Here is a 57671-nt window from a genome sequence, read left to right on the forward strand (position 1 = left end):
AGCAACACGGAGGAACCCGGCCGAGCGCCGGGCCCTCACCATGCCTACAGAACAGCTAAAAGCACGCGAATCGCATTCATCGAATCATAGCTATGGGCCGACGGCCAAGCGAAAGACTGAGGTTAGGCGCCGCAGGATGGAAAGCACGCTCCATGCGAGCGACCGGTGTCGAGCAGGTCCACCTGTTCAGCGGCGGGCTCGTCTACACGGCCCGGAATCGCACCGAGGCGCTGGCCTGGTCTGAGATCACAACGGTGTGGCGGACGTCGATCGACGTGCATACCGTCACCGGGCGGCTGGCCCGCCGTGAGCGGAATCTGACGCTGGAGAAGGATGCAGTGGCGCCCATCTCGTTGACTGAGCGGTTCGCAGGCATCGAGTCGATCACCCGGAGCGTGTACCGCGGTGTGACACCGATCCAGCTCGACCGGGCCCGCGAACGCTTGGCGGCCGGTCAGCCGGTCATATTTCCGCTCCCCATCGACGGCGATCTGGTGGTGGATGGCCAGGCCGTGACGTGGGGCAAGACTCGGATCCCGATCGCTGAAATCCGCGCCGTCGAGATCGAGAACGGCTCACTGGTGATTGAGGGGCAGCGGACGCTCAAGGTCTACGCGAGTTGGATCCGCAACCTGCCGGTGCTGCTCAGCCTGCTCGGCGTGCAACCACGCGACGCCCCGTACTGACGTTGGGTGCGAGCTCCGGCGGTGACCCGGATCCCCGCCACGGTGAGGAACGATGCCAGCGTTGCTGCGAGGCCCTCGATCTTGTCCTTCCAACCTGAGTCAGTGGCGACCGGGGGATGTCCTATTAGGCCATTATCGGCGCGCTAAGGGTGCACCCGCCGGTGGGCGGCCTCCTCGGCGAGCTGCAACGCCATCCGCCAGGGGAAGAGTTCCTGGGTCTCCGTGCCTTCGCCAGGCGGGTGGGGCTCCCAGTTGTCATCCGGGCCGGACACGACTCGGACACCTTCGGCGCGGAGGTTGGCGAGGGCGCGTTGGAAGGGTGCGCGCGCAGCCAACGCGGCGTTGACGAACGGCACGACAACGGTCGGGATTCCACGTCCGATCAGCTCGGCGACCGAGGTCAGCGGGTAGGTGTCGGCGATGCGCCATGCTGAAGGAACTCTTCGCCGTCTCCCGGAACCAGTAAGGGTGGCCAGGCGGTACCCGTCGCAGACGTACGCTAGCATTGCTATCAACGCCGAGTGACGAGGAGATGCGGCAATGGCAGCCCTCAGCATCCGAGACCTGGACGACTCAGTCAAAGAGAAGCTGCGCCTCCGAGCCGCCCGGCACGGCCGGTCCATGGAGGCCGAGATCCGCCTGATCCTCACCGCCGCCGCCACCGAAGACGAACGCCCCCGAACCGACCTCTTCAGCGCGCTGACCGAGCGGTTCGGACAGCTCGGCGGAGTCGAACTCGACGTCCCGGCCCGAACCACCCCACCCCGAGCGGCGGACTTCAGCGAGTGATGATCGTCCTCGACACCAACGTCGTCTCGGAACTCATGCGTGCCACACCCGCTCCGGCCGTGCTCGCCTGGCTACAGCAAACGACCACCACCGGTCTCTACACCACGTCGGTCACCGTCGCTGAGATCCGCTACGGCATCGCGCGGCTACCAGATGGCAACCGCAAGCGCGACCTGCACCAGGCAGCCGACGAAATCTTCGCCGCCTTCCCCCGCCAGGTCCTACCCTTCGACCTCGCTGCCGCCACGGCCTACGCCGACCTGGTCGCCGGCCGCGAAGCGGACGGCAACCCGATCAGCGGATTCGACGGCCAGATCGCCGCCATCTGCCGATCGCAGGTCGCGACCCTCGCCACCCGCAACACGAAGGACTTCGCCGACACCGGTATCTCCCTCATCGACCCATGGCAGCAGACAACCGCGTGACGTCACCGCTCGATTTCGCGAGCACAGCACGAACTCGACTCCCCGCCGGCGCGGTTCGCGCAATGCCTCAACCGACCTGAACGGCCGCGCAGGTCAGCGAATAGGTGGACCGGACGTTGCACCATGCGAACCGCCGCATTCTATTTGCTGGTGATCTATTGACCGGCCTCTGGGCCAGACCGCCGGCCCGCTCTCATACGTATCGCACTCCGGATTAGGTCTCGATGTCACGCCAGCCGTGCCTGCGACCGGCTGACTCATCGACGCGACGGTATCGGCGTGCGTTCAGCGTTCCCGTGGGAGACGAGGCGGGGTCCGGACGGCGGTAAGCGTGTCGTCGGCGATCGTGGCTCGTTGCCCCGCCGCCGGTGGTTGCGCTGGGGTGATCCCGGCGTTGGTGAGCATGGAAAGGTCCAGCGACCACGTGAGTCGTGAGCGTTCCCGCCAAAGCTGGAAAGCGTCATCGACGTGCTTCCGTGCCTGGGCTTCGGTCATGCCGGTGACGGCGACGAGATGGGCGAATGCTTCGCGTTCACGGCCACGGAGACCCGCCAGACCGTAGTGGGTGACGGTGTGGCAGGGCGTGCAGAGACAGATCAGCCGGCCGAGTCGCTGCACCCGCTGTGCGGGATCGAAGGTCCAGCGTTCGTGGGCCTCCAGCCACACCTTGGCCGACGGGTCCGGGCTGGCCTTGCACACCTCGCACCGGTGGCCGGCCCTACCGAGGATCATGCGCCGGAGCCGTTCCCAGTCGGCGGGAACCACGCAGGACCGCACGTTCGTGAACCAGCAACTGGACGGCACGAGGTCCACGAACAAGCCACTGCCCAGTTCTCGGCCCGGCTTGACGTGCCGGCAGCGCCGGCCGGCCCGCTGCGCACCATGCTGGACCTGGTCGCCGCCGACCCCGCCGCCGATCACACACTGACGTCCATGGCGCTGCGAGCGGGGGTGTCCACGCGTCACCTGACGCGCCTGTGCCGCGAGCAGCTCGGCATGACTGCCACCCGGTTCGTGGAGCGCAGCCGCATCGAGGTGGCGCAGCGGCTGCTGACCGGAGGCGTCCCAGTGACGGCTACCGCCCAGGCAAGCGGTTTCGGCAGCGACGAGACGATGCGGCGCGCCTTCCTGCGCCACCTCTCGATCACCCCGACCGCCTATCGCGAACGCTTCAGCACCACCCACCGGCTCTTCAGCCAGGGCCGTCCGGCTTGGGGGGACTGACAGGGCCCCCGCACTCATCCGCGCGGACGCGTTGCCCGCCTCAGGTTGAGGATCAGTTCGTCGCGGCTCTGCCCGTCGACGCTGAACTGCCACATCGGCGTGCCGGGAGCGCTGCGCCAGGATTCGCTGAGGGGACTGTTGTCGACGGTGTCGTACCCGAACTGGTCGTAGAGGCCGGTGACGAGCTCGACCGCGTCCGGGTGGTCGCTGGAGACCACCAGCGCTGTCCGGTCTGGGGCTCCCACCGGCCGGGCCAGCCGGAAGAGACCGGGCAGGGCGTCGTCGGGCGTGTCCGGCCGGAGCGGCGGATGGTGCTGCACGTGCGAGAAAGCCTTGGCGATCCTGGACGTGGGCAGCTGCTCCTGACGCAACTCGTGAACGGTTCTGTGTCCCGCGCTCACCTCGGGATAGATGCCGTCGCGGCCGGGCATGTAGTTGTTGGTGTCGAGAACGACCTTGCCCGCCAGCTCGTCGACCGGGAGACGGTCGTGCGGGGTGTAACGGAAGGCGATGATCGCGAAGTCGGCTCTCGCGGCGGCCTCGGCAGCCGGCGCGGATCGAGCACGTGGACCGAGCTCGTGGACGAGACCGGCCAGGGTCTCGGGTCCGCGCGAGTTGGCGATGACGACGTCGTACCCGTTGATGACCGACGCGCGGGCCAGGGTACGCCCGACCTGACCGGCGCCCAGGATGCCGATGGTCGTCAACGGTGGTTCTCCGACCGGGATGCCTCGTCCGGCTGGGATCGCCGCTGCGGTTGCCGGGTGGGCAGACAGGCCGAGGCCAGGATCGACAGCTTTTCGGCGTCGCGGGACCCCGTGTTCGCGTGGTAGATCACCAGCCACTGTCCGTCCGCCCCGCTGATCGCCAGCCGTTCCCGGTTGAGGACCAGGTCGCCGACCTCCGGATGGTTGAACCGGATCGGGGTGCCGTACTGCGCGCGTACCTCGTGCCGCGCCCACATCCGGCGGAACGACACGCTGGCCAGCGACAATTCGCCGGTGAGCTCGATGAAACGTGGGTCCTCGATGTCGGGTCCGACCGCCTGGCGAAGATTGGCGACGAAGCACTCGGTCATCGCCTCCCACTCCGGATACAGGGTCTGCTGCGCCGAGTCGAGGAAGAAGTCGCGCAGCTGGTTTCCGCCGACGTCGAGTCCAGGCGAGAGCGCGCGGGCGAGATCGTTGGCGGCGAGGATGTCGAAATAGCGTCCCTCGATGAAGGCTGGCTGCACGAGACCGTCGAGCAGGGCGAGCGCGCCGTCCGGCACGACTTCCTTGCGCTGACGGGGCCGGAGCGTCCGCGGTGCGTCCGCGACCAGTGAGAGCAGATGAGCCATGTGCTCATCGTTGAGACACAGAACACGTCCGATCGCCATGAGCACCTGCGGCGACGGGTTGCGGTCGCGGCCCCGTTCCAGGCGCAGATAGTAGTCGGCGCTAATGCCGGCGAGCATCGCGACTTCCTCGCGGCGCAGCCCCGGAACGCGTCGTACGCCGGTCTCCGGAATGCCGGCATGCTGCGGCGTCACCAGCGCTCGGCGAGCGCTCAGATACGTGCCCAAGGCATTCGGTTTCTGACTCACCACCCCAGCGTAGGGCGGTGTCGGCCGATTAGCCGGGGCCCTGCCGGACCCCCGGCTAATCGGGGCTCTGGGCGCACCGGTGATCCGTTCCTAGCGTCGTCAAGGCATCGCCCATGGAGGAGAGGACGAAACGTTGACCACCACTTCCCCGTCGACCGAGGTGCCGGCCGCCGGAAGAGAAACGCCTGCCTGGGGTGCGGTCGTCTCCCTCGGTCTGGGCATCTTCGCCATTGTCATGTCGGAGTTCCTGCCGGCCAGCCTGCTGCCGCGCATCGCCGGCGACCTCGGCGTCTCGGACGGCGCGGCCGGCCAGGCGGTCAGCGTGACCGCCTTCGCCGCCGCCTTCTCGGCGCTGTTGATATCGGTGGTGGTACCGCGGGCCGATCGGCGGCGCGTCATGATCGGCCTGACCCTGCTGGCGATCGTCTCCAACCTGGTCGTGTCCGTGGCGCCCAGCCTCTACACCGTTCTGCCCGCGCGTCTGCTGCTCGGTGTCGCGCTGGGCGGATTCTGGGCGATGGCCACCGCGATGGCCGCGCACCTCGTGCCGGCCGGCCACGTGGGCCGCGCCCTCACGGTGATCAACTCGGGTGTCGCCGCAGCCACGGTCGCCGCCGTACCCCTCGGCGCCTGGCTCGGCGACGTCTGGGGCTGGCGCGGCGTCTTCGTCCTCGGTGCCGGCGTCGCGGCGCTCGCCCTGGCCGTACAGGTCGCGACATTGCCGGCTGTCAAGCCCGTGGCCGTGAGCGGACTTCGCGCGCTCGGATCGGTCCTGCACTCCGGGATCGTCCTGGGCGGGCTGCTCGCCATCCTGCTGATCTTCAGCGGGCACTTCAGCGGCTTCACCTACGTGCGCGACGCCGCGCAGAGCATGTCCGGCATCAGCAGCGGCGGGTTCGCCGTGCTGCTTCTCGTTTTCGGCGTAGCCAACTTCCTCGGCACCGCGGCCAGCGGACCCCTCGCAGACCGGGCACCGCGGGTGGGTGTCCTGCTCTTCCCGGCCGTGTTGGGCGCCGGAATGATCAGCATGTACGCCACCGGCACGTCCATCGCCGGGCTCTTCACCGCCGCCGTCGTCTGGGGATTCGGTTTCGGCGGAGTGCCGACCACCGTGCTCAGCTGGGGCGCCCGGACCGAGCCCGACCGACTCGAGCAGATCGGTGGCGTGATGGTGACGGTCTGCAACATCGCGGTGGCGGCCGGCGCCATCGCCGGCGGTGTCCTGGTCGACCAGCTGGCCGCCGAACTCCCGCTCCTCGTCGGTGGCATCGCGGCCATCGCCGGCGCCGTGGTCCTCGGCGGCCTGCGTCAACGCCACCCGTCCCACTGATCCGATCCGATCGAACGGAGAGAACTCGACATGATGGTGTCTGCCCAACGCCGACTCGGCGTCCTGATCGGCGCCGTCGTCCTGACCGTCGTCACACTGGCCGGCGGCACGCTCACCGCCTCAGCGAACCCACCGCAGCCGGTTGCCGCGGCCATGCACTCCAAGGCGCCGGCCTGTGTAGCCCCCGAGCGTCCGCTCAGCCGCGACTACGACGCCGCGACCCGGAAGAACGCCGCGTTCAACCGCGAATTCCGGCACTGCTTCACCACCATCAACGGCGTTCAGATGCACTACGTCATCGGCGGTCACGGGCCGAACCCGATGGTGCTGCTGCACGGCTGGCCGCAGAGCTGGTACGCGTATCACAACATCATGCCGGAGCTGCTTCCCGGCCGTACCGTCATCGCGATCGACCACGCCGGACTCGGCGACTCGACCGGCACCCCGCGCGCGATGACGCCAAACGTCATGGCCGAATACGTCCACCTACTCCTCAACCGCCTCGGCGTGCAGCGCAACGTGCAAGTCGTAGCCCACGACATCGGAGTGGGCGTCGCCTACGCCCTGGCCGCGCAGTACCGCCAGCAGGTCGCCGGCCTGTTCAACCTGGACTTCGCCCTGGTCGGCAAGAGCCTGAAGTTCGCCGACCTCGTCCCGCTCGCCTTCCACTTCTCGTTCAACCAGCAGCCGTTCTCCGAGGGACTGCTGACCGGGCGGGTCGGCTACTTCCTGACCAACTTCTACCCCCTCGTCTCGAAGCTGCCCGAGCCGGTGCCCGCCCGCGACATCACCGAGTACACCCGCGTCTACTCGCGGCCGCAGGTGTTGCACAACGGCATGGACTTCTACCGCGACTGGCCTCAGGTCGACAAGGACAACGCGGCCCTGATGCGCACTCCGCTGACCATTCCCGTACGTCTGCTCAGCATGGACCTGGTCCCCGCCTGGACCGCGATTTCGCAACAGTCCATGAGGGACGCCGCTCCCACCGCCACCGGTACCGCGGTCGACGGCGCCGGACACTGGCTCATCGAGGAACGCCCCGCCCTGGTCATCGCCGAGATCAACAAGTTCTACCCCGCCCCCTGACCGATCCGCGAGACGCGCGCCCGGCCCCGAGCGACCACCGCCCGGGGCCGGACCCGTCGCGACGCACAGACACGCTTGCCTCAGGCTAATCAGGTAAGCCGCCATGGTCGGATCAGCAGCCCTGGTCACTACCCTGGTCATCCTGCGTCAGCCGGTCGCCTTCTCGAGCACCTCGGCGACCTGGGCGGTGCGTGATCATCGACGACACCGGTTCCTTGAAGGAGGGCGTTAAAGCTGACCGGCGGGTCCAGGTACAACCCGATCACGTCGCGGATCTTCGCCTCCAGTTGCGGGTCGGTGGAGAACTTGAACGTCTCGGCCCGGTGCGGTTGCAGCCCCCAGTCCCGCCAGATCCGGGCAACCTCGGCGAAGCTGACCGGCGTCCCCTCACGAGTCAGGTGATCGGCGAGAAGACGCGACGACCAGTGCGTCACGCCAAGCTCATCCGGCGGCGGGTTCAACGTCGGCGTGATGATCGTGGGCTCGTCGATGACCGGTGGCCGGCCGGGCCAGGACGGCCTGCTCGTCGGGCTTCAGGCCAGGACGACGGTCTGCGAGTAGGTCACCGCCGGGCCGAGGCGCCCGGCAGCGACATCCTGACCCGCCGAGCCCGGCCACGGTGTGGTTCGCTCGGTGCATGGGTCCGGACGCTCCGTCTCGTGGCGTTTCGCCGCCGCGTGACTGGTTCCGGCAGCATCCGGCCGAGCACCGCTGAGCCTGAGGCACTGGGAGCCAAGGATCGGCGGGGCTTGTGGGAGGCATACCGCCATACCCCGGCGCGATGATGTGTCCCCGCGAGGCGCATTCCACCACCATCAATTCACGTCAGGGGCTCGACTTCGGGCAGCGTGAGCGCCGAATGCGCCGGTCGTCCGCCCGCGGGGGGGCATGGCACTGAGACTGCGCAGCCGGTTGTTGCGCTGCTCCAGTTCCTCGGCGGTGGTCGGAAAGAGAGTGGCGCCGCCCCGGCCGGCCAGCCCTTGGTTCACGGTCACGAAGTCACGGGTGTCGCGCTCGTAGGCGGCGAACGCGGCGGTGTGGTCCCGTTCGGCCAAGGAGGCGGCGAGCATGTAGGCGCCGACGAGAGCGAGGCTGGTGCCCTGCCCGGTGAGAAACGAGGGCGCGTGCGCGGCGTCGCCCACCAGCGCCACCCGGCCGCTGGACCAGCGGGGCAGGTGGATCTGGCTGACCCCGTCGAAGTACACGTCGTCCGACTTGTGCATGGCGGCCAGCATGCCGGGGACCTCCCATCCGGCGTCGGCGAAGACCGAGGCGAGCAGGCTCCGCTGGGCTTCCGGGTCGGAGAAGGCCTCGAACGGTGGCTCCGGCTGGGCGAAGTTCAGGAAGGCGTGCACGTCGCCTTCGCCGGCGGCGTAGAGCGCGGCGGCCCGGCCGGGGCTGTTCCACATCACGGTCTCGTCGGCGAGCCCGAAGGTGTTGGGCATGGTGAACACGGCGAAGCAGTAGCCGAGGTAGCGGTGGAACTGTTGTTCGGGGCCGAGGATCCGCTGCCGGGTGTCCGAGTGCACACCGTCGGCCCCGATCACGATGTCGAACGTGCGCCGGCCACCTCCGCGGAAGGTGACGTCGACGCCGTGGTCGTGCTCGTCGAGGGTGTCGATGGCGTCGCCGAACACGAACTCCACATCGTCCCGGACCGCGGCGTAGAGGGCGTCGGTGAGGTCGCCCCGGCGTACCTCTAGATCTCGTCCTCCGACACCGCCGGTGACGGCATGTGGGTGGAGCGAGACCACCTCGCTGCCGTCGCCGTCCAGGAAGGTCAACCGGCGCAGGTCGATGTGCACCTCTTGCAGACGCTCGAGGAGGCCCATCCGGCGAACGACCTCCAGCGCGGTGCCGCGGACGTCGATGGGATAGCCACCGCTGCGGACCGTGCCCGCCTTCTCCACCACCGTGACCGCGTACCCGTGGCGGTTCAGCCAGAACGCGAGGGCGGGCCCCGCGACGCTGGCCCCGGATATCAGCACGGTGCCTCTCGGCGTGGTGCTGGTGCCCCTCGTCGGCTCAGCAGGGATCATTTTCTGGTTCCTTTGCTCATGGTACGGAGGGCTAGCAGGGACAGTGTCGTCACGGCGGCGGCGATGACCAGGGCGGTGACGTAGGCCGACTCGGCCGGGATGTCCGACCCGGCCGGGGTCCCGGCGGTGAGGACGGCGCCGCCGATCTGGGCACCGGTGGCGAAGCCGAGCACACGGATGACCAGGACCAAGCTGGTGGCGGTGCCGGTGTTGCCCTGGTCGACCGCGGTGGCGGTCTTGATGACCAGCGCCGTGATGCAGGCGCCGTTGGCCAGGCTGATCAGCGCCTTGCCGACGATCAGGTGCCAGACCTCGGTGTGGATGAGAGCCATGCCGATCAAGCCGGTCGTCATGAGCACGATGCCGACGGCGACCACGGCGGTCGAGCCGAAGCGCCGCACCCCGAGCCCGGCCAGCGGCCCGCTGATCGCCGCCATCGCGGCGGCGGGCAACAGGTATCGCCCGATGTCGGTGGAGCTGGCCCCGAAGCCGTACCCGTCGCCGGACACCGCGAACAGCTGCGGAACCAGGTAGATCGACAGCGCGGCGCCGATGCAGACGGCGAAGGTGACCACATAGGAGCGCCAGATCGCCGGCCGGGCCAGCAGGTCCAGGTCGAACATCGGCGTGGCCGCGCGACGCTCGACGGCGATCCAGCCGGTCACGAAGACGGCCAGGAGGACGACGACGCCGACGAGCAGGAGGGGCTGGGAGCCCATGTCGGGCGCCGTCGCGAGCCCGGCCATGAAGGTCAGCACGATGCCGCTCAGCAGCAGCACGCCGGGCCAGTCGATCCTGGCGTCGGTCCGGCTCGGTTGATCGTCCGGCAACAGCCGGTGGACGAGTACGGTCGCCACGACGATCGCCATGGTCGGGATGGCGAACATCCAGTGCCGGGACAGCCCTTCGGCGATGGGGCCGGCGATCAGCGTCCCCAGCATGCCGCCGCCGACGAAGAATCCGCTGACCACCCCGATGGCCACCGGGGACCTGTCGGGCGGGAGGAGCTTGCGCATCAGGATGAAGGAGAGCGGCATCGCGCCCACCATCGCGCCCTCCAGGACCTGCCCGAGCAGCAGCACCGGGAGGTTCGGCGCCAGCGAGGACACCAGGCCGCCGGCCGTCACCACAGCCATCAGCCAGATCATCACCCGCTTCCCGCCGTGGCGGTCGCCGAGGACGCCGGCGATGGGCGCGGTAAGGGCGCCGGTGATGAGCATCGCGATGCTCAGCAGGGCGCCCTGGGCGGGATCCATCGACAGCTCGCGCTGCAACAGCGGCAGCGTCGGTGACACCACTGATTCGAGCGTGCCGAGGGCGCCGGCCAGGATACCTACGGCAACGACGGCGGCGTTGCCGACGCGGCGAAGCGGAGGAGCCGTGGGTGCGGTCATGGACGTCCTGCCTTCTTTCGGGGGGTGTTGGCCGTGATCGCGCCGAGGCCCGGGACAGCTGGACCGGTCGTGTTCGCCGGGTGGCCGGCGCAGGCGTGGCCGAGGACGGTCACCGCCAGCACGACCAGCGCTGCGGCGGCCACCGCGAGGCCTTCGTGCAGCTGGCATAGCGCCGCGCCGGCGACCGCTCCGCCGGCGATGAGAGTGACGGCGGCGCCTCGCCGCAGGGCCGGTTGACCGTGACCGCCGCCCAGCCGCGAGTCCGCCGCGAGGCTGGTCAGCGTGGACGTGACGACCACGGTGGTGACGTCCTTGACGGCCAGGTGGCGTGCCGTTGCCGCCTGCACGCCCATGGCCAGGGCCAGCAACGACGCCATCGACGCGCGGTTGGCCGGGGTGCCCGCCCCGAGCAGGGCCAGGCCGAGCGCCGTGCCGGCCAGAACCACTCCGACGACACTCAGCAGACCCGTGCATCGGCGGCTCCAGCCAGGGCCGGCGAGGCGCAGCACGCGCCCGGCCACGGACGCGCCGACCAGGAAGAACACCAGCGCCAGAACCGGTCCCAGCACGGGCAGATCCGTCGTGCCGGAGGCCGCCATGCCGAGGATGACCACGTTGCCCGTCATGTTGCCCGCGAACACCTTGTCCAGGCTCAGGTATCCGACCGCGTCGACGATGCCGGTCGCGAAGGTGAGGGCGAGCATCAGACCCACCGGTGTGACGAGCCGGCTCATCGGCCCGCCGCATAACCCTGGGCGCCGCGCGGGTTCGCCGCCGCCTGCAGGAGGCCGCTGTGCGGATCGCGGGTGACCACGGACAGCCGGCCGAGGCTCCACGGTCCGGAGACGGTCACGTCGTGGCCGCGGTCGCGTAGCTCGTCGATGACCGCCCGGCCTGCTCGCTCCTCGATCACCAGTCCTCCCGGCGTCCAGGTCCGCGGCCAGAAGGAACTCGGCATTGCGGTGGTGTGGAACGCGGGCGCGTCGATCGCCTCCTGCGGGTCCATCCCCAGGGCGAGGGTGCGTACGAGGTAGAGCAGTTGCCACTGGTCCTGCTGGTCGCCGCCCGGTGTGCCGAGCGCGGCGACGGGACGGCCGGCGCGCAGCAGCAGCGTCGGCGACAGGGTCGTCCGCGGCCGCCGCCCCGGCGCCAGACGCGACGGGGCAGCCGGGTCCAGCCATGTCATCTGGAGCCGCGTGCCGAGCGCGAAACCGAGTTCCGGCACCGCCGGGGAGGACTGCAGCCACCCGCCCGACGGGGTGGCGGAGATGATGTTGCCCCAGCGGTCGACGACGTCGATGTGGCAGGTGTCGCCGCGGGTCTCGCCGGACTGTTGCACGGTCGGTTCGCCCACGCCTTCGGCCCGGACGGAAGGCTGCCGGGTGATCAGCGGCGGGGCGTACGGTGCGACGCCGATGTCACCGGGCCGGAACACGGTCGACGCGGCCGGTCCGATCAGGCCGGCGCGTGCCGTGCTGTACCGAGGGGAGAGCAGCCGGCGCACCACGGTCTCCGCGTCCTCGGGATCCAGATGCCCGTAGTACGCCTCTCGGTCGGCCATCGCCAGTTTCAGCGCCTCGATGATCGTGTGGACTCCTCCGGCGGTCGACGGGTCGATCTGTGCGTCGTCGAAGTGGTCGAGAATGGTGAGGGCCTGCAGCAGCACGGGTCCCTGGGACCACAGACCAGCCTTCGCCACCGTGGTACCCCGGAACTCCGCGGTGACCGTGGGCTCGACCGACGGCGTGAAGTCGGCGAAGTCGGCGGCGCCGATCACGCCGGCGTGGTCGCTGCCCGAGGAGTGCCGGTGCGGGGTTGCCGAGAACTCCTCGACGGCGGCGGCCACGAAGCCGGTTCGCCAGGCGCGCCGGGCGGAGTCGATCCGGGCGGTTCGGGTCTCGCCGGTGCCCTCGGCGCAAAGCCGGCGCAGGGTCCGTGCGTAGACCGGGTTGACGAGAGTGTCATGCGGTTGCGGGACTCGCCCGTCGGGCATCCACAGCGCGTACGAGGTGGGCCAGTGGGTCCGGAAGAGGTCCTCGACCGTGGCGAGGACCCGAGCCATCTGGGGTACGACGGGAACTCCGTGTTCCGCGTAGTGGATGGCAAAGTCCAAGACGTCGGTGAGCTCCCACGTCCCGAACTCGGCGAGCAACGTCAGCCACGAGTCGACGGCGCCCGGGACGGCGGCGGCCAGGGCGCCCGCGCCGGGGACATGGTCGAGCCCTTCGGCCCGGAAGTGCTCGATCGTCGCTCCCCGAGGAGCATGGCCCTGTCCCACCAGCACCAGCGGGGACGATCCCGCCGCGGTCGCGAACACGGCGACGAGATCGCCGCCCGGCCCGTTGAGATGGGGTTCGGCCACGTGCAGCACGAAGGCGCCGGCCGTCGCCGCGTCGAACGCGTTGCCGCCCCGCTCCAGCACGGACTGGGCCGTCGCGGAGGCCAGCCAGTGCGTCGACGCGCACATGCCGAAGGATCCCCGCAGTGTGGGCCGCGTCTTTTGGGCCATGTCCGTCACCTCCCGCTCCTCATCGCGCGTGGTGGGCGGCGTGATGGGCGGCCAGGACGTCGCCGCCGAAGTCCGTCTCCGGGTCCCGCCACACCGCGTGCGCGTGGTTGACCCCGCGGTGGATGTTGGTCCACTCGACGAGCAGCCGCGGGCCCTGCAAGCGGTAGTAGTGCGGCTCGCCCGCCGTGATCGAGCCGGCCCAGGCGAGGTGCACGGCGTCCAGCTCCCCCGGGTCGTCGTAGCGGGACATCGGCGAAATCTCGTCCGGAACGCGGTCGAGGTAGGTGCCGAGCAGTGCCCGCAGCAGCTCCCGCTGAGCGGCGTCGAGCTCGGAGCCCGGCACGCCCTTGGGCGTGGGGGTGAGGGCCAGCGCCCGCTGGTCCGCACCATCGAGGCCGGTGACCGGTTCGTCGGCACGGTCCGGGACGTGCTGGCCCGGGCGCCAGAGCTCGCGGCGCTTCACCAGACCGTCGCCGATCCGGGTGCTGTTGCCCGCCACGATGTCGTTCGGGGCGCGCGCCAGCAGCACCGCGCGGGCGGGGTCGGGGCGCAGGGAGCGGACCAACTCGCGGGCCAGGTCCTCGGACGTCCCCAGCGGACGCAGCTTCACCCCGCCCAGGAGCGGCGACACGGCCGGGTCGGCGCCGAGGAAGCACGGCGTGGTCGCGACGACGCACCCGTCGACCACGAGGTAGTTGAGCGAGACATGGTGGCCGCCGAACCGCCATCCCCACGGCCGCGTCCCGCCGGGCTCGCCGAAGATCCGCAGGTAGTACATACCCGGGTCGCGGGTGCGTTCCCGGCCCCAGTGCACCGAGAAGCCCTCGACGCGGTCGAGTACGTTCTCCAGGCCGAGCACGGTGGCGACGGTGGTGTACCCGGCTTCCGACAGTCCGCTCGCGACCAGCCGCATCACCAGCCGGTGCTGAGCCGGGCGCTGCCGGTGGAAGGTGAGGCCGCCGTGATCGGTGGGCGTGTAGAACCAGCGGGTACGTTCAGCCTCGGCCACGCTGCCGGCGGCCGGGGGCGGTCCGACCGCGACCAGGCGCTGGTCGACGTCCAGAGAGTCCAGCCACTCCTCGGCCGCCGCGGCCATCCGGCTCGCGACCTCGCGCGCGGCGTCAGTCATTGCTGTGCGGCGGCAGCGCCGTGCCGTGCTCACCCGGAAGAAATCGCGCTGGTGCCACTGCTGGCCTCCGCGTCGGCAGATGGATACGTGCGTCTGACTTGAGACGACCTTATCACATAAGGCGAACGAGGGAACCCTGCGCTTCCTCCGCTTTTCGGGTACGCAGCGTTACGGTGTCGCTATAACCGATGCGCCGCATTCGTCGAGTCCGGGCCGGCATCCAACGGGGCCCGGAAGCATCAGCCTGCGCGCGCCCACCCGCGCATGGCTCCGCCGTAGGCCTCGGTCAGCCGCGTGATGATCTCCTGGCGAGACATCTCCGTCTGCCGCAGCAGATCCTGGATCTCCCGCGGATCGAACATCATATTGGCCAGGAACAGCGCGTATTCGATCATCGTGTCCGGGAGTCCGATGTCGTCGAGCAGCCCCCGCACCGGCTCACTCCAGGCATCCCGCATGGCCACGATGATCGCGTTCCCGCTCTTGAGCCGCTCCAGATAGCCCAGCCGGGACCGAAGCTGAACCAGCGCCGGGCCGTGCTCGGCCAGCAGATCCACCCACTTGTTCACGACCGAGTCGAACAGCGGCCGCCCTTTCGCGGTCGACGTCACGCTGAAGTCGCGGAGCTCCTCGACGACGCTGAGCACGTACGCCGCGAGCACGTCGTCCAGTGAGGAGTAATAGCGGTAGGCGGTGGCCGGACCGATCTCCGCCCGGGACGCGACGGCCTGCATGGTGAGCTGATCGGGAGCCTCCCGGGCAAGCTCACCGACGGCCTTCAGCAGCTGCCGATGGTTGCGGCGGGTGTCGCTCCGTAGCTTGCGTCCCCCACGTGGCGAGACCTGCTGATCGGACATCGGCCCCCTCCGCCCTGTGCGAGAACAGCCGAAGGATATCGCCCCCGAGTGGGCCGGCCCGGTCCACCTTACCCTCGCCTGACCTCGTCTTCAGACAGGCGCATCGCCGAGATGGGCGACGATGCGGTCCAGCCCGGTGCGCAGGTCGTCGTCGGATGCCGCGAACGAGATCCGGACATACCCCTCGCCCGACGGGCCGTACTCGGCGCCGGCCCGCACCATCACCTTCCGCTCGGCGAGTTCCCGGGCGACCACCTCGGAGGGCAGGTCGTCGTCGTAGCGGAGGAACCCGTAGAAGGCGCCTTCCGGCGGAACGAGGTGCACGCCGGGAACGCCGGAGAGCTTCGCGACCACGATCTCGCGGCGCCGCCGGTACGTGTCGACCATGGCATCGACGACGCTGTCGGGCAGCTCGAGCGCGGCAAGGGCGGCGTGCTGGACCGCCGTGTTCACCGAGCCGTTGACGGTGCGGTGCACGTGCGCCGCCGCGTCCACCACCTCGCGCGGCCCGGCCAAGTAGCCCACCCGCCAACCCGTCATCGCGTACGTCTTGGAGAACGTCTGCACGTACACCGTCCGGTCCCGCAGCGAGGCGACCTCCAGCGAGGAGATCTGCGCGTGCCCGGGGTAGACCAGCCGGTGGTACGCCTCGTCGCTCACGACCAGGGTGTCCGAGCCGTCGAGGAACTTCCCGAGGGCTTCGAGCTCCTCCTCGCGGTGCACGATGCCGGTCGGGTTGGACGGATTCGAGAAGATCATCATCGCCGCGCCGGGAAGCGCGGTGGCCAGCGCGTCCAGGTCCCAGTGCAGGTCCGAGGCGAGCGGGACGAAATCCACGGTTCCACCGGCGAGGACGACGAGGTCGGCGTAGAGCGAGTAGGCCGGCTCCGGGATGACGACGCGGTCGCCGGGGCCGATCATCGCCAGGACGACGGCCGCCAGCGCCGCCGTGGCGCCATGGGTGACCACGACATCCTCCGCGGTCCACGTCCGGCCCGGGTGCGCCGGCAGCCTGGAAGCGAGCGCAGCGCGCAGCTGCCGCAGGCCGCGCTGGTCGGCATAGTGGGTCTCGCCCCGGCGCAGGGCGGCCATCGCGGCCTCGATCACCGGGGCCGGCGTCGGGAGATCCGGCTCGCCCATGGCCAGCGAGACGGCACCCGGCGGCGCCGGCGCGAGGGCGGGACGCCGCGAGGAGCGGCGCAGCTCCGCGACCCGGAAGGCGGGCGGCATGGTGGTCATCGGGCCACCGCCGGGCGGCCGGTACGCGCGGCGAGGATGCGCTGCCGGAGCCTGTTCTCCTTCTCGCCGATCCGATCGACCGCGTCCACGACCTCCCGGACGCGGTGCCGAGGAACGACGACGACACCGTCGGCGTCACCGACCAACACGTCACCCGGGGCCACGACCACGCCGCCGACCGCCACCGGGACCCCGATAGCGCCGGGCCCGTCCTTGAAGGGCCCGGCCGGGGTGACCGCACGGGCGTAGACGGCCAGGCTCATCCCGGACAGCGCCTGGACGTCGCGGACGGCGCCGTCGATCACCGCGCCGACCACGCCGGCGTTCACCATGATCTCGCCGATGAGGTCGCCGATCAGCGCACGGGTCATGTCCCCGTGGCCGTTGACGACCAGAACGTCGCCCGGGCGGGCTTCGTCGAGCGCCCGATGGATGGCCAGGTTGTCACCCGACCGGACGTCCACCGTCAGCGCGCTCCCCGCCAGCGGGGGGCCCTCGGTGAACAACCGGATGCCGCCGTCCATGACGGTCATCCGCTGCAGCGCGTCGCCGACGTTGGCCGCCGGCACCTCCCTCAGACGGCGGCACTCCGCCTCTGTCACGCGCTCCCAGGCCGGAGCGAGGCGCACGCTGTCGGTTGCCGCAACGATGAACACGATGGATTCCGATCTTAAGTAAGACACTTCTATCAGATAGACCCACCGTAGCGGTCGACGCGGCGGCATACAATCCGCTGAGCGATATGAGATTCTCATATGATAGGGCCGTATGATGACGGCGTTCACCGACCCGGGAGGAGCCCCCGTGCTGTCCGACACCCATCCCAACGCCCTGTGGCTGGCCGAGCTGTATCGAGGAGGCGCAGCGATCACCGCCGACCCGAGCCTGAGCGAGGAGGAGCGCGTCCGGCGGCACCGGGAGCACGTCAAGGAAGTGATGGAGCGGATGTCGCCGGACTTCGTGATCCACACCGGTGGCGTACGCCTGGCGGCGACCGGAGGGATGGACTTCATGCGCCGCTACACCAAGCGGCGGGCGGGCCTGGCCGACGCCAACGTCGAACCCCTCGAGTTCGACCAGATCCTCGCCGACGACCACTACGGCATCGTCCACGGGACGTTCCGCACCTCGCGCGGCGAATGGACGTGGACCCGCGTCGGCATGGGCGCGTGGCGCTTCTCCGACGGCGTGGCCGTCGAGCACTGGGAGCTCTCCGACGGACCGACGTGGGACGAGTTCTTCCTCGCAGGTGATCCGGGGTCGTTCAACGGCTCGGCCGAGGAGTTCTGGACCCAGGGCGTCTGACCCCTCCCGTGAGATTGCGGAATGATCCGAACGTCCAGATCCGGCCGACAAAGCACGGTGTGCGCAAGGCGTAGTACGCCACCGGCAGCGTGGGCTAGCGGCAATGCCGGGTAGTTGAGCGCGGCGGTGTTTGGTCAAGTGGGCGTGGTGGTGCAACGGACAACGGGACTCCGGTAGGAGAGGTACGTCCGCCAGGACATGCCTTACCGCCGGGAGTCCCGCTGTTGGTCGAGTCCGTCACGTCGCGTGTGGTCCGGGTCGTGGCAACTCCGTTCGCGCCGGGTCATCTGGCCGTGTTGACCAAAGCCCGGCTCGGGTCGGCCCGCAACCGTTACGGGCGTTGTTCGACCTGCCGCGTGGCCCAGCGGCCAGCGCTGTTGGGCCGTTTCCCGCGGGTCGGCCGGGCCGTCGCCGGGATCGGCCGGCGGCTCGAGCGCCGGACCGGCCGGCTGATCGTGCTCTCACGGTTCCTGCCGGGCGGCCGCCTGACGATGAACATCGCCTGCGGCACCGCCCGGGTGCCGCTGTCCCGGTTCACTGCGGCGTCGGCGTCGGCGATCGGCGCGGTGGCCTGGGGGACCTACCACGCCGGCCTGGGCGTGCTCGGCGGCGCTACCTTCGCCAAGAATCCGTTGCTCGCTCTCGCCATCGGCCTCGCGCTGTCGACCGCGGTGGGCGGCATCGTCGAGCTGGTCCGTCGCCGGGGCGCCCGGCGGCCCGAGCGCCGTCGACCGGTGAACCGGAGCGGAACGGATCACACGCCCTCCTCGGCAATGCCCGTAATGCCGGGCGAGACTCAATGGTGTTTCGCCGTCGCTGCATCCGCCGACGGATGACGTCGGAGGATAAGACTGCCCGTTGGTCCGCCCGGCGGCAGCAGCGCCGCCCAGGCGACGTCCCTCGCTGCCTGGGCGGCAGTCGGGGCGTGTACGTCGTCCTCGTGATCAGGGTGGGATTCGGGCCGGCCCGTCTCGACGGTGTTGACGAGGAGCGCCGTTCCAGGATTCTGCATGGCGATGGAGACGGTGAGGACCTGGTGGGTGTGATCCAGCGGCGCCGCTCCGCCTTCGGCTGACACGTTGACGATCCGAGGAGTCGGCGACCGCCGAAGCAGGGGCAGCGCCCGCTGCAGCAGCGTCCGGGTTCCATCGATGTGCGCCATCGCCTCGCTGAGCATGGTGTGACCTAGGTACGGCGTTTCGTTCGTGATGAGCACATCGAGGTAGCCGAACCGCTTTCTGAGGTGCTCGGTCACGTCGTGGATTGCCGAGGGGTCCACCAGGTCCAGCTCGAGGCCGGTCGTACCGATCCCGTCGGCGCGGAGCCGGACGGCGGTCTCCACCGCGCGGCGGCCGTCTCGTGCGGTGAGAACCACGTAGAAGCCGTGCCGTCCGAGTTCGCGGCAGACGGCGCGGCCGAGCGCACTGTCCGCACCAATGATGAGGGCGATCGCGTCATCCATGCCGTACTCCAGTCGCTGCACGCCGGTACCGGAACCTACGGCGTCAGGCTGGCATCGGCCGCTCGCACCGGCCACACACGCCGCTCGTACGAAGATTTCACCTCTGGACTACCCAACTGCCCGCGCCGACCCCACGGCCGAACTACTCGTCGACCCTCGCTGCGCAGGTTCGTCACCGAGGACCTTGCTATCGGCGCGGTCCAAGTCGCCACGCTGCGCGCCTACCACCCGATCTGCCAAGTGAGCATCGCGCCGGCAGAAGCGCATGAGCCTCGTGTGTGCGTCGTGTGAGCGCCACGCGTCAGTCTTCCTTCGTCGCAGCGAGTGGTTCTGCTCTCGGCGATCCAGAAAGTGCGCTGGACTTTGGTTCCTGGCAGTCAACGACTTTCCCGATGAGGAGTGAGCATGTCGATCGAAGAGCGGGCTGAGGCCGAACGAGATCTTGGGCCCGGTCGGCACGCGACCGAATATGGAAACGGGCGCACGGAAACGACGCCCTTCAGGTCAAGTCTCGGGGTGTTCGCGCGAAGATCAGTAGGTGGAGGAGAGTGCGATGCTCCGGGTCACGCTGCTCGACACCTTCCGGGCGACTCGGGGTGGGGCAGCCGTGGCAGTTCCGGGTGCCCGACTGCGGGGGCTGGTCGCCCGGCTGGCGCTCGCCGGGGGACGCCCCGTCGACCAGGACGTGCTGGTGGACGCGATCTGGCCGGAGGATCCACCGGCCGGGCCGGCCCACGCGTTGCAGTCCCTCGTCTCACGGCTGCGCCGCGTTCTCGGGTCGCCCGGCAGCGTCAAGCAGGCGGTGGGCGGTTACCGTCTGGACGTCGACGCTGCCGACGTCGACGCGCTGCGGTTCGAGCAACTCGCCACCGCCGGTCGCGATCGGTTGCGCGCCGGCGACTCGATCGCGGCGATGGCTCTGCTCGGCGAGGCTTCGACGCTGTGGGGTGAGCATCCCGGCGCGGAGCCGGCCACCGTTGCCGCGGTGGCGCCGCCCGCCGCCACGCGGCTGGCTCGCCTGTCGGTCGAGGCGATCGTCGACCTGGCCGACGCCGAGGTGGCGCTAGGCCACGCCGGCGCGGCCGAGGCTCGTCTCGCTGGGTTGCTGACCGATCAGCCCGTTCACGAGCGTGCCGCGGCGCTGCTCATGGACGCGCTCGCCGCGCAAGGCCGCCAGGCCGAGGCCCTGAGTCTGTACGAGCGGGTCCGCGAGGCCCTGGCCGATGACCTGGGCGTCGATCCGGGTACTGCCCTGCGAGAGCGGCACGTGGATCTCCTGCGTGCCCCGGCGGCTCTGGTGAAACCGAAACCGAGCAACCTTCCAACGCCGCTGACGAGCCTCATCGGCCGCGACGGCGACCTCGCCCGCATCGAGGGACTGCTCGCGAGCGGACGCCTGGTCACGGTGCTGGGCCCGGGCGGCGCCGGCAAGACGCGGCTCGCGGTCGAGGCCGCGCGGCGCCGCCGCCACGAGTATCACGACGGCGCCTGGATGATCGATCTTTCCTCGGTGGCCGAGCCGGCCAAGGTCGGTGCCGCAGTGCTCGCGGCCATCGGGCTGCGCGGCGGCGCTCTCTTCGACGCGCGTACGCGGGCCGACGGCGATGACTTGGACATCCTCGTCGAGCAGTTGGACGGCCGGGAGTGCCTGCTGCTGATCGACAATTGCGAGCACCTGATCGAAGCGGTGGCCCACCTGTGCGCGGCGCTGTTGTCTCGCTGCCCCGGACTACGCGTGCTGACCACCAGCCGTGAGCCCCTCGCCGTCAACGGCGAGGCGCTGGTGCCGCTCGGTCCACTAGCCCTGCCCGGCCCGGACGACGACGACGAGCAGATCCTGGGGACAGCGTCGGTGCGACTGTTTCAGGAACGGGCCGCCGCCGTACGCCCCGGCTTCGACATCGACGAGGCCGCGTTGCCCGATATTCTGCGCTTGGTCCGCGGATTGGATGGGCTTCCCTTGGCTCTCGAACTGGCAGCAGCCCGGCTGCGGACGTTGTCGCTGCCGGAGCTGGCCAAAGGGCTGTCCGACCGATTCCGGCTGTTGTCCACCGGCAACCGAACCTCGCTGGCACGGCACCGGACGCTACGTTCGGTCATCGCCTGGAGCTGGGATCTGCTCAGCGACGACGAGCGTGAGGTCGCCGAACGTGTCTCGGTCCTGCCCGGCGGCGTCACGTCCGCCGCCGCCGTCGCGGTCTGCGCCGGCACCACGGTGGCCGCCGGCGACATCCCCGAGCTGCTCGCGGCATTGGTCGACCGATCACTGGTGCAGCTGGCAGCCGACCCGGGCCGTTATCGGATGTTCGAGACGATCCGCGAGTTCGGCATCCAGCGTCTTGCTGATACCGGCCGGCTAGCCGCCACCCGCGACCTGGCGGGGGCTTACCTCGCCCGGCTGATGGACGCGTACGACCCGCAGCTGCGCGGACCGGCGCAGCTGACCGCGATCCACATCATCCGCACCGAGTACGACAACACACTGGCCGCCCTGCGCTGGCGCTGCGACGTCGGCGATGCTGGCGGCGCCGTCGCTCTCGCGCTGAGTCTGACGTGGTTCTGGCAACTGTCCGGCCGTAATCCCGACGCCGCCTACTGGCTGGGTAAGGCACTCGCGGTACCCGGTGGCGAACCGACCCCGCAACGCGCCAGCGCTCAAGCCGTACTGCTGCTCAGCCGCGCCGACATCCATCACGAGATGACCGCCGAGCAGATCACCGACGATCGAACCCGCATGCGGGAGGTCGCTGACCAACTGCTCCGCTATCCCAAGCTCCCGAGTCCCTACGCCGTTTTCGGCCCCGTTCTGCTTGCTTTCCTGCAGGAAGATCACACCGCGCGGCAAGGGTTCGCGAAGCTGACCGGCTCCGGGGACGCATGGTTGACCGGACTAGCCCACTTCTTCCAGGCGCAGATCGCAGAGAACACCGGCGAGGTCGACCTCATGCGAGTCGAGGTGGACGCGGCCCTGGCCTGCTTCCAGGCGGTGGGCGACCGGTGGGGCCAAGCCGCGACGCTGCCCATGCGGGCCCAGCTCCGCCAGTACGACGATCTTGACAGCGCATTCGCCGACCTGCGGGAAGCCCGAACGCTGGCCGGTCAGTTCGGCGCGCTCAGCATCGGCGACCAAATCGACAGCGATCTGCGCTGGCTCAACCTGCACCTGCGACAGGGCAACACCGACGAGGCCATCACCATGATCGAGGCCGTCCGGCAACAGGCGTTGCACACGGCCTCGGCCGAGCTCCGGCTGCTGGTCGATGCGCGGGAAGCCGAATCGTGGCTGCGAATCGGCCATCAAGACCGCGCCGCCGCCCTGCTCGACCGGGCCGAACAGGCAGTGCGCAGCGGCACGGTCACACCGGACGACCACGTCCGCACCCTGCTCGGCACACTGCGAGCGGCGCTCCGTACGAGAACAGGTGATCTGCCCGGCGCGCAGCAGGCGCTGGCGCAGGCCTACACCGCGGCGCGGAAGGCCCAGGATCTGCCGATCCTGGCGGTCGTGGCGGTGCACGCGGCCGAACTCGCCGCGGCGTACGGAAAGCCTCACGAATCAGCGGTCCTGCTCGGCGCCGCGTCACGGCTGCGCGGCACCCACGACAACACCGATCCCTGGATCTGCGAACTCGCTCGTCAAGGACGTGCCGCGCTGGGCGACGAAACCTACGCCGACGCCGTCGGCCGTGGATGGGCGCTCGCCGCGGACGAGGCTGCGATGGTGGTTGACCCCGCTCAGCTGATACCGCACCCGCCTTCTGAATAGTCCGGCTCGACGCAACCTCCGGTTGCCTCCGGTGAGCCGGTGACCGTTACGTGCCAGCGCCGTGAGAGCGCCGTGTGAGCGGCCTCCGTCAGCTTTGACGTGCAGCCGAGGACAGCCCGAATCGTCGGGCGGCTCGCACACGAAGCACAACTGACGAACCACGGAGGCACCAATGACGGAGACGATCGGCTGGGTACGGACTTGGAGTGCAGCGCCGCAAGCGCCGGACGCCGGGCTCGGCTCCCTGGACGACGTGCCACCGTTCGCGGACGTGACCCTGCGGCAGGTGGTGCGCATCAGCGGCGGCGGACGCCAGGTGCGCGTGCGCCTGACCAACGAGTACGGGACCACCCCGCTGACCATCGGCGCGGCCCAGGTGGGCGTCGCGACCGCCGGGGGCGCAGTCGAGGAGGGCACCGCCCGCGTACTGACCTTCGCCGGCCGGTCGGCCGTCACCGTTCCGGTCGGTGCGCCGATCCTCAGCGATCCGATCGACCTGCCGCTGCCTGCCTTGACCAAGCTGTCGATCAGCCTGTACCTGCCGGAACTGGTGCAGAGTTGCACCTACCACGACTCGGCGCTGGAAACCGGCTGGATCATCGCCGGCAACGCTGTCGCCGAGGCCGCCCTGCCCGACAAGGTTGAGCCGCTGCCGGCACGGGCCCTGCTCGCGGCCGTCGAGGTCGTTCCCGGCGCCCCGGCCACATCCGTCGTCGTGCTCAGCGACTCCCTCGCCGACGGCTTCGGCTCGACTCCGGACGCGAACTGCACCTGGCCGGAGCTGCTGGCCGAACGGGGCTTGTACGTCTGCAACCAGGGCATCAGCGGTAACCGGATGCTCAACGACGGCCTCGGCGCATCCGGCCTGGCCCGCTTCGACCGCGACGTGCTGGCAACACCGGGCCTCGGCCACGTCATCGTCTCACTGGGCCACAACGACATCAGCATCGCCAACGTGCCGCGCGACGACGACGCCCTGGCCGGTTTCCTGGCCATGTTCCCCGGCGAGCCGGTGACCTCCGACGACGTCATCGCCGGCTACCGGCAGCTGATCGCCCGCGCCCACGACCGCGGGGTGAAGGTCTACGCCACCACCATCACCCCCGACGAAGGCTCCGACACCCACACGACCGGCAGCGAGTCCGCCCGACAGGCGATCAACACCTGGATCCGCACCAGCGGCGCCTTCGACGGTGTCCTGGACTTCGACGCCGCCTGGCGCGACCCCGCCCACCCCTCCCGCATCCAGGACGACCTGCACACCGGTGATCATCTGCACGGCAACGACACGGGCTACCAGGTCCTCGCCGACTCCATCGACCCGTCGCTGTTCAACTGAGCAAGGAGACCTCTGATGCGTGATGTGGTGATCGTGGGCGGCGGCCCGGTGGGGCTGTTCCTCGCATGCGAGTTGGGCCTGTCGGGATGCTCCGTCGTGGTCCTTGAGCGCGAGGCGGAGCCGCATTCGCCGTGGCGGAAGTTCCCGCTGGGCCTGCGCGGATTGAACGCCGGTTCGGTCGAGGCGTTCTACCGCCGCGGGATGCTCGAGCAGCTGCTGGCCGCGTCCGGTGGCCGCGCCGAGGTAGGGGCCGACCTCGACGCGGACCACGCGTCGGCGCCGCGCTCGGTGAATCATTTCGCCGGCATGATGCTCGATCCGACGAAGGTGGATCTTGACGCCCTGCCGCTGCGCCTGCCCAGCCCGGCCATGGACGGGATGCTGACCGACCTGGACGCGGTCGAGTCGGTGCTCGCCGAGCGGGCGATCGAGCTGGGCGTGGACATCCGGCGCGGCGTCGAAGTCACCGATCTCGCCCAGCACGACGACAAAGTGGTGGTGCGCGCCGGCGCGTTGGAATACGAGGGTCTCTGGGTGGTCGGCTGTGACGGCGGGCGCAGCACCGTGCGCACACTGGCCGGCTTCGACTTCGCCGGCACCGAACCACAACTGACCGGCTACCTGTTCACCGGCACCGTCACCGGCCGGGAGAAGCTGAGCCCCGGCTTCAACGTGACCCCGACCGGCATGTACCTGCGGATGCCCGGCGGCGGCTACATCGGCATGATGGACTTCGACGGCGGCGCGTTCGACCGCTCCCAGCCGCTGACGGCCGAACACCTGCAGACCGTCCTTCGCCGGGTCTCCGGCATCGACGTCACCGTGGACGAGGTCGAGCTGGCCTCCAGCTTCACCGACCGGGCCATGCAGGCCACCAGCTACCGGCACCACCGGGTGTTCCTGGCCGGCGACGCCGCGCACATCCACTCCCCGCTCGGCGGCCAAGGACTCAACCTGGGCATCGGCGACGCCCTCAACCTGGGCTGGAAACTCGCCGCAACCGTGCACGCAACCGCCCCCGGCGATCTGCTGGACACCTACACCCAGGAACGACGCCCGATCGGGATGCGAGTACTGGACTGGTCCCGCGCCCAAGCGGCCGTCATGCGGCCAGATCCGTACGCGCCGGCCCTCCAAGCCCTGATGAGCGACCTGCTCGCCACCGCGGACGCGACAACCTACGTCTGGGAACGGACCTCCGGCACGGCCAACCGCTACGACCTGGGCGACGACCGCCCACTCATCGGCCGCAACGCCCCCGACTTCCGGCTCGAAGACGGCACCCTGCTCGGCGCCCTCCTGCAGACCGGACGAGGCGTCCTGCTCGACTTCACCCCCGACCAGCAACTCCACAACGCGGTCACCGGCTGGCAAGACCGAATCCAGTACCTGGCCGAGCCGGCCCGCAACCACCTCAGCTACCACGCCGTGCTCATCCGCCCCGACGGCGTCGTCGCCTGGGCAAGTGACCAGAACTCCGACGGCGAGACATTCGACCAATCCGCCCGCCGATGGTTCGGCGCTCCCTTGCTCGACGCCGATCCGACGCGCCCGTCGGCGGATTCCGCCACGAGCTTCAACCCCAGGAGTAACCATGACCGACATTCGGACCGAGCCAGCTGACCGTACGCTTTCCCCTGCGTCGGCACCGGTCGCTCAGAGCCGCGCGGCGGGCGCCGCTCTCATCGCCAGCGGTGTCGTCTTCTTCGTCGCGGAATTCATCACCGCCGCAGCGTGGACAGACCCGCCCTACAGCTACACCTACCACTTCATCAGCGACCTCGGAGTGCACGACCGCTCCACAGTGTTCGACCAGCTCATGTACTCACCACTCGCCGCGGTGATGAACACCGGCTTCGTCCTGTTCGGGCTCATCGCGTTCGCCGGCGTCGTCATGCTGAGGGGCATGCGAGCCGTGCGCCGGCTGGGCGTCGTCGCGATGGCGGCCCTACTGGCCGTCGGTGGAGTCCTCGTCGGCCTGTTCCCAGGATCTGCCGAGGCCGTGGCCAACGGCACAGACACGTATCACAGTCTGGGCGCTTTTGCGCTGTTCGTCGGAGGCAACGTTCTGGCCATCCTGATCGGCCTCGCACACCGGCACCTCGGAATCTCACACCGCTTGGGGCGCACTCTGGTCGTGCTGGGCACTCTCGGCCTGACCTCAATGGTGATCTTCATGGGCATCCTCGTCTCCGGCGCCAACATTCTCATCGGCCTCTTCGAACGCGGCGCCGTCTACTCCTTCCTGATCAGCCTCATCGCCGTCGGAGCAGCCTTGTGGAAGCGCCAGAGTCCGACACGGTGAACGGCCGACGTCATCGCCTGCCACCTTCCGATGCCGACACGAACACGCCTCCGAGACCAGCAATACGCCCCGGCAGGCCTTCACCGAACCCTGAAACGGATCTGCTGCTGGAGTACGACGAACTAGGCTCGGCCAGGGTAGCCAAGCTGGCCTGAATGCAGCGCGGCAGCGAACGGCGGGGCGCAGCGGACCCGTGTTGTCTGCGGCAGGTCCGGATGTCGCGTCGGCGCAGATCGTCAGCGGCCGGTGGACCCGTCGATCTGCTCGCGAAGGATGTCGGCATGGCCGGCATGCCGGGCGGTCTCCTCGATCATGTGCACCAGGACCCACCTCCTCGTCGGTGGAAGGTTGCGGCCGGGCGGGCGAGGGGCGTCGAGCGTGAGGTCTGCCCAGGTTTCGACGACCTCGTTCGCCTGCTCGATCGTGCGTCGGTAGTCGGCGAGTAAGCCGTCGACCGTCTCCTCGCGGGTGGGTTGCATGGTGCGGCGCATGCTGTTGATCGGTTCGCCGAGGAAGTAGAACTGCTCGACCCGGGTGAGGTGCTTGATCAGGCCCAGGAGGTTGGTGCCGGAGGGGACGCCACCGGTGCGGACCTGCGGTTCCGGCACATCCGCGGCCTTGCCCGCGACCGAGCTACGCAGGTAGTTGAGGAATCCCAGCAGGGTGGCCTTTTCATCGGTGCCGGTCCAGGGTGGCCCGGCGTCCGTCACCCGCCGCCTCACGCACCGGCCCGCCGAATGAGCAGGACATGGTCGGCGACGATGGCGGTCCGCCCGCCAGGACCGGTGGCCCGGCGCCGCGGCATGTCGGCGCGCAGGACGGGCCACTGCTCAGGTTCGAGGGCGAGTTCGGCAGCGACCTCGCCGGGAGTGGCGTAGTACGCGTGCGGATCCTGATTCCAGGACCAGGGTGCGGTGGAGCCGTGATCGACGACCAGTAGCCGACCTCCGGGGCGCAGTGCGTGTGCGGCAGTACGCAGCACCCGAGCGCGGGGCAACGCGAAAGGGGAATGGAAATATTGCGCGGACACGAGGTCGAAGGTTCCGCTCGGGAAACTGCGGGCCAGGTCGTGCGCCTCGGCGGTGACCCTGCATCCGAAGCCGAGTTCGTCAGCGCGCGCTCGCACTCGTTCGACGGCGGTCTCGGAGATATCGACAGCGGTGACCTGCCAGCCGCGCTCGGCCAGCCAGATGGTGTCGCCGCCGCCCCCGCAGCCCAGATCCAGAGCCGCGCCGGGCCGCAGCGCCGCGGCCGCCTCGACGAGCAACGGGTTGGCGCGCCCTGCCCCGGCGCGCCGGCTGCGGTAGTGCTTCTCCCAGAACGACTCGGCGTCGGCCTGCTGGTGCCGGCCGTAGCTCGGCGCGCTCACCGGGCTGCTCCGGCGGTGAAGAAGGCCGTCGTCAGCCTGAGAGCGGCCATGGTCATCGTTGCGCCGTGCGAGCACCGTCGGGCAGACTGCACAGCCGTCGCTGTTGCGATCATCAGTGACACCTCCGCCGCCAGCATCGCCACCGCTCCTCCCTGCTTGCAAGAAAACTTGCCGATCCGCAAGAGTGGGACCATGGATCACCGCGAAGCGGACCTTCTCGCCGACGTCGGACCGCGCCTACGCGCGTTACGCCGGGCGCGAGGCACCACGCTCGGCGCACTGGCAGCCGAGACCGGCCTCACGGCCAGCACACTCTCGCGTCTGGAGAACGGAAAGCTCCGCCCGACGCTGGAGCAACTCCTGCCGCTGGCCCGGGTGCACGGCGTCCCCCTCGATGACCTGGTCGCGGCGCCCCCGACCGGAGACCCCCGCATCCACCTGCGGCCGGTGCGGCGGTTCGGGTTGACGGTGGTTCCGCTGACCAGGCGAGCCGGCGGCATCCAGGCGTACAAGGTGATCTATCCGCCCCAAGGGCGGGCGGCCACGATGAAACTGCAGACCCATGACGGGTACGAGTGGTTCTACGTCCTCAACGGCAGCGTCCGGTTCGTGCTCGGCGAGCAGGTGTTCCAACTCGGCATCGGCGAAGCCGCCGAGTTCGACACCCACGTACCGCACTGGATCGGCAGCGCCGACAGTCAGCCTGCGGAACTGCTCACCCTCTTCGGCGCACAGGGCCAACGCGCCCACCTGTCACCAGCCCAGAACCAGAACCCGCGCCCTTAGCGCGGAGCCGAACCTGTCGCATCCCTCATCGGCAAGTGCGTTGGCCATGAACGTCCGCCGGGTCGGCGACACACCGGGGCGCGTCCGCTGATGGCGCGCCGGCAACCGACGCATCAACCGTGCCTTGCACATCATGGCCATCGTCCAGCTGCGCCGGGACACACCTGGCCGCGCCTACTACCGGCGCCGTCTCGCCGAAGGCAAAACCACGATGGAAGCGCTCCGCGCCCTCAAACGCCACCTGTCCGACGTCGTCCACAAGCGGATGCTCCATGACGCCACAACGCCCGGAACTGGTGAAACGGGCCCGGGAGGACGCTCGGGAGCGACTCTGCAATCCAGCGCGGACGGCCTGATCCCGACAGCCGCCTCTTCGGAGAAGTCACAACCCGGACCCGCCACAAAGAAGCCTAAACAAAGTCGCCATGATCCCTTGACCTAGAGGGGAACCAGATCAGTTCACCAGGTCTCGTGCTTGCGCTTCAACAGAATGCCGAGGCGGAACCGGCTTCGGCGGAGTTTGCGTCTGCGTCGAGTACGGCGCGCAGCAGGCCAGGAAAGCGGTCGTCGAGCTCGGATCGCAGAGAGACGTAGCACCGGGTGCCCTCGGGGCGGCTGAAGATCACACCAGCTTCGCGCAAAGTCTTCATGTGGTGGCTGAGCGTCGAGTCGGCAACAGCGCGGGGAAAGTCGGCGCGCAGATGCTCGGCACCGTCACTGAGCACCCGGACGACCTGTAGCCGTACCGGATCACCCAGAGCGGAAAGCACCCGGGGCAGGGTGACCTCAGTCATGTCTGGATGGATTGCTTGACGTGTCATCGCCCCTCCCCTTCAATCGTCGATGTTCGTCGAACATCGACAATAGGAGTGAACCATGTCAGTCGCCGTTCCCGCCACAGGCCTGACAGGCAAACGAGTCCTCGTCACTGGCGGCACCCGGGGACTCGGGGCGGCAATTGCCGAGCACTTCGTCGCCGCAGGCTCCTCTGTCGTCGTCGCCGCGCGAACGCCGGTGCCCGAGCCCGTCGGCACGTTCGTGGCCGCGGATCTCTCGACGGAAGGCGGCGCTCGCCGCCTGGCCACAGCCGTCCTGGACATCCTGGGCGGAATCGACGTCCTGATCGACAACGCGGGTAGTCAGCGCCGCGTCCCCGAGGGGGTGCTGGCCATGACCGACGGCGATTGGACCAGCGACATCTCCAGCAACCTGCTGTCCGCCGTCCGGCTGGACCGCAAGTTGCTACCCACCATGATGGCCCAGCGCTCCGGCGTCGTTGTGCACATCGGCTCCGGCGCCGCGCGGCTCCCACAGCCGGCAGCGCTGGCCTACGCCGCCGCGAAAGCCGCCTTGAGCGCGTACAGCAAGGGCCTGGCAAACGCCATGGCACCGCACGGCATCCGCGTCACCACAGTGAACCCGGGCGTTATCGAAACGACGGGCCTGAGCAACCGGCTCACCCAGGTGGCCGCAGAGTCGGGCATCGACGTCACCGAGGCACGACGGCGGCAGGCAGAGCTGTTCAGGATCCCACTAGGTGAGTTCGGCACGGCAGACGACGTCGCCGAACTCGTCACGTTCCTGGCGTCCCCCCGCGCGCGCTACCTCACCGGCACACAATTCGTGGTCGACGGAGGCTTCTTTCCTGCGGTGTAGGACGCCGCCCGGCACCCGCAATTCGGCATAAGCGTGCTCAGCACGACCCGCGGAGGCGTCCGCGCGTGACCACCCGCCGCGGGCCGACGCCCACGCTCAGCGGCAGATGAGGGCGCCGTGAAGGTCGTCGCTCAGTACGTTAACTACCGCCTTCGCGAGGGCTAGCGGACGGCCTCCTCATAGGCGTTACCATCTCGGCCCGAAGTTCCGCCGCCGGCTCTCCAAGCAGGACCGAGCTGATAACGAGCTCGAGAATCACCCGCTCCAGCCGGTCAGTGCTGCGCCGGTACCGGGAGGGCTCCCGCTCCACCACAGCCGCCGAAACACGCCAGCCGCTCTTCGCCGTAGCGAAGGTTGCCTCGAAGATCCCGAACCCAGTCCAACTGCGATGCAAATAGGCCACGTTGCCTTCGACGAAGACGTCCCACTTCGCGTCCATATCCGGGGCGATGCAACCTCTGCGGATGCGCTCCATCTGATCATGCGACCACACACGGACCGGCAGCGCGGTCAAAGGTTGCGGCGAAACGATCGGAAAGCACTGCGGCAGGGACCTTCGCGTGACCACGGCAGCTGACATCACCGTCGATCTTACGCGGAACTTGTCGCCCCAAATTGCTAGCCCTCCCCGAGCAGGCGGGGAAGGACGCCCGACGCTGCAGACGTCCTCGCTCAGCGGCAGATCCGGATGTTCGGTGTGAGCGCCCTATGTCGAGCCGGCGATGGGGGCCCGTCGACCATGGGCGGGGTGGATGACCCCGTCATACTGTCGTGATGGAGATCCACGAGTTCTGGCGGATCGTGGATCAAGCCCGCGTCGATGCGGGCGCCACGGCGGGCAGGTTTGCCGAAGCCGCGGTCGCCGAAGCTCTGGTCACACAGTTGATGACGTTGCCACGCAACGAGATCCTCGATTTCGACGACCTTCTGGGTGAGGTCATCGACCAGTTGCACACACCGCGAGTGGCCCTCGCGTGTCACCTCATTACGGGCTTCCTCTCCGATGACCTCTTCTCGTCCTTCAGAGCTGGGCTTGTCGGTCTGGGACGTCGGACGGTGGAGCAGATCATCGCCGACCCCGACTCCCTGGCCGAGCACCCTGTCGTCATCGACATCGCCGAGGGCCGTTGTGAGCGGATGTCTCTCGACAGTGAAGGCCTGCTGTTCGCTGCGTCATCCGCGTATGCCCGGATCAGCGACGGCGACGAGGAAGCCTTCTGGCTCGCGGTCGATGCCCGCCACGAGGCCGTGGGATCTGGCGACGCCCTACGGCCGGAAGATGAACCCGGTACCGCAGATGCCGCGCCCTTGCCCGAGGTACTACCGCGGATTTCGGCGCTCCTGCCTCCTGGCCGCTGGGCAACCCCGAATTACCACCGACCAAGCCAGCGCCACTGACCGATCCCCACGAGCGATGCCCGCTGTGCGGTGGTGCGCTGCCGGCGCGGTCGGTCGAGTCGAGCAGCCGTCGCGAGGACGGGACGTTCCTGACGCGAGAATTCAGGCGCTGCCTAGATTGCTCACGGGTGGTCGAGCGCACCCAGCACGCCGACAGTTGGGATGGGTGGCGCAGGTCGGACCCAGTCGAAATCAGTCACCTCGTTGGCAATGCAGATATGCCGTTTGGCCTTCGACGAAGACGTCCCACTTTGCGTCCATATCGGGCGCTAAGCACCCTAAGCGGATTCTCTCCCACTGATCGTACGACCAGATACGAGCCGGGAGTTCGGTCATGGGCTTGGGCGAGCGGATCGGAAGGCACTGTGGAAGGGATTGCCGGGTGACATGGGGCGCTGACATCGTCAGCGATCTTACGTGAAAGTCACTGGCCGAAAAAAGCTGTGTGACTGCTTGCGGGCAACTCAGCCAGCGGACCTGGCGCATGGTCAGCCGTGACGATCTTTCGACGCCATGTTTATTGCCACCTGCAACAACCACGCCCGGGTGCGTGAAAGTTGGATCGACGTGGTGTTCGGCACCTGGGGCAAAGGTACCGACTACGACGACCACATCACTTTGGATTGTCGATCCCCGCCCAGTGACTGGCAGCTACAGCGGTAGACGCTGTCTCGGTGGCGCCGAATAGCCCGCTTTACGGTCAACCTCGCCCGAGCCGAGGCTCTGAACGACCAAAAGGTCAGCGAACTCTGGGAAGTGATCGACTTCGTTGTACGAACCGACCCGCTGGCACACCAACACCACTACGAGCACCCGCCACGACGGCGTGATCGTCGAGCGTGACAGCGTTCGTGAGGCGCCGCGCCCGAACGGCGGCAGAACAATGCAGTTGACCTTGATCCGAAGCTACCTTCCCGGCTTCCGGACCGCCGACGCCGCGGCGTCGGCAACGGTGACCGTCCGGCAGATACTCAACCACTCGGCCGGCTGGCTCGGCGACTCCTACCTTGACACCGGCGACGACGCCGGGGCGCTCGCCCGTTACGTCGCCGCGATGGACCGCCTCCCGCAGCTCACCCCACCCGGTCGGGTGTTCGCCTACAACAACGCCGCGCTGTCCCTCGCCGGGCGGTTGATCGAGGTGGTGACGCGCCGCCCGTACGAGGAGGAGGTGCGGCAAGGCCTGCTCGACCCGCTCCGCCTGACCCGATCGGGGTTCTTCCTGGACGAGATCCCCGGCGCCCGGGTCGCGCAACCGCACGTCTACGACCGGGCCACCGGCGGCATCGTGGTCTCGCCTGAGTCCTGGTGGATTCCACGCTCGATCCACCCGGCCGGCGCGCTCATCTCCAGCGCCCGCGACCAGATCCGGTGGGCCCGATTCCATCTGGGCGACGGCGGTCGCGTGCTGAGCGGCCGCTCGATCCGCGCGATGCGGTCCCGTCCCGGCCCCGGCGGCACCCTGCACGTCGAGCTGGACGGCGTCGGCGTCACCTGGATGCTGCGGCCGACCGCCGAGGGACCCACGGTGGTGCAGCATGGGGGCGACTGGGCCGGACAGCACAGCGGCTTCCTGATGGTGCCCGCCCGTGGCTTCGCGATCACGGTGCTCACCAACTCCGACACCGGGACCCGGTTGCTCGACGACCTGTTCGTCGGCGATTGGGCGCTGCGCCGCTTCGCCGGGGTCGGCAACATCCCCGCGCCGCCGCTCAAGCTCACCGACGCCGAGCTCGCGCCGTACGTGGGCCGCTACTCCGGTCAGACGATCGACTTCGACGGCACCGTCTACACGGGGGAGTTCGAATTCGTCGCCGACGGCGGCCGGCTGGTGCTGATGTTCGACGGCCAGGCGAGGGACGGGTACGCGTTCTACCGCAAGGACTACGTGGTCGACCTGCCCCTGAGCGGCGGCACCGAGGAGGGCCCGCGCGCCAACTTCGTCCGCGGCCCGGACGGGACGGTCCAGTGGTTCCGTCTCGGCGGCCGCCTCGCCCGCCGCGGCGGGCCTTCCGCCGCCACCCGTGGCGGACGGCGAGCCGCCACCTTCAACCCGCGCTCGCTCCTGTCCTAGCTTTGGTGGGGCCCGCATCGGGCGGGCGGCCAGGGCACGGACGACGGTGGCGGGGTTCTGCCTCGTCGCCCATCCGGGCTTGGCCGCCCAGCCGTACCGAGGTAGGTGGAGACCGCCGTTTGGAGTGGGGCACGGCCGGAAGGCGCGGCGCCGGGACAGGAAGCAGAGAAGGTAGTCATCCCTCACGCGGCGTCGCCGCGGTCCTCAACGCCAGCGCCCCCGGAGCGCCACGAGAGTGTGAGAGGGCGGGGAGCACGGCGTCGGCCGTCAGTTCGATGTCCGTTGGGTGTCACGCACGGGCTGGACGATTTCGGTTTCCCATGTTGCCGGGTCGGGGCTTTCCCCGGGATCGGTCAGGTATGTCTCCCACGGCGCTCCCGCCGCCGACAATTGCTGGTCACGCATCCACTTCTCGATCTCCTGGTAAGACTCGGGCAGGCTGTCGTAGGGTCCTCGATGGACGGTCACCACCGCGCGCCCCGCGGGAATGGTGATTGCCTCGATCCTGTCGCTGAGTGCCGTTGACGGGGGTTCGGCGATCGTTATACCGCCCTCGATGACGAGCGACCCCATTCCTACCTCGGGATAGCGGGCGAACGGCGGCCCGGTGATTGCCAGGCCGTGCTGCTGGGCGTAGCCGAAAACCGTGGGGAGGCACTCGGCGAGCGCAGCCGCGATCTCGTCGCGGGCAATCCGACGACGTATCACGAGGGCGTGGAAGGCGGGCACGGCACGAACCGAGATCTGCAGCGGCACAGCGGGTTTCCTTTCGGTGATGCGGAGGTGGTACAGGCTGATGCAGGGTGCCGTCGAACTCACCGCCGAGGCGTGCGTTGCGGCGGTAAGCCGGCCGGCGACGTGCAAGCCGCGGGCACGGTAGCGCAGCGGGCTCTGGTCGAGGTGGCGGGTGAACGCCCGGGTGAAGACCTCGTGGCTGGCGAATCCCTGGTCGGAGGCGATCGCCGACACGCGACGGCCGTTGGACACCAGTTCTGCCGCGGCACGGGCCAGCCGGACCCGCGTGGTGTACGCCTTCGGGGTTTCGCCTACCAGCCGCCGGAACCGGCGGTGCAGATCGAACCGGGACCGGCGCGCCCACACCGCCAGCATCGGCAGCGAGACGTCTCCACTCAACCGGGAGTTGACCGCGGCGAGGAGCTGAAGTAACTGTCTGGTTCCCGACGACACGGTGGGACGGTACCGCTCGGCCAGCACTACCACTTGACGATTCTTGCGCGGTTACCGAACCGCACTCTTGTCGGGCAGATCCCGTGCACTCAACTCGGCAAATCCGGATGCGGCCAAGAGACAGTGAATGTCACCGTCTGTAGTTGATGATCTGTGTGCGGGTATGGAGCTGATCTCGGCACGGGCCAGGTCGAAGCTCACCGAGATTCGCTCGTGGTGCGCTTGGCTGCTGCGTGCGGTCGCCTGCGATTGGTTCGGGGGCTGTCATCGGTGGTCGCGGTACCGATGTGCCCCGCCTTGACGCGCAGGCCAGCAGGGCTGGCCAGGGCGGCCTTCAGCCCGTACGGAATTCGGGTGGACCGCTCCGCCGATCCGGCTGTCGGTGGGAGGGTGCAACTCCACAGTGAAGAGCGTTTCCGCAGCTCAAGCGGTGTATCGCGAGCATCACGAAATGAACATTTTACGCGAATGCCATATCGTGGGGTGGACGGGACTCGAACCCGTGACCGATCGATTATGAGTCGACTGCTCTAACCTGCTGAGCTACCACCCCGTACGCGGCGGTACACGACGCCTCGTACCGGCGGCGATCCTATCCTCCGGGCACTACCCGGAGCCACCGAACTAGGCCGGTACGGTGGCCGCGCCCAGTGCCGTCAGGACCGCTCCGGCGGTGCGCCAGCCGCCTGCCAGGGCGCCCTGGATGGACGGGGTGTCGCGGTGGTCGCCGGCCACGAAGAGGCCGTCGCCTATGGAGATCGGCTTGCGGAGGTCGCCTTGCGGGGCGGGGGCGGCGGGCAGCGCGTGGGGCAGGGTGACGGCCTTCAGCAGGGTCCAGTCGTCGGTGGGCGCGCCGTACATGCGGGCCAGCTCGACCCGGATGACCTGCTCGGAGGCGCCGGACGGGGCCGAGACGCCGACCACTGACGCGGCGATGAGGCTTTTGCCGGCGGGGGCGTACTCGGGGGCCGCGTTGCTCATGACGACCGTGCTGGCGATGATCTCGCGGCGGTCGCCGTCGAGCAGCAGGGTCGGTTCGTCGATGGGCGCGTGGTCGGCGCCGAAGTAGAACGTGGTCAAGCCGTTCATGGCGGGCATCGGCAGGCGGGGCAGCAGGCCGGCGGCGGTCGCCGGGTCGGTGGCCACGATGACGGCCCGGCAGCTGATCTCGCCGCCGTCGGTGATCACCTGGCCGCGTCCGACGCCGACGGTCTTGGCGTTGACCAGAAGCTGGGGGTACGGGAGGGGGCCGGCGATCGCGGCCGGCAGGGCGGCCATGCCCGCGGCGGGGACACCGAGGCGGCCTCGGGCGAACGAGCGGAGCACCATGGCCAGCACGTGACTGGAGGTTTCCAGCGAGCGGTCGCCGAAGACGCCGCTGAGGAACGGCCGCAGGACCTCTTCGATGATGCGATGGGACAGGCCTGCTCGCCGCAGCGCCTCCTGGGTCGTGCACTCGGGCTGGGCGAGCAGCCGTGGCACCGGGGTTGTCGCGTATTTCGTGGCCAGGGCCGCGAAGCGAAGCCGGTCGGTCAGCGTGCCCACATCAGACGTGAGCGACCTGTGGCTGGTCAGCGGCTCGCGCAGCGGGTTCTCCAGCCGGTGCAGTTCGCCGGCGCGGCGGACCAGGACGCCGGAGGTGAAGTAGCGCAGGTCGAGCGCGTCCAGGTCGAGCAGGGCGGGGAGCCGGGGGTACGCGGTGTTGAGGATCTGAAAGCCGCGGTCGAGGCGCCAGCCGTCGACGACATCCGTGGCGACCCGGCCGCCGATGCGGTCGCTCGCCTCCACCAGGAGCCATTCGACGCCGGCGCGGTCGAGGCGGCGGGCAGCGGCCAGCCCGGCGAGACCGCCGCCGACGATGACGACGTCCACCTTCACGGGCTGCGACACAAGCACCTCACCCTGCATCATGTGACGCAGACCAGCCTAAACAGAAAAAGGATCCGCCGCGGCGGATCCCATTGTCTGGCGGCTCCCCGAATAGGACTCGAACCTATAACCTGCCGGTTAACAGCCGGCTGCTCTGCCAATTGAGCTATCGGGGAAGGCCGTCGCCTCAGAGGAGAGCTCCCCTGGCGACCGGGACTACAGTACATGACCCCCCACCCCCCTTGTCGACGGGGTTGGGCCGCGGCGCGCCAACCAGGCGAAACCCGGCACGAGGCATGAGCTCGGTGCACGATGGGTATGCAGTGGCGCAGACAGCAAGTTACGAGCGGAAGGAGCCGCCATGCGCGGAAAGCTCATGTTCATCGGTGGTCTGGCGGCGGGCTTCGTCCTTGGCAGCCGCGCCGGCCGGGAGAAGTACGAAGAGATCCGGGCCAACGCCAAGAAGGTGTGGGAGCACCCCACCGTCCAGGAGGCGGCGGGCGTTGCCCAGGCGCAGGCCACGAAGCTGTACTCCGAGGGCAAGGACAAGCTCGACCAGTCCAAGCTCGGTCAGAAGCTGCACGACAAGTCGACGGAGCTGAACAGCTCGAGCACCACCAGCACCAGCACCACGTACTGAGATATCCGGTAGGGGGCCTCGCGGCCCCCTACCCGGACTCATTTGGACGAGAACGCGGCGTCGAAGGCGGCGGTCGGCGCGTCGAAGGCGAGCCGACGCACGAACTGCAGCGCCTCGGGCGCCCCGACCAGCCGGTCCATCCCGGCGTCTTCCCACTCGATCGAGATCGGCCCGTCGTACCCGATGCTGTTGAGGGCTCTGAAGCAGTCCTCCCACGGGACGTCGCCGTGGCCGGTGGACACGAAGTCCCAGCCGCGCCGCAGGTCGGCCCAGGGCAGGTGGGAGCTCATCCGTCCGCGCCGCCCGTCGCCGGTGCGCACCTTCGCGTCCTTGCAGTCGACGTGGTAGATCAGGTCCTTGAACTCGAGGATGAAGTTCACCGGGTCGAGGTCCTGCCAGACGAAGTGGGACGGATCCCAGTTCAGGCCGAAGGCGGGGCGGTTGCCGATGGCCTCCAGCGCGCGGCGGGTCGTCCAGTAGTCGTACGCGATCTCGCTGGGGTGGACCTCGTGCGCGAAGCGCACCCCGACCTCGTCGAACACGTCGAGGATCGGGTTCCACCGGTCGGCGAAGTCCTGGTAGCCGGCCTCGATCATCGACTCGGGCACCGGCGGGAACATCGCGATGGTGTGCCAGATCGACGAGCCGGTGAAGCCGACGACCGTTTTGACGCCGAGCTTGGCGGCGGCCCGTGCGGTGTCCTTCATGCGCTCGGCGGCCCGCTGCCGGACGCCCTCCGCGTCGCCGTCGCCCCAGATCACCGGGCCGACGATGTCCTGGTGCCGCTGGTCGATCGGGTGGTCGCAGACGGCCTGGCCGACCAGGTGGTTGCTGATGGCGTACACGGACAGGCCGTACTTCGCCAGCTGCTCCTTCTTCCGGTCGATGTAGTCGTCCTCGGCCAGCGCCCTGTCCACCTCGAAGTGGTCGCCCCAGCAGGCGATCTCGAGGCCGTCGTAGCCCCACTCGGAGGCCAGCCGGCAGACCTCGTCGAACGGCAGGTCGGCCCACTGGCCGGTGAAAAGCGTGATGGGTCGCGCCACTGTCATCTCCCTCATCGCATGGTGCAAGAACGGACGGCGAGGGCAGCCGAACCCCTGGCCCGAGCCGTCGGCGCGGCGGAACGGACCGGCCGGGTTTGCGCCTCCCGGGCCGGTCTGCCGCACCACGGCAGAGCCGTTTCAGACTCTAATAGCAAGGGTCAGGCTGCGCGAGCCCGTCCGGGAAGGCAGTAAGGGTCAGGCTGCGCAAGCCCGTCCAGGAGGGAGCAGGGTCAGGCTGCGCGAGCCCGTCCGGGAAGGCAGTAAGGGTCAGGCTGCGCAAGCCCGTCCAGGAGGGAGCAGGGTCAGGCTGCGCGAGCCTGTGCGGGAGGCGTCAGGCCGAGGTTGGCGAGTTCATTGCTCGCGTACGCCAGCTCCGACGCGATCGAGTCGGCCGGTGCGGGCGTCCCGGCGGGCCGGTCTGGCGGCGTCTCGCCCCGCGGGGCGGCGTGCACGTCCAGGCACTCGGTGCCCGGCTGTGCCCCGCCCATCAGATGGCGCAGCGCCGCCCGCCACACGTCCGTGGTGGCGGTGAGGGGCGCGGGCGGCACCTCGGCCAGCGGCACGTGCCGGCGGACCCGCCACGGCCCGGGCGGGAAGTCGTCCGCCGACGCGGGCATCTCGTCGAGGTAGGCGCCCCCGGCGTTGGTGATCGGGCAGCGGTCACCGGCGGGCAGGTAGCCGCGCAGGATGTCGGCCGCCGCCGGCGGGGCGGGAACCTCCACCGCGGCGGCGATGCGCACCTGGATGACCGACAGCCCGGCCTGGGTGAGCCTGTCCAGCGCGTCGGCCGGGTCCTCCCAGGTGCAGGCGAGGTTGGCCAGGTCGAGGCAGATGCCGATGCGTTCCTTGCCGACGCCGGCGAGCGCGGCGATGGTCTGGTCGGTGGCGTCCAGCACGTTGCCGGGCTCGGGCTGCAGGCCGACCCGCACCGCGCGCCCGGTGTGCCAGGCGACCTCGGCCAGCCCGGCGGAGAGCCGGCCCAGGACGCGTCCGCAGGCTTTCTCCTTGGCGTCGTCCCAGCCCGCGCGGCGGCCCAGCCCGATCGTGGTGACCGCACCGCGGACCGCGTCGTCGGGCAGCAGGTCGACGAGTACGCGGGCCAGGTCGAGCGTGTACTCGAGGCGGTCCGGGTCGCTCCAGTCCGGCTCCTCGATAGGATTCTCGCCGCCGCCCCCGGCGTAGGGCATTCCGCTCAACGTGACGACCTCGAGGCCTCGGGCATCGAGTTCACCACGCAGCCGGGTGCGGAGACGCCCGTCGACGGCGAGGGCGGCGGCGAGGGTGGGGGGCAGCCACAGGCTCACGGCGAGGACACCGGCATCAAGCCGGCTGCGAACCTCGGTGGCGTAGGCGTCGATCCGTTCGACCACAGCGGGCAGGTCGCGCGTCCCGTGGACGTCGATGCCCGAGCTGAGGTGGACGAGCCGTCCGGAACGGTGACGCAGACGCATCAGATCCCTCCCAGTGGTGCACCAGCGCATCTGCACGTGCATTCGCCCGTGCATCCGGCTCCAGTATGGACCAAGGTCGGGATCGGCCATGATCGACGTTCCGTCGTCCGGCGGGTTGCCATGACGCCTCCATCCGTGGGGGTCTTACGGCCCCGGATACGAGAGTCGGCTTACCCACGGATCAGCGGCGCACGAGCCGTGCGACCCCGTGACCACCGCGAACATGATCCTTTGGGAAGCTGAGTATCCGTCTCCGACGATGGTCACGCGCGGTGTGAGCTGCTCGAATTCTTCATCTGAATGTCAACTGAGCGTGACGTGAGAGCGTTTTCCTCGTGCACTAAATGCACAAACGGGCGTGCACGAAACGATCACACGTGCCGATCACCGCGTGCATCCGCAACACGCCTGGCTGTCATAAAGCATGATCCCCGGTGCTGCTCGGCCCGACCCGAGCAACACCGGGGACGTAACCCGCCGCGGGCTCGCCGGCGCGGGGCGCAACCGCGCCGTCCCTCGCCAGCCCGCGGCGAGAAGAACGAACGTTCTTTCCTTTGATGACGAACCGTCGCGACCCGGGGCGTCGCGATCACGGCCGGCCTAGGCCATCGCGACCGTCGTGGGTTCCACCTCGATCCAGCGCGACGACTCCGCCGAGCGCTCCACCGCGTCCAGCACCAGCTGTACCTGGAGCGCGTCCGAGAACGACGGCGTCGGGTCCTGCCCGGTCGCGATCGCCTCGATCAGGTCCCTCATCTCGTGGGTGAACGAGTGCTCGTACCCGATGCCGTGCCCCGGTGGCCACCACGCCGACATGTACGGGTGGTCCCCCTCGGTCACCTGGATGACGCTGAAGCCCTGCTCGGCGCTGGGCAGCTGGGCGTCGTAGAACTCCAGCTCGTTCATCCGCTCGAAGTCGAACGCGACCGAACCGAGCGAGCCGTTGATCTCCACCCGCAGCCCGTTCTTCCGGCCGGTGGCGAAGCGGGTGGCCTCGTAGGTGGCCACCGCTCCCCCGTCCAGCCGGGCGATGAACAGCGCGGCATCGTCCACGGTGACCTGGCCGGTGCCGGAGCCGTTGCTCGCGGCGGCCAGACCGGACGACTCGGCCGGCAGCGGGCGCTCCTTGATGAACGTCTCGGTCAGCGCGCTCACCGAGGAGATGTGCTGCCCGGTGACGAACTGCGTGAGGTCCACGATGTGCGCGCCGATGTCGCCCAGGGCGCCCGAGCCGGCCTTGTCCTTCTGGAGCCGCCAGACCAGCGGGAACTGCGGGTCGATGATCCAGTCCTGCAGGTAGACGGCGCGGACGTGGCGGATGGTGCCGATCCGGCCGTCGGCGATCAGCTTCCGCATCAGAGCCACGGCGGGCACCCGGCGGTAGTTGAAGCCGCACATCGTGCGTACCCCGTTGATCTTCGCCTGCTCCGCGGCCGCGGCCATCTCCCGCGCCTCGGCCACCGAATTGGCCAGGGGTTTCTCGCACAGCACGTGCTTGCCCGCGGCCAGCGCGGCCAGCGCGATCTCCGCGTGCGAGTCCCCCGGCGTGCAGACGTCGATCAGATCGATGTCGTCCCGGTCGATCAGCGATCGCCAATCGGTGGTGTGCGAGGCCCAGCCGAGCTTGGCGGCCGCCTCGGCGACGCCCGCCTCACTCCGGCCGCACACCACCGACAGCTGAGCCGACAGCGGCAGGTCGAAGGCGTGGTTGACGGTACGCCACGCCTGAGAGTGCGCGGCGCCCATGAACGCGTAGCCGACCATGCCGACCCGCAGCTGCCCCATCTCTGAACTCCCTTGGTAGCGGTGCTATCAGAACCCGAGCTTGGCGTACTGGCTCGCGTTCTCCTTGGTGATCGTCTCCGAAGCCAGCGTGATCTGCTTGGGAACCTGCAGCTCGACCAGGTCCGACATGCCCTTGTTCTGCCCGATCAGGCGAGCCAGCGAGATCGCCGAGGAAGCCATCGACGGGCTGTAGGTGACGGTCGCCTTGAGCACGCTGTCGTCCTTGACGATCGCGTCGATCGCGGCCTTCGAGCCCGCGCCGCCGACCATGAAGAACTCCTTGCGGTTGGCCTGCGTGATCGCGGCCAGCACGCCGATGCCCTGGTCGTCGTCGTGGTTCCAGAGGGCGTCCATCTTCGGCAGCGCCTGGAGCAGGCCGGCCGCCTCACGCTGGCCGCTGTCCGCGGTGAATTCGGCCGCACGGCGGTTCGCCACCCGGAAACCGTTCGCGGCGAGCGCGTCCTTGAAGCCCTTCGACCGGTCCTGGGTCAGCGGGAGAGCGTCGATGCCGGCGATCTCGCCGATGATCGGGGCGGTGACGCCCTTGGACTTCATCTGCGCGGCGATGTAGTTGCCCGCGGCCACCCCCATGCCGTAGTTGTCGCCCTTGATCAGCAGGCGGTAGGCGAGGGCGTCGGGGAACTCGCGGTCCAGGTTGATCACCGGGATGCCGGCCTTCGTCGCCTCCAGCGCGGAGGAGTTCAGCTCCTTGCCGTCGTGCGGCAGGATCACGATCACGGTCGGCTTCTGCGAGATCAGCGTGGCCAGCGACCCCCGCTGGGCGGCCGCGTCGGCGCCGGCCTCGACCGACTTCAGCTCCACGTCCTTGTACGCCCCGGCCTGCGCCTTGGCGTTGTTCGTGATGGCCGCGATCCAGCCGTGGTCGGCAGCCGGCGCGGAGAAGCCGATGACGACCTTCTCGCCGGGCGCCGCGTTCGGGTTCGCCTCCTCGTTGCTGGCGTTGATCTGGGTGTTGTTCTCGGGCTCGTTGCTGGTGCAGGCGGTGAGGAGGGCGCCGGCGCCGACCGCGGCGCCGCCGAAGAGGATGCGGCGGCGAGAGAAGTTCGACATGTTTTCTCCAGGGGTGACCTGGCGGCCGTTCCCGGTCGCCTGATTTTAGGGGTGAGGAGGGTGAAAGTTTCAGCTCTTGGTGCGTCCCAGGAGGTGGGTGAGCGATTTGTACCGGAACTGCTGGACCAGTACGGCCGCGACGATGATGCCGCCCTTGACCATGTTCTGGACCTCGGTGGGAAGGTTGTTGATCGCGAACAGATTGGTGATGGTGCTGAACACCAGCACGCCGAAGAGCGCGCCGACGATGGTGCCGCGTCCGCCGCTGAGCAGCGTGCCGCCGATGATCGCCGCGGCGATCGCGTCCAGTTCGTACAGGTTCGCCATGGCGGCCTGAGCGCTGGTCGCCTGGGACGTGAGCATGATCGCGCCGATCCCGCAGCAGAGGCCGGACAGGGCGTACAGCAGCACGGTGTGGAATTTGACGTTGATACCGGCGAGCCGGGCCGCCTCGGGGTTGCCGCCGATCGCCACCGTGCGCCGGCCGAAGGTGGTGCGGTTGAGCAGAACCCACCCGGCCGCCACCACGAGCGCGAGGATGATCACCAGCATCGGGATCCCGAGGATCTTGGTGGACGCGATGCTGTTGATCGTGTCGTTCGCCGACACCTGAGTCTGCTTGCCGGAGATCTGCGCGGCGAGACCCCGGGCGGCGACCATCATGGCGAGGGTCGCTATGAAGGGCACGAGTTTTCCGTACGAGATCAGCACGCCGTTGATCAGCCCGACGACGACGCCGACCACGATGGCCGTGAAGATCATGCCGGCCGCGCCGTAGCCCTGAGTCGCCAGCGTGGTCGACCAGACCCCGGCGATGGCGACGATCGCGCCCACCGACAGGTCGATGCCGCCGCCGATGATCACGAAGGTCATGCCGACCGTGACCACGCCGATCGCCGACGCCTGCTGGAGGATCGTGAAGACGTTGTTGCTGACCCAGGTGGCGTCGCCGTAGAGGTCCGGCCGGGTGATGATGCCGATGATCGCCAGGATGATGAGGACGCCCACCAGGCCGAGGTTGCGCCGCATCGGCTCCGCGGCGTCACCCTTGAACCAGCTCTCGCGGGATTTGTTGTTCGGGGCGTCCGGCGCGGGCGCCGGCTTCGCCACCTGCGTGTCGGTCATGCTGCGCCTCCCTTTGGCATGCCCTTCTGGCCCTCGCGTGCGGCGCCGTCCGCAGGCGCCGGGTGGTGCCGCTCGGTGCAGGCGGTCATGCCAGCTCCCCCTCCAACAGCGACCCCGCCATCACGAGGTCGAGAACCGTGGCTTCGTCGAGGTCGCCGGCCGGCGCCTCGTGGATCAGGTGGCCCTCGCGCATCACGAGGACCCGGTCGGACAGGCCCAGCACCTCGGGCACCTCGCTGGACACCAGCAGTACGCCGACACCGTTCGCGGCCAGGTCGTGGATCACCTGGTAGAGCTCCGCGCGGGCGCCGACGTCCACGCCCCGGGTCGGTTCGTCGAGCAGCAGCAGCTTGGTCCCGCCGATCAGCCAGCGGCCGACCACGACCTTCTGCTGGTTGCCGCCGGACAGCGTTCGCACGGCGCGGCCGGTGTCCCGGGGCCGCAGCTCGAGCGAGGCGGCGACCTTGTCGGCGGCCTTACGCTCGTCGCCGGTGTCGGTGAACCCGACCGTGGCGAACGTCGCGAACGACGACAACGTCATGTTCTTGTAGATCGGCTCGTCCAGCAGCAGCGCCTGGCTCTTGCGTTCCTCCGGCGCCATCCCGATGCCGGCCCGGACCGCGCCGCCCACGGTGGTGATCCGATGACCGTCCATGATCACCGTGCCGGCGTCCGCGGCGCGCGCGCCGAAGATCGTCTCCAGCAGCTCGGAGCGCCCGGACCCGACCAGGCCCGCGATGCCGACGATCTCGCCCTTGCGGACCGTGAGCGAGGCGTCGGCGAACTCGCCCTCCCGGGAGAGCCCCCGCACCTCCAGCAGCACCTCGGTGTCCTCCGGCGCGACCCGCGGCGGGAACACGTACTCGATGCTCCGGCCGGTCATCCGGTTGACCAGCTCGCGCGTCGGGGTGGTGCGCGCGGGCAGGTTCGCGGCGGTGGTGCGGCCGTCCTTGAGCACGGTCACCCGGTCGCCGATCTCGCGGATCTCCTCGAGCCGGTGCGAGATGTAGATGACCGCGATGCCCTGGGCGGTCAGCTCGCGGATGATCCGGAAGAGGTTGCCCACCTCGTCATGAGCGAGCACGGCGCTGGGCTCGTCCATGACGATCAGCTTGGCGTCGTGCGAGAGCGCGCGGGCCATGCTGGCGATCTGCTTGCCGGCCGCGGGCAGGCTGCGGACCAGCCTGCGGGGCGGGATCTGCGGGTGCCCGAGCCGGGCCAGGATGTCCCGCGTACGCCGGGCCATCGCACCGCGGCGCACGAAGCCGAATCGCCTGTCCTCGTGGCCGAGAAACGTGTTCTCGGCGACGGACAGGTCGTCGACCAGGTCGAGCTCCTGGTAGATGGTGGCGATGCCGGCTTTCATCGCGGCCTGCGGGTTGGCCGGTGCGAACGGCTCGCCCTGCCACATGATGGTGCCCTCGTCGGCGGTGTGCACACCGGCCAGGGTCTTGATCAGGGTCGACTTCCCGGCGCCGTTCTGCCCGAGCAGGCAGTGCACCTCGCCGGCGCGCACCTGGAGCTGGACACCGTCCAGCGCGCGTACACCAGGGAAGATCTTGACCACATCGGTCAGTTCCAGCACCACAGGTGCTTCCGCGGCCGCGGGCGTTTCACTCGCCACCTGGTCCTCCACCTCACCGTCTCGTGGCTGCGGGGCGCTCATGACGCCTGCTCTCGCACTGCCGGGGTCGTCATGACGCCTGCTCGAAGCAGGTGTCGCTGGCGAGCACGGCGGCGCCGGTGACGCCTGCTCGACTGCCCAGTTCGCTTAAAACGACGGGCAGGTTGCCGGTGGCCAGCGGCAGCGAACGCCGGTAGACCACGCTGCGGATCTCGGCCAGCAGGATGTGCCCGAGCAGCGCCAACCCGCCCCCGATGACGATCATCGACGGATTGGCGAAACTCACCAGCGTCGCCAGCACCGAGCCGACCCGGCGCCCGCCGTCGCGGATCAGCCGGATGCACGTCACGTCGCCCTCGGCGGCACCCTCGGCGACATCTCGCGCGCCCAGCTCACCGTTGGCCGCGAGCCTCTCGGCCAGCGACGGCGACTCCCCGCTGCGGGCCGCGGCGATGGCGTCCCGGGACAGCGCCGAGCCGCTGAACAGCGCCTCCAGGCAGCCGGTGTTGCCGCACGAGCAGATCGGCCCGTGCGAGTCGACCTGGATGTGCCCGATGTCGCCGGCGCAGCCGTCCACCCCGCGGTAGACGTCGCCGGCGAGGTGTATCCCGCAGCCGATGCCCGTGCCGATCTTGACGAAGAGGAAGTCGTCGACGGAGTGCGCGACCCCGCCGTGCCGCTCCCCGATCGCCATGATGTTGACGTCGTTGTCCACCACCGCCGGGCAGCCGTGCTCGCGGGCCAGCACCTCGCGCACCGGGTAGCGGTCCCAGCCGGGCATGATCGGCGGCGACACCGGCACGCCGTCGCGGTAGCTGACCGGGCCGGGCACGCCGATCCCGACGGCGTCGAGCTTGTCGAACGCACCGTCCGTGCGAGCCTTGGCGAGCAGCTCGCTGACCCGGTGCAGTATCACTTTCGGTCCCTGCCTGATGTCGGCGGTCTCGCGGTATGCCGCGACCGGCTCCAGGCGCCCGTTGGTGACCTCGATGTCGATGGAGCTGGCGCCCAGGTCGACCGCCGCGAACCGCAGCCTCGGGTGCAACTCGACCAGGGTGGAACGCCGGCCGCCACGGGACGCGGCCATGCCCGCCTCCGCGATGAGTCCCGCCGCGACGAGTCGCTCCACCTCGGCGAGCAGACGGGGGCGGGTCAGCTCCAGCCGGTCGCCCAGCTCGGCGCGGGACACCGGGCCCTCGTCGCGCAACAGGCGAAGCACCCGATGGTGGGGGGCGTCGGCAACGTGCACGGGTACCTCCGGCAGGGGTTCACAGCCACGAAACGATGCTGTGTCGTGCCGGTCACACTAGGCCCCTTCCGCCGCTCCAGTCCATACCTTCCAGAAGATCTCTACCAACTTTTGTTTTCCACATCAAAAGTCCGCGGACCCTCCCCCATTTGGTTTTGCAACCCCTCCGATCAGCGGAAACACACCCTCCACGCCACCTACGGCGATGGCCCGGAAGTACGCAAAGAAGATCGTTCCGGAACTGAGCGTTGATGATCAACGGCACGACGAAGGCGGCCGCCCCCACTCGGGACGACCGCCTTTCGCCAAGCGCCTCCGCCTGGAGGAGGCAAGTTTCTACTCGGATGCGAGGCCCTTCTCGCTACCCTTCTTCAGTTTCCGGTCGTCCCGGAGCTCCAGGAACGGCTCCTCGTCGGCCGGGTGACCCGCCGCGATCGCGCGTCCGCGCTCCAGTTCGGCGTCCAGTTCCGCGCCCAGCAGGATGGCCTGGTTCGAGATCCAGAGCCACACCAGGAACGCGATCGCGCCGCCCAGCGTGCCGTACGTCTTGTTGTAGTCGGCGAAGTTCGCCAGGTAGATCGCGAACGCCGCGGAGGCCGCCACCCACAGCACGACGGCGAAGATGCCGCCCGGGCTGACCCAGCGGAAGCCGCCGGTCTTCGCGTTCGGCGACGCCCAGTACAGGATCGAGAACATCAGGCTGACCAGGATCACCAGCACCGGCCACTTGACGATGCTCCAGACCAGCACCGCCTGGTCGCCCAGCCCGATCCGGTCGCCGACCGCCGACGCCAGGTCACCGGTGAAGATCACGATGACCGCGGAGGCGACCAGCATCACGCCGATGGCCGCGGTGACGCCCAGCCGGATCGGCAGGGTCTTCCAGATCGGCCGGCCCTCCGGCACGTCGTAGACGGCGTTGGAGGCGCGCATGAACGCGGCGACGTAACCGGACGCCGACCAGAAGGCCAGTGCGATACCGAGGATCGCCGCCAGGCCCGCCGTCTTCGGGTCGCTCACCTGGCCGAGCACGGTGTTCACCAGTTTCTGGATGTCCGCGTTCGGCACGACCTCCTTGACCGTCGACGTCACGGTCGCCTTGCCGTCGCTGCCGACCAGCCCGAGCACCGAGATCAGCGCGATCACGGCCGGGAAGATGGACAGGATGCCGTAGTAGGTCAGCGCGGCGGCCCAGTCCGAGACGTTGTCCTGCGAGTACTGCTTGAAGGTCCGCTTGACCGCCGCGAAGACACCCTTGCCGTGCAGCTGGGTGGGCGTGTCCGGGCCCGCGTCCGGTCCGGGCGGGTTGCCGACCTCGAAGCTGTCGTCACCGGTCCGGGTGGTGGCCACATCCCGCTCACCGGCCTTGCGACCCTCGCGCTCGGTGTCGTCGGACTCGTCCACCGCCGGCTCCTTGTCGTGACGGCCTAGCAGTTTCATCGCGGTTCCTTCCGCCCAGGGATCGCTTCAGCTCTCCTGGAGGGATGCCCCCCGGGTCGCGCGTCTAACCCATCGACATGGAGCGTTACCCGAGGTCAGCGATCACTTGAGGAGCAGGCGCCCCATCCGCCGGCCCGCCACGGTCACCCCGCCGACGAAAAGGATCAGCAGGTAGAACACGTCCAGAAGCTGGACCCAGCTCCAGGTGCCGATGCTGATCCCCCGGATCAGGTGGACCGAGCGGTACAGCGGCGTCACCTCGACCAGCCAGCGCAGCACCACCGGGTACGACTCGGCGGGCACGAACGTGCCGGAGAAGAGGAACAGCGCGAACTGCGCCGAGGACATCAGGTCGAAGTCCTGCCAGCTGCGCATGAACGTGGTCATCGCCAGCCCGACGCCGCCGAAGGCGAAGCCCACCAGGACCGCGGCCAGGAACGCGATCACCGCGCGGCCGGCCGATGTCAGGTCCATCGCGACCATGATCACGCAGAAGGCGGCGGCGTAGACACTGCCCCGGACCATCGCCCAGGACAGCTCGCCGAACGCTATCTCCATCGGCCGCAACGGGGTGGCCAGGATCCCGTCGTACAGCCGCATGAACTTCATCTTCCCGAAGAAGTTGAAGGTCGTCTCGGACAGCGCCCCGGTCATCGCGGACGACGCGAGCAAGGCCGGCGCCACGAACACGGCGTAGGCTACCGACCGGCCGCCGGGCAGCGGGATGTCACCCACCAGGGCGCCCACCCCGACACCGATGGACAGCAGGTAGAAGACCGGCTCGAACAGCCCGGTGGCGACCACGATCCAGTACGCGCCGCGGAGCGCCGAGACGTTGCGCTCCACCATCGACAACGCCCGGCCCGCGGACCCGCCCGAGGCGAAGAGTCGCGGCAGTGCCAGTGTGACCATCAGACGTCCCCCTCAGACCACGAGCCGGCGGCGGAACCGATGCCGGGCCAGCACCCAGCCGCCGCCGATCCAGGCGGCCAGCACGAGCAGATGCGCGGCGACCGGCAACTGCGGGGCGAGGCCCAGCGTGGCCAGCCGGGCCAGCTCGACGCCGTGCCACAGCGGCAGCGCGTAGGCCAGCCCGACCAGCACGTCGGGCATCTGGTCGATCGGGAAGAACACCCCGGAGAACAGCGACATCGGAAGCATCCCCAGCCGCATCAGGATGGACAGATAGCCCTCGGACCGGATCGTCGCCGAGTACGCGAAGGTCGGCGCCGCCACCGCCAGCCCGACCAGCGCCACGATCGGCAGCACCGCGAGCGACCACCACGAGTGCAGCGCGCCGAAGGCCGCCGCCACGAGCAGGAACGCCGACACGGTGGTGAGCACCCGGAACACCACGAAGGCGAGGTGGCCGTCGAGGATGTCGGAGATCCGCAACGGGGCCGCGGCGTGACCGAAGTAGGTGCGCCGCCACTCGAAGCCGCCCAGCACCGGCCAGGTCGCCTCGCCGATCCCGACCTGCATGGCCGTCGACGCGATCAGGCCCGGCACCAGCCAGTCCAGGTAGGGCACCCCGTCGACACCGTCGACGTAGGCACCCACGCCCAGCCCGAAACCGAGCACGGTGAGCAGCGGCAGCAGGAACGAGGACAGGGCGCTCCCCCGCCAGACGCGGCGGTAGCTGACCAGGTGGTACTCCAGGACGTAGGCCGTGGCGCGCATCAGTCCACCAGGGTCCGGCCGGTCAGGTGCAGGAAGACGTCCTCCAGGCTGCTGCGCCGCACCAGCACGCTGGCCGGGCTCAGCGAGCGGCTCTGCACCTCGGCCACGGCGGCGTCGCCGTCCGGGACGTAGAGCAGGATGCGGTCGGGCAGCACCTCGACCCGCTCGCCCAGGCCCGCCAGCTTGTCGGCGTAGACCTCCTGCGACTCGGCGACGAACCGCAGCTCGACCACCTCGCGCGTGGAGTAACGCTCGATCAGCGACCGCGGCGAGCCCTCGGCCACGATCCGCCCGCCGTCCATCACCACCAACCGGTCGCACAGCTGCTCGGCCTCGTCCATGTAGTGCGTGGTCAGCACCAGCGTCACGCCCTGCTGCTTGAGCCGGAACAGCCGTTCCCACACCAGGTGCCGGGCCTGCGGGTCGAGGCCCGTCGTGGGCTCGTCGAGCAGCACCATCTCGGGCTCGTTCACCAGCGCGCGGGCGATCGTCAGCCGCCGTTTCATGCCGCCGGACAGCGGCTCGACCTTGCTGTCCGCCCGTTCCCGCAGCTGCACGAAGTCGAGCAGCTCGTCGGCGCGGCTGCGAGCCACCCGGCGCGGGACGCCGAAGAACCGGGCGTAGGTCGTCAGGTTTTCCCGCACGGTCAACTCGGGGTCCAGATTGTCCAGCTGTGGACAGACGCCCAGCCGGCCCCGGATCGCCGGGCCGTCCGTGCGCGGGTCGAGGCCCAGGATGCGCAGCTCGCCCTCGGTGGGCGGCGACACGCACCCGATCATGCGCATGGTCGAGCTCTTGCCTGCGCCGTTCGGACCCAGGAAGCCGAACGCCTCACCGCGGCGCACGTCGACGTCGATGCCGGCCACCGCGGTGAACTCACCGAAGCGTTTGACCAGCCCCCGCGCGTGGATCAGCGATTCATCGGTCACACCGGGAGACCCTAGAGGCCGGGTACGACAACTTCGACCGGTTTCAGAGCGGCGGCGCCGTGGCCGCCTGGGCGGCGTTCACGAGCTGGCCGGTCAGCTCGATCACCGGCTCGGCGTCCACCGGCGTGCCCGAGTCGTACCGGACCGCCCAGCTGAGTCCGTCGATCCCGCTCACCCGGCGGCCGACCACCCGCACACCGCCCTGCGGCAGCGCATGATGCGACGTGTACGCCACCGAGCGGGTCACCCGGGTCCGTACCTGATCGGGCACCTCCCCCGGCTCCAGCAGCAGGAACGTGATCGGCGGTGCGTCCACCAGCACGGCGTAGTCGTCGCGCACCTGGGCCACCTCGGCCGGGATGATCCGCAACTCGCGGCCCGACCAGGCGGCCTTGTGGATCTCGTGCCAGCCCAGCCGCCCGTTGCCCGGCAGCCACAGGCCGACATTGGTCACGACCAGCGCGGCGTCGTCGCCGATCGCGGCCCACGCCAGCACCCGCTCGTCGGAGGCCAGCTCGGGGCGCAACGCCACCGGCAACCTGGGTCGTCGTCCGAAAAGCTTCACAGTCCCCCCGCCGCCTGGTCGCGCAATGCCCGCGCGTGCTGCTCCAGCGAGAACAGCTCGCCGGCCAGCGCGAGATATTCATCCTTGTGCGCCACCGGGTTGATCCGCTGCACCTTCGACTTCAGGTCACGGATCCGGGTGGCCACCGCGCCCACCTGCAGGCGGGCCAGCACCCTCGACACATAGTGCGGATCGACCTCGCCGTCGCGCCGGGGCGGCTCCACCGACAGCTCGCCGATCAGCGCCTTGCCGCTCAGGTCGGCGCACAGGTCGCGAACCGCCTCGATCCAGCCCGCGCCGCCGGTCGTCGCGGACGCGCCGCCCGCCTGCGCGACCGCCTGCCGGATCCCCTGGAAGACCGGGTCCGCGTACGTCTCGGGGCCGAGCGCGTCGAACATCGGACCGGCCAGCACCGGGTACTGAAGCGCCAGTTTCAGCGCTTCCCGCTCGACCAGGCGCTGCGGGCTGTCCGGCGCCGGACGCTGGGCGGGCACCTCACGGTCGGCCGCCTGCGCCTGGTTCACCGCGCGCAGCACCGGGTCGAGGTCCATGCCGAGGTCACCGGCGAGCTTCCGGGCGTACTCCGGGCGCTTTTCCCTGTCCTTGATCTTGGCCACCAACGGCGCCGCGCGGCGCATCGCCTCGACCCGCCCCTCGACCGTGTCCAGGTCGAAGCGCGACAGGGTCTGCCGCAGGGCGAAGTCGACCAGCGGTTCCCGGCGCGCGACCAGGTCACGCACCGCGAGATCGCCCTTGGCCAGGCGCAGCTCGCACGGGTCCATGTTGTCCGGGGAGACCGCGATGAAGGTACGCCCGACGAACCGCTGGTCCTCCTCGAACGCCCGCAACGCCGCCTTCTGTCCCGCCGCGTCCCCGTCGAAGGTGTAGATGATCTCGCCGGCGACGCTGTCCGAGTCCATCAGCAACCGGCGCAGCACCCCGATGTGATCGGTGCCGAACGCCGTGCCGCAGGTGGCCACCGCGGTGTGCACCCCGGCCTCGTGGCAGGCCATCACGTCGGTGTAGCCCTCGACGATCACCGCCTGGCTCTGCTTGGCGATCTCCCGTTTCGCGTGGTCGATGCCGTAAAGCACGTGCGACTTCTTGTAGAGCGGCGATTCCGGGGTGTTCAGGTATTTCGGCCCGTCATCGTCGTCGAAGAGCTTGCGCGCGCCGAAGCCGATCGTGTCACCGGCCAGATCGCGGATGGGCCAGACCAGCCGGCGCCGGAAACGGTCGATCAGCGAGCCGGACTTCGCCGGTTTGGCCAGGCCACCGGCGTTCAACTCGTCCTGCGTGAAGCCCTTCTGGCGCAGGTGCTTGGTGAGCTGGTCCCAGCCGTCCGGGGCGAAACCGCAGCCGTACCGCTCGGCGGCGTCGCGCCCGAAGCCGCGCTGGGCGAGGAACTCCCGGGCGATCCGCGCGCCCGGCGTGGTCAGCTGCTCCTGGTAGAACAGCGCGGCGGCGGCGTGCGCGGCGATCAGGCGCTGCCGCTGGCCCGGCTGCTGCCGCGGCGCGCCCCGGTCGTTCGGCGACTCGTCGTACCGCAGCTGGATGCCGGCCCGGCCGGCCAGCCGCTCCACCGACTCGATGAACGACAGGTGCTCCGCGTCCATCAGGAACTTGATCGCGTCCCCACCCTGGCCGCAGCCGTGGCAGAAATAGACATTCCGGGCGGGGCTGACCGTGAACGACGGCGTCTTCTCGTCGTGGAAGGGACACAGCCCCTTCAGGTTGCCGCCGCCCGCGGACTTCAGCGTCACCGTCTCGCTGATGATGTCGGCGATCGACGTGCGGTCGCGGACCAGTGCGATGTCCTCATCCTTGACCCTGGCCACCGGTACATCCTGCCTCGGGCGGTCAGGCGTCCGCCACGAGGGTCCGATGCCACGCGACGGCGGCGTGGTCGGTGAGCGACGCCACCTGGTCGATCACCACGCGCAGCCGGGCCGCGTCGTCGCCGGCCTGCTTCCACAGCGGCCCGAAGACCGGGTCCAGGCCGTCCGGCGCGCGCTCGCACAGGGCCGCCACCAGGTCCTTCAGGATGGTCCGCTGGCGTTCGTACCACTCCTCGGCCGCGCGCAGACGCATCACGTAGCGCAGCGCCATCCCCTTGAGCAGCGCGCAGTGGTTACGCACCGTACGCGGAACGACCAGGTCGGCCTCGTACCGCCGGACCCGCTCCGCCCCTTGCCGGCTGATCGTGGCGCCGACCGCGGAGGAGACGAACCGGCCGGTCAGCACGCTGGTCATCCGTTTCAGCGCGATCTGGCTGCGGAACGTGCCGTCGTGATCCGCCGCGGCGGCCACCACCTCGTCGGCGAGCAGCTGGTCGAGCGAGGCGGCCAGTTCCTCGGGCGGCGACGACGAGTACACCGCGGCGACGTCGGCGACCAGGGCGGCCCGCTCGTCGGCGTCGTCGAGCAGGTGGCGCAGCGTGATGTAGCCGCCGTGCACCCCGTCCTCGACGTCGTGCACCGAGTACGCCACGTCGTCGGCCCAGTCCATCACCTGCGCCTCGAGACAGCGCCGCTCCCCGCCGGGGGTGCCCTGACGGAGCCACTCGAAAACGGGCAGATCGTCGGCGTACACCCCGAATTTGCGGTTTCCGGGTTTGCGTGGCCACGGGTATTTGCTGGTGGCGTCGAGAGAGGCCCTGGTCAGATTGAGGCCGGCGCCGGGGACCTTGGCCTCCAGCCGGGTCAGCACCCGCAGCGTCTGCGCGTTGCCCTCGAAGCCGCCGCACGACTGGGAGACCTCGTCGAGCGCACCCTCGCCGTTGTGGCCGAACGGCGGGTGGCCCAGGTCGTGCGCCAGGCCGGCGGTGTCCACCACGTCGGGGTCGCAGCCCAGGCGCGCGCCCATCTCGCGGGAGATCTGGGCGACCTCCAGCGAATGGGTCAGACGCGTACGCAGGAAATCGTCCGACCCGGCGGTGTGCACCTGGGTCTTGGTGGCGAGCCGGCGGAACCCGGCGGAGTGCAGCACGCGGGCGCGGTCCCGCTCGAATTGGGTGCGCCCGTACCCACTGTCCTTAGCAGGCTCCGGCGCCCAGCGCTCGGCATCGGCCGTCATGCGGCTCAGCCTAAGCGCTCGGTCGGAGGTGCCGACGAGATACGTGTGGAGGCTGGGGTAAAGGTCAGGCTGACCATCGTCGCGCGGTTGCTGCTGATGACGATCGCCGGCGTGGTCGCCGCGATCCTGGTCGCCGGCGCCGCGACCTGGGGGTCCGCCGGTCAGGCCGCGGCAGGCAAGGACATCGCGCGGGTGAGCGACGGTATGAGCCATCAGTGGAACGCCGACATGATGCATGACGGCCTGCGCGCCGACGTGATGGCCGCGATGTACGCCACCACGCCCGAGCAGCGGGAGAGGTTCGAGGTCGACGGGGTGCGCGAGCATGCCGCCACCATGCTGGAGAGCTTCGACCTCGCCGCCGCGCAAGCGCCGTCGTCGCTGACCGCGGAATACGAACGGGTCCGTCCGGCGATCGTGGAGTACGGCGCGTCCGCCGAACGCGTCGTGGCCGGCGCCAAGGACGAACTGCCGGCGTTCCTGGAGAAGTTCGACGCCCTGGAGACCGACCTGGGCGCGATCGACGACGCGATGCTCGCCGCGGTCGGCGAGGCCGGGGCGAGCGGACGGCAGGCGGCCAATCAGGCGGCCTGGATCGTGGTCCTCGTAACAGCCCTGGCCGTGCTGATGAACGTGCTGGCCGCGACGCTGACCATCCGGGCGATCCGGCGGCCGATGCGCCGGATGCTCGAGGCGTTGCGCGCGATGGCCAAGCGGGACCTGACCGTCCAGGCCGGGGTGCCGCACGGTGACGAGTTCGGGGAGATGGGCGAAGCCCTGAACGAGGCGCTGAGCGCCGTGCGTACCACGGTGGCGGCGACCGCGACCAGCGTGACGGCCATGACCGCCTCGAGCGAGGACCTGCGCGGGCTGGCCGGGAACCTGGACGGCTCGGCCGAGCAGACCTCGGCGCAGGCGCGCAATGCCGACGCCGCCGCTCAGCAGGTGTCGTCGCTGGTCACCGGCATGACCACGGCGACCGGCGAGCTGGCCGAGTCGATCCGGGAGATCGCCCGGCAGACGTCGAACGCGTCGGTGACCACGTCCCGGGCGACGGAGAGCGCGACCGAGACGGCGACCGCGGTGGACGCGCTGAGCGGGGCGAGCCGCGAGGTCGGCGACATCGTCAAGCTGATCACCCAGATCGCCGAGCAGACGAACCTGCTGGCCCTCAACGCGACGATCGAGGCGGCCCGGGCCGGTGACGCCGGCAAGGGATTCGCGGTGGTCGCCGGCGAGGTGAAGGACCTCGCGCAGGAGACCGCGCAGGCGACCAGCGACATCACCGCGAAGATCTCGGCGATCCAGTCGATGACCGAGCGTACGGCCACCGCCATCGCCACGATCACCGAGATCATCGGGCAGATCGACGACGGGCAGCGCGCCATCGCCGCGGCGGTGGAGGAGCAGTCGGCGACCACCGAACTGATGGCCGGCAACGTCGGTCACGTGTCGGCCGCGGCCGCCGAGATCAGTGGCACGGTCGCGCACATCACCCGGTCGTCGGAGTCGACGGCGGAGGACGCGAACACCACCCGCCGGTCGGCGGAACGGGTGAGCTCGGCGGCCGGCGAGCTGACCGATCTGATCGGCCAGTTCCGCTACTAGGGTTACTTCTTCCTCGACGAGAGCACGCAGAACTCGTTGCCCTCGGGGTCGGCGAGCACCACCCAGCCGACGTCGGACTGGCCGATGTCCACCGGCCGGGCGCCCATGTCGACCAGCCGCTCGACCTCGGCCTCCTGGTCCTCCGGCCGCAGGTCGATGTGCAGCCGGTTCTTCACCGTCTTGGCGTCCGGCACCGGGGTGAAGAGCAGGCCCGGCATCTCGTCGGGCGTACGCCGGATCTCCACCTCTTCCGGCGCCTCGTGCACGATCCGGTAGTCCAGCGCCTCGGCCCACCATCGGGCCAGCCGGGCCGGGTCCTCCGAGTCCACGACGATCTGCTCCCACCGAACACTCATCGATCCCCCAACACGCCATCGAAACGCCATCGAAAGTGGCGATCATGTTACGCACATTCACCGCAGGGGTTACCGGCGGAACAACGCACCGGCCGTCCGGCGACGGCGCTCGATGGCCGCACACCATGCGTTCAGCCGATGCCACCCCATCCAAGGAGTCGACGTGAATTCCACGTCCCTGCGGCACATCCTGTACGAGCTCGCCGAAGCCGGCCGGACCGGCGCCCTGCACGTCGGTGGGTCACCCGGCGGTGTGCTGTACCTGGTCGCCGGACAGATCACCCACGCCGAGTCGCCGGCCTGCCCGGGTGTCGGTGAGCGTCTGGTGGCGTCCGGCCGGATCCCGGCCGGCGGGTCGATCGAGGACGGGCACGTCAGCCGGCCGGAGCTGGCCTCCCGCTGCCTCGCGGCGGCCGGTGAGGCCACCCGCGCGGTCCTGCGCGGCGACAATGCGACGGTGCGTTTCGTCGAAGGCGAGCGGCACCTGCTCGGCTTGATATGGGCCGCACGCCCGCCCCACCGGGCCCGACGATCCACGCTCAGACCGGCTTCGTGAAACCGGCCGAAGAGGACGCACACGGGGTGCGACTTGTCGTCACACAGTGCCCGCAGGATGGCCCACGGTGACGGCGCGGAAAGCTCGCAACGCCGCCGCAGCACGCAGAACCAAGGCGAAACCTTCGGCCGCGCGTGGCAATGACGCCCGCACCCGCCAGCGGCCCGGGCCGGGGAACGGCGGGACGAACACAACGCTGAGGAGAGAAGTGCCCGGCGTGGAGCACTGCCTGCAGGAGGCCATGGCGATCCCCGGCGCGGTCGGGGCGAGCATCGTCGACTACACCACCGGGTTCCCGGTCGCCACCACCGGGGCCGCACCCAATTCCGACCACGAGGCCGCGGCGGCCGGCACCGCCGACGTCGTCCAGGCCGCGACGAGCCGTTCGCTGTTCGTCTCGGCCGTGCCGCACGACCTCCTGGAAGACCTGATCATCACCACCGCGGGGGGCTACCACCTTCTCCGGCTGGTACAGACCGACTTCGACAGCCGGTTGGTGCTCTACGTGTGGCTGGACCGGATCCACGGCAACCTCGCCGTCGCCCGGCGCCGCATGCAGACCCTGGCCGCGGAACTGGTCGCCACCTAGTCCGATGTAGACGCCACAGCCGCCATCAGCCGGAAGGACAGATGTGAGCCCCACCAAGACCGCGGCTCCCGGG

The 57671-nt window shown here is 69.5% G+C and carries 53 protein-coding genes, 2 tRNA genes and 2 pseudogenes (1 of these 57 running past the window's edge); 21 read left to right on the top strand and 36 right to left on the bottom strand.

Translation table 11 applies throughout. The features are described from left to right. The first annotated feature begins 92 nt into the window (after window positions 1–92). Window positions 93–686 (top strand): DUF6585 family protein, encoded by a 594-nt coding sequence (locus QSK31_RS42255; RefSeq protein WP_285690543.1) that lies wholly within the window; start codon window positions 93–95, stop codon window positions 684–686. Between the two features lie 143 nt (window positions 687–829). Here QSK31_RS42255 and QSK31_RS42260 read toward each other — a convergent pair. After that, a pseudogene (locus QSK31_RS42260) lies at window positions 830–1108 on the bottom strand (flavoprotein); the annotation flags it as partial. Between the two features lie 118 nt (window positions 1109–1226). Here QSK31_RS42260 and QSK31_RS42265 point away from each other — a divergent pair. Further along, on the top strand, window positions 1227–1475 hold the full coding sequence (locus QSK31_RS42265; protein ID WP_285690544.1) for a FitA-like ribbon-helix-helix domain-containing protein: 249 nt from the start codon (window positions 1227–1229) through the stop codon (window positions 1473–1475). Then, a complete protein-coding gene (locus QSK31_RS42270) occupies window positions 1475–1900 on the top strand; it encodes a type II toxin-antitoxin system VapC family toxin (RefSeq protein ID WP_285690546.1) in 426 nt (141 codons plus the stop codon). Before QSK31_RS42265 ends, QSK31_RS42270 begins: the two co-directional genes overlap by 1 nt. 285 nt (window positions 1901–2185) lie before the next feature. On the opposite strand, the gene QSK31_RS42275 is transcribed toward QSK31_RS42270, so the two are convergent. Continuing rightward, entirely contained in the window at window positions 2186–2632 is a 447-nt protein-coding gene (locus QSK31_RS42275) for a hypothetical protein (RefSeq protein WP_285690547.1), read from the bottom strand. A 150-nt stretch (window positions 2633–2782) separates the two neighbouring features. Here QSK31_RS42275 and QSK31_RS42280 point away from each other — a divergent pair, with 150 nt between their 5' ends. Further along, window positions 2783–3124, top strand: coding sequence for a helix-turn-helix domain-containing protein (locus tag QSK31_RS42280; RefSeq protein ID WP_285690548.1), 342 nt, complete (start codon window positions 2783–2785; stop codon window positions 3122–3124). Between the two features lie 14 nt (window positions 3125–3138). On the opposite strand, the gene QSK31_RS42285 is transcribed toward QSK31_RS42280, so the two are convergent. Both QSK31_RS42285 and QSK31_RS42290 read right to left on the bottom strand, forming a co-directional pair. After that, window positions 3139–3831 (bottom strand): NADPH-dependent F420 reductase, encoded by a 693-nt coding sequence (locus QSK31_RS42285; RefSeq protein WP_285690549.1) that lies wholly within the window; start codon window positions 3829–3831, stop codon window positions 3139–3141. Further along, entirely contained in the window at window positions 3828–4709 is an 882-nt protein-coding gene (locus tag QSK31_RS42290) for a helix-turn-helix domain-containing protein (protein ID WP_285690550.1), read from the bottom strand. Before QSK31_RS42290 ends, QSK31_RS42285 begins: the two co-directional genes overlap by 4 nt. Window positions 4710–4842: 133 nt before the next feature. Here QSK31_RS42290 and QSK31_RS42295 point away from each other — a divergent pair, with 133 nt between their 5' ends. Next, the gene (locus tag QSK31_RS42295) at window positions 4843–6039 is read left to right on the top strand and encodes an MFS transporter (RefSeq protein ID WP_285690551.1); all 1197 of its coding nucleotides are present in this window, start codon (window positions 4843–4845) and stop codon (window positions 6037–6039) included. A 30-nt stretch (window positions 6040–6069) separates the two neighbouring features. Continuing rightward, window positions 6070–7128 (top strand): alpha/beta fold hydrolase, encoded by a 1059-nt coding sequence (locus QSK31_RS42300; RefSeq protein WP_285690552.1) that lies wholly within the window; start codon window positions 6070–6072, stop codon window positions 7126–7128. A 239-nt stretch (window positions 7129–7367) separates the two neighbouring features. Here the strand turns inward: QSK31_RS42300 and QSK31_RS49325 are convergent. The 9 genes and pseudogenes from QSK31_RS49325 to QSK31_RS42345 all read right to left on the bottom strand — a co-directional run. Then, window positions 7368–7634 (bottom strand): annotated as a pseudogene (locus QSK31_RS49325) (IS630 family transposase); the annotation flags it as partial. A 309-nt stretch (window positions 7635–7943) separates the two neighbouring features. Beyond that, window positions 7944–9167, bottom strand: coding sequence for an FAD-dependent monooxygenase (locus tag QSK31_RS42310; RefSeq protein WP_285690553.1), 1224 nt, complete (start codon window positions 9165–9167; stop codon window positions 7944–7946). Then, entirely contained in the window at window positions 9164–10561 is a 1398-nt protein-coding gene (locus QSK31_RS42315) for an MFS transporter (RefSeq protein ID WP_285690554.1), read from the bottom strand. The genes QSK31_RS42310 and QSK31_RS42315 overlap by 4 nt, the downstream gene beginning before the upstream one ends. Continuing rightward, window positions 10558–11295, bottom strand: coding sequence for a YoaK family protein (locus tag QSK31_RS42320; RefSeq protein WP_285690555.1), 738 nt, complete (start codon window positions 11293–11295; stop codon window positions 10558–10560). Before QSK31_RS42320 ends, QSK31_RS42315 begins: the two co-directional genes overlap by 4 nt. Continuing rightward, window positions 11292–13070, bottom strand: coding sequence for a gamma-glutamyltransferase family protein (locus QSK31_RS42325; protein WP_285690556.1), 1779 nt, complete (start codon window positions 13068–13070; stop codon window positions 11292–11294). Before QSK31_RS42325 ends, QSK31_RS42320 begins: the two co-directional genes overlap by 4 nt. A 19-nt stretch (window positions 13071–13089) precedes the next feature. After that, a complete protein-coding gene (locus tag QSK31_RS42330) occupies window positions 13090–14199 on the bottom strand; it encodes a DUF3500 domain-containing protein (protein WP_285690557.1) in 1110 nt (369 codons plus the stop codon). 239 nt (window positions 14200–14438) lie between these two features. Then, window positions 14439–15056, bottom strand: a complete 618-nt coding sequence (locus tag QSK31_RS42335; protein ID WP_285690558.1) for a TetR/AcrR family transcriptional regulator — start codon at window positions 15054–15056, stop codon at window positions 14439–14441. A gap of 90 nt (window positions 15057–15146) precedes the next feature. After that, a complete protein-coding gene (locus tag QSK31_RS42340; RefSeq protein ID WP_285690559.1) occupies window positions 15147–16295 on the bottom strand; it encodes a pyridoxal phosphate-dependent aminotransferase in 1149 nt (382 codons plus the stop codon). Next, window positions 16292–17050 (bottom strand): RraA family protein, encoded by a 759-nt coding sequence (locus QSK31_RS42345; protein ID WP_352244554.1) that lies wholly within the window; start codon window positions 17048–17050, stop codon window positions 16292–16294. The genes QSK31_RS42340 and QSK31_RS42345 overlap by 4 nt, the downstream gene beginning before the upstream one ends. Window positions 17051–17099: 49 nt before the next feature. On the opposite strand from QSK31_RS42345, the gene QSK31_RS42350 reads away from it, so the two are divergent. Then, complete coding sequence (locus QSK31_RS42350; protein ID WP_285690560.1) at window positions 17100–17600, top strand: hypothetical protein; 501 nt, start codon at window positions 17100–17102, stop codon at window positions 17598–17600. A 260-nt stretch (window positions 17601–17860) separates the two neighbouring features. Next, window positions 17861–18436, top strand: coding sequence for a DedA family protein (locus QSK31_RS42355; protein WP_285690561.1), 576 nt, complete (start codon window positions 17861–17863; stop codon window positions 18434–18436). On the opposite strand, the gene QSK31_RS42360 is transcribed toward QSK31_RS42355, so the two are convergent. After that, complete coding sequence (locus tag QSK31_RS42360) at window positions 18397–19062, bottom strand: SDR family NAD(P)-dependent oxidoreductase (protein ID WP_285690563.1); 666 nt, start codon at window positions 19060–19062, stop codon at window positions 18397–18399. The genes QSK31_RS42355 and QSK31_RS42360 overlap by 40 nt on opposite strands. Before the next feature lie 553 nt (window positions 19063–19615). On the opposite strand from QSK31_RS42360, the gene QSK31_RS42365 reads away from it, so the two are divergent. From QSK31_RS42365 to QSK31_RS42380, 4 genes are all read left to right on the top strand, one after another. Beyond that, on the top strand, window positions 19616–22828 hold the full coding sequence (locus tag QSK31_RS42365) for an ATP-binding protein (RefSeq protein WP_285690564.1): 3213 nt from the start codon (window positions 19616–19618) through the stop codon (window positions 22826–22828). Between the two features lie 172 nt (window positions 22829–23000). After that, window positions 23001–24167, top strand: coding sequence for an SGNH/GDSL hydrolase family protein (locus tag QSK31_RS42370; protein WP_285690565.1), 1167 nt, complete (start codon window positions 23001–23003; stop codon window positions 24165–24167). A gap of 15 nt (window positions 24168–24182) precedes the next feature. Continuing rightward, on the top strand, window positions 24183–25790 hold the full coding sequence (locus QSK31_RS42375; RefSeq protein WP_285690566.1) for an FAD-dependent monooxygenase: 1608 nt from the start codon (window positions 24183–24185) through the stop codon (window positions 25788–25790). Then, window positions 25762–26472 carry a DUF998 domain-containing protein gene (locus QSK31_RS42380; protein WP_285690568.1) on the top strand — a complete coding sequence of 237 codons (711 nt, stop codon included), beginning with the start codon at window positions 25762–25764 and terminating at the stop codon, window positions 26470–26472. Before QSK31_RS42375 ends, QSK31_RS42380 begins: the two co-directional genes overlap by 29 nt. Before the next feature lie 236 nt (window positions 26473–26708). Here the strand turns inward: QSK31_RS42380 and QSK31_RS42385 are convergent, their stop codons facing one another. Both QSK31_RS42385 and QSK31_RS42390 read right to left on the bottom strand, forming a co-directional pair. Further along, window positions 26709–27182, bottom strand: coding sequence for a DinB family protein (locus QSK31_RS42385; protein ID WP_285690569.1), 474 nt, complete (start codon window positions 27180–27182; stop codon window positions 26709–26711). 8 nt (window positions 27183–27190) lie between these two features. After that, window positions 27191–27841 (bottom strand): class I SAM-dependent methyltransferase, encoded by a 651-nt coding sequence (locus QSK31_RS42390; RefSeq protein ID WP_285690570.1) that lies wholly within the window; start codon window positions 27839–27841, stop codon window positions 27191–27193. 192 nt (window positions 27842–28033) lie between these two features. Here QSK31_RS42390 and QSK31_RS42395 point away from each other — a divergent pair, with 192 nt between their 5' ends. Continuing rightward, window positions 28034–28627, top strand: a complete 594-nt coding sequence (locus QSK31_RS42395) for a helix-turn-helix domain-containing protein (RefSeq protein WP_285690571.1) — start codon at window positions 28034–28036, stop codon at window positions 28625–28627. A gap of 482 nt (window positions 28628–29109) precedes the next feature. Here QSK31_RS42395 and QSK31_RS42400 read toward each other — a convergent pair whose 3' ends face one another. After that, window positions 29110–29421, bottom strand: a complete 312-nt coding sequence (locus tag QSK31_RS42400; protein WP_285690572.1) for an ArsR/SmtB family transcription factor — start codon at window positions 29419–29421, stop codon at window positions 29110–29112. Between the two features lie 82 nt (window positions 29422–29503). Between QSK31_RS42400 and QSK31_RS42405 the strand changes: the two genes are divergently transcribed. From QSK31_RS42405 to QSK31_RS42415, 3 genes are all read left to right on the top strand, one after another. After that, window positions 29504–30283, top strand: coding sequence for an oxidoreductase (locus QSK31_RS42405; protein ID WP_285690574.1), 780 nt, complete (start codon window positions 29504–29506; stop codon window positions 30281–30283). Between the two features lie 774 nt (window positions 30284–31057). Beyond that, complete coding sequence (locus QSK31_RS42410) at window positions 31058–31681, top strand: DUF4240 domain-containing protein (RefSeq protein ID WP_285690576.1); 624 nt, start codon at window positions 31058–31060, stop codon at window positions 31679–31681. Between the two features lie 769 nt (window positions 31682–32450). Continuing rightward, window positions 32451–33755 carry a serine hydrolase domain-containing protein gene (locus tag QSK31_RS42415; protein ID WP_285690577.1) on the top strand — a complete coding sequence of 435 codons (1305 nt, stop codon included), beginning with the start codon at window positions 32451–32453 and terminating at the stop codon, window positions 33753–33755. A gap of 267 nt (window positions 33756–34022) precedes the next feature. Here the strand turns inward: QSK31_RS42415 and QSK31_RS42420 are convergent, their stop codons facing one another. The 4 genes from QSK31_RS42420 to QSK31_RS42435 all read right to left on the bottom strand — a co-directional run bounded on the left by QSK31_RS42420 (window position 34023) and on the right by QSK31_RS42435 (window position 36988). Continuing rightward, window positions 34023–34976, bottom strand: coding sequence for a helix-turn-helix domain-containing protein (locus tag QSK31_RS42420; RefSeq protein WP_285690578.1), 954 nt, complete (start codon window positions 34974–34976; stop codon window positions 34023–34025). A gap of 446 nt (window positions 34977–35422) precedes the next feature. Beyond that, window positions 35423–35496, bottom strand: a tRNA-Ile gene (locus QSK31_RS42425). 71 nt (window positions 35497–35567) lie between these two features. Continuing rightward, window positions 35568–36833 carry an FAD-dependent oxidoreductase gene (locus tag QSK31_RS42430; RefSeq protein ID WP_285690579.1) on the bottom strand — a complete coding sequence of 422 codons (1266 nt, stop codon included), beginning with the start codon at window positions 36831–36833 and terminating at the stop codon, window positions 35568–35570. An 82-nt stretch (window positions 36834–36915) separates the two neighbouring features. After that, window positions 36916–36988, bottom strand: a tRNA-Asn gene (locus QSK31_RS42435). Window positions 36989–37173: 185 nt separating this feature from the next. Here QSK31_RS42435 and QSK31_RS42440 point away from each other — a divergent pair. Next, window positions 37174–37452 carry a hypothetical protein gene (locus QSK31_RS42440; protein ID WP_285690580.1) on the top strand — a complete coding sequence of 93 codons (279 nt, stop codon included), beginning with the start codon at window positions 37174–37176 and terminating at the stop codon, window positions 37450–37452. A 38-nt stretch (window positions 37453–37490) separates the two neighbouring features. On the opposite strand, the gene QSK31_RS42445 is transcribed toward QSK31_RS42440, so the two are convergent. From QSK31_RS42445 to QSK31_RS42510, 14 genes are all read right to left on the bottom strand, one after another. After that, window positions 37491–38495 (bottom strand): sugar phosphate isomerase/epimerase family protein, encoded by a 1005-nt coding sequence (locus QSK31_RS42445; protein WP_285690581.1) that lies wholly within the window; start codon window positions 38493–38495, stop codon window positions 37491–37493. Between the two features lie 302 nt (window positions 38496–38797). Next, entirely contained in the window at window positions 38798–39946 is a 1149-nt protein-coding gene (locus QSK31_RS42450; RefSeq protein WP_285690582.1) for a TIM barrel protein, read from the bottom strand. 600 nt (window positions 39947–40546) lie between these two features. Then, window positions 40547–41731: a Gfo/Idh/MocA family protein gene (locus tag QSK31_RS42455; protein ID WP_285690583.1), complete on the bottom strand. Its 1185-nt coding sequence runs from the start codon at window positions 41729–41731 to the stop codon at window positions 40547–40549. Between the two features lie 27 nt (window positions 41732–41758). Next, on the bottom strand, window positions 41759–42802 hold the full coding sequence (locus tag QSK31_RS42460; protein ID WP_285690584.1) for a substrate-binding domain-containing protein: 1044 nt from the start codon (window positions 42800–42802) through the stop codon (window positions 41759–41761). Between the two features lie 69 nt (window positions 42803–42871). Next, window positions 42872–43927 (bottom strand): ABC transporter permease, encoded by a 1056-nt coding sequence (locus QSK31_RS42465; protein ID WP_285690586.1) that lies wholly within the window; start codon window positions 43925–43927, stop codon window positions 42872–42874. Between the two features lie 85 nt (window positions 43928–44012). Beyond that, entirely contained in the window at window positions 44013–45593 is a 1581-nt protein-coding gene (locus tag QSK31_RS42470; RefSeq protein ID WP_285690589.1) for a sugar ABC transporter ATP-binding protein, read from the bottom strand. Window positions 45594–45621: 28 nt separating this feature from the next. Next, window positions 45622–46800, bottom strand: coding sequence for an ROK family transcriptional regulator (locus QSK31_RS42475; RefSeq protein WP_285690590.1), 1179 nt, complete (start codon window positions 46798–46800; stop codon window positions 45622–45624). Between the two features lie 336 nt (window positions 46801–47136). Beyond that, on the bottom strand, window positions 47137–48240 hold the full coding sequence (locus QSK31_RS42480; RefSeq protein WP_285690591.1) for a YihY/virulence factor BrkB family protein: 1104 nt from the start codon (window positions 48238–48240) through the stop codon (window positions 47137–47139). A 102-nt stretch (window positions 48241–48342) separates the two neighbouring features. Further along, window positions 48343–49152 (bottom strand): ABC transporter permease, encoded by an 810-nt coding sequence (locus QSK31_RS42485; protein WP_285690592.1) that lies wholly within the window; start codon window positions 49150–49152, stop codon window positions 48343–48345. 12 nt (window positions 49153–49164) lie between these two features. Then, on the bottom strand, window positions 49165–49920 hold the full coding sequence (locus QSK31_RS42490; protein WP_285690593.1) for an ABC transporter permease: 756 nt from the start codon (window positions 49918–49920) through the stop codon (window positions 49165–49167). Further along, window positions 49920–50849: an ABC transporter ATP-binding protein gene (locus QSK31_RS42495; RefSeq protein ID WP_285690594.1), complete on the bottom strand. Its 930-nt coding sequence runs from the start codon at window positions 50847–50849 to the stop codon at window positions 49920–49922. Before QSK31_RS42495 ends, QSK31_RS42490 begins: the two co-directional genes overlap by 1 nt. A gap of 43 nt (window positions 50850–50892) precedes the next feature. Further along, entirely contained in the window at window positions 50893–51414 is a 522-nt protein-coding gene (locus tag QSK31_RS42500) for a hypothetical protein (protein WP_285690595.1), read from the bottom strand. After that, the gene (gene dnaG, locus QSK31_RS42505) at window positions 51411–53252 is read right to left on the bottom strand and encodes a DNA primase (protein WP_285690596.1); all 1842 of its coding nucleotides are present in this window, start codon (window positions 53250–53252) and stop codon (window positions 51411–51413) included. Before dnaG ends, QSK31_RS42500 begins: the two co-directional genes overlap by 4 nt. Window positions 53253–53274: 22 nt before the next feature. Further along, a complete protein-coding gene (locus QSK31_RS42510; RefSeq protein ID WP_285690598.1) occupies window positions 53275–54489 on the bottom strand; it encodes a deoxyguanosinetriphosphate triphosphohydrolase in 1215 nt (404 codons plus the stop codon). Window positions 54490–54534: 45 nt separating this feature from the next. Between QSK31_RS42510 and QSK31_RS42515 the strand changes: the two genes are divergently transcribed. Further along, window positions 54535–56097 carry a methyl-accepting chemotaxis protein gene (locus QSK31_RS42515; protein ID WP_285690600.1) on the top strand — a complete coding sequence of 521 codons (1563 nt, stop codon included), beginning with the start codon at window positions 54535–54537 and terminating at the stop codon, window positions 56095–56097. A 2-nt stretch (window positions 56098–56099) separates the two neighbouring features. Here QSK31_RS42515 and QSK31_RS42520 read toward each other — a convergent pair whose 3' ends face one another. Further along, window positions 56100–56453 (bottom strand): VOC family protein, encoded by a 354-nt coding sequence (locus QSK31_RS42520; protein ID WP_285690601.1) that lies wholly within the window; start codon window positions 56451–56453, stop codon window positions 56100–56102. A gap of 163 nt (window positions 56454–56616) precedes the next feature. Between QSK31_RS42520 and QSK31_RS42525 the strand changes: the two genes are divergently transcribed. The 3 genes from QSK31_RS42525 to QSK31_RS42535 all read left to right on the top strand — a co-directional run. Then, window positions 56617–57009, top strand: a complete 393-nt coding sequence (locus QSK31_RS42525) for a DUF4388 domain-containing protein (protein WP_285690602.1) — start codon at window positions 56617–56619, stop codon at window positions 57007–57009. A gap of 208 nt (window positions 57010–57217) precedes the next feature. Beyond that, the gene (locus QSK31_RS42530) at window positions 57218–57598 is read left to right on the top strand and encodes a hypothetical protein (protein ID WP_285690603.1); all 381 of its coding nucleotides are present in this window, start codon (window positions 57218–57220) and stop codon (window positions 57596–57598) included. Between the two features lie 43 nt (window positions 57599–57641). Next, window positions 57642–57671, top strand: partial view of a DUF4388 domain-containing protein gene (locus tag QSK31_RS42535; protein WP_285690604.1) — the start only. The gene runs 1014 nt beyond the window's last position; 30 of the gene's 1044 nt are visible here — the first part of the coding sequence; its start codon is at window positions 57642–57644; the stop codon falls past the right edge of the window.

The organism is Actinoplanes sp. NBRC 103695, assembly GCF_030269485.1.
In the GTDB taxonomy this organism is placed as follows: Bacteria; Actinomycetota; Actinomycetes; order Mycobacteriales; family Micromonosporaceae; genus Actinoplanes.

Coding starts and splice junctions, on each gene's coding strand:
- QSK31_RS42410 (WP_285690576.1), top strand. CDS start 31,058: ATGGAGATCCACGAGTTCTGGCGGATCGTGGATCAAGCCCGCGTCGAT.
- QSK31_RS42320 (WP_285690555.1), bottom strand. CDS start 11,295: ATGAGCCGGCTCGTCACACCGGTGGGTCTGATGCTCGCCCTCACCTTC.
- QSK31_RS42455 (WP_285690583.1), bottom strand. CDS start 41,731: ATGGGGCAGCTGCGGGTCGGCATGGTCGGCTACGCGTTCATGGGCGCC.
- QSK31_RS42310 (WP_285690553.1), bottom strand. CDS start 9,167: ATGATCCCTGCTGAGCCGACGAGGGGCACCAGCACCACGCCGAGAGGC.
- QSK31_RS42395 (WP_285690571.1), top strand. CDS start 28,034: ATGGATCACCGCGAAGCGGACCTTCTCGCCGACGTCGGACCGCGCCTA.
- QSK31_RS42325 (WP_285690556.1), bottom strand. CDS start 13,070: ATGGCCCAAAAGACGCGGCCCACACTGCGGGGATCCTTCGGCATGTGC.
- QSK31_RS42490 (WP_285690593.1), bottom strand. CDS start 49,920: ATGCGCGCCACGGCCTACGTCCTGGAGTACCACCTGGTCAGCTACCGC.
- QSK31_RS42340 (WP_285690559.1), bottom strand. CDS start 16,295: ATGACCACCATGCCGCCCGCCTTCCGGGTCGCGGAGCTGCGCCGCTCC.
- QSK31_RS42365 (WP_285690564.1), top strand. CDS start 19,616: ATGCTCCGGGTCACGCTGCTCGACACCTTCCGGGCGACTCGGGGTGGG.
- QSK31_RS42470 (WP_285690589.1), bottom strand. CDS start 45,593: ATGAGCGCCCCGCAGCCACGAGACGGTGAGGTGGAGGACCAGGTGGCG.
- QSK31_RS42380 (WP_285690568.1), top strand. CDS start 25,762: ATGACCGACATTCGGACCGAGCCAGCTGACCGTACGCTTTCCCCTGCG.
- QSK31_RS42460 (WP_285690584.1), bottom strand. CDS start 42,802: ATGTCGAACTTCTCTCGCCGCCGCATCCTCTTCGGCGGCGCCGCGGTC.
- QSK31_RS42440 (WP_285690580.1), top strand. CDS start 37,174: ATGCGCGGAAAGCTCATGTTCATCGGTGGTCTGGCGGCGGGCTTCGTC.
- QSK31_RS42270 (WP_285690546.1), top strand. CDS start 1,475: ATGATCGTCCTCGACACCAACGTCGTCTCGGAACTCATGCGTGCCACA.
- QSK31_RS42405 (WP_285690574.1), top strand. CDS start 29,504: ATGTCAGTCGCCGTTCCCGCCACAGGCCTGACAGGCAAACGAGTCCTC.
- QSK31_RS42465 (WP_285690586.1), bottom strand. CDS start 43,927: ATGACCGACACGCAGGTGGCGAAGCCGGCGCCCGCGCCGGACGCCCCG.
- QSK31_RS42510 (WP_285690598.1), bottom strand. CDS start 54,489: ATGACGGCCGATGCCGAGCGCTGGGCGCCGGAGCCTGCTAAGGACAGT.
- QSK31_RS42450 (WP_285690582.1), bottom strand. CDS start 39,946: ATGCGTCTGCGTCACCGTTCCGGACGGCTCGTCCACCTCAGCTCGGGC.
- QSK31_RS42360 (WP_285690563.1), bottom strand. CDS start 19,062: ATGGATGACGCGATCGCCCTCATCATTGGTGCGGACAGTGCGCTCGGC.
- QSK31_RS42400 (WP_285690572.1), bottom strand. CDS start 29,421: ATGACTGAGGTCACCCTGCCCCGGGTGCTTTCCGCTCTGGGTGATCCG.
- QSK31_RS42330 (WP_285690557.1), bottom strand. CDS start 14,199: ATGACTGACGCCGCGCGCGAGGTCGCGAGCCGGATGGCCGCGGCGGCC.
- QSK31_RS42300 (WP_285690552.1), top strand. CDS start 6,070: ATGATGGTGTCTGCCCAACGCCGACTCGGCGTCCTGATCGGCGCCGTC.
- QSK31_RS42265 (WP_285690544.1), top strand. CDS start 1,227: ATGGCAGCCCTCAGCATCCGAGACCTGGACGACTCAGTCAAAGAGAAG.
- QSK31_RS42335 (WP_285690558.1), bottom strand. CDS start 15,056: ATGTCCGATCAGCAGGTCTCGCCACGTGGGGGACGCAAGCTACGGAGC.
- QSK31_RS42480 (WP_285690591.1), bottom strand. CDS start 48,240: ATGAAACTGCTAGGCCGTCACGACAAGGAGCCGGCGGTGGACGAGTCC.
- QSK31_RS42485 (WP_285690592.1), bottom strand. CDS start 49,152: ATGGTCACACTGGCACTGCCGCGACTCTTCGCCTCGGGCGGGTCCGCG.
- QSK31_RS42520 (WP_285690601.1), bottom strand. CDS start 56,453: ATGAGTGTTCGGTGGGAGCAGATCGTCGTGGACTCGGAGGACCCGGCC.
- QSK31_RS42275 (WP_285690547.1), bottom strand. CDS start 2,632: ATGATCCTCGGTAGGGCCGGCCACCGGTGCGAGGTGTGCAAGGCCAGC.
- QSK31_RS42255 (WP_285690543.1), top strand. CDS start 93: ATGGGCCGACGGCCAAGCGAAAGACTGAGGTTAGGCGCCGCAGGATGG.
- QSK31_RS42370 (WP_285690565.1), top strand. CDS start 23,001: ATGACGGAGACGATCGGCTGGGTACGGACTTGGAGTGCAGCGCCGCAA.
- QSK31_RS42375 (WP_285690566.1), top strand. CDS start 24,183: ATGCGTGATGTGGTGATCGTGGGCGGCGGCCCGGTGGGGCTGTTCCTC.
- QSK31_RS42280 (WP_285690548.1), top strand. CDS start 2,783: ATGCTGGACCTGGTCGCCGCCGACCCCGCCGCCGATCACACACTGACG.
- QSK31_RS42345 (WP_352244554.1), bottom strand. CDS start 17,050: ATGAGAATCTCATATCGCTCAGCGGATTGTATGCCGCCGCGTCGACCG.
- QSK31_RS42315 (WP_285690554.1), bottom strand. CDS start 10,561: ATGACCGCACCCACGGCTCCTCCGCTTCGCCGCGTCGGCAACGCCGCC.